Source organism: Chryseosolibacter indicum, from assembly GCF_018598585.1.
In the GTDB taxonomy this organism is placed as follows: domain Bacteria; phylum Bacteroidota; class Bacteroidia; order Cytophagales; family Cyclobacteriaceae; genus Chryseosolibacter; species Chryseosolibacter indicus.
In genome coordinates this window covers 1-57,671 of sequence record NZ_JAHESD010000033.1, presented here as the reverse complement: position 1 = coordinate 57,671, position 57,671 = coordinate 1, and the positions used below count along the sequence as shown (strand labels likewise).

Genomic DNA, 57,671 nt, shown 5'->3' with positions numbered 1-57,671 from the left:
ATGGTAACTATTGTTTGATGAGTGGCTATAGTTATGTTAGGATGTTCTATTTAGGAATAAAAAGTCCCTGCTCCAAATTAAATTTGAAAGCAGGGATACCCAACCCAAAGTAATATTTAACTAGTTACCATCCGGGATTGTTATTACCCTGGAGGCTCGGATTATTTCTGTAATCTTGAGCAGGTAGCGGGAGTAGTAAATGTTTCTCCTGTAAAGTAACATCAGTACTTAAGGTTCCACCCACAAAATCTACAAACGTATTATTCTTGTCGACATAGATCTTTCTTAAGCGCAGCATATCAAAGTATGTAATTCCTTCAAAACACAACTCATGCCACCGCTCTCTCCAGACAGCTTCGCGGAAAGTATTTTGAGTAAAGTCACCAATATTTGGAGTTGTTAATGTTGCCCTATCTCTTATCGCCTTCAGTGCGTCATACGTTTCAGTAGTAGGACCTGTTACTTCATTTTGTGCTTCAGCAAACATCAGGAGAACATCGGCATAGCGAATAAGCGGGTAGTTTAAACCTGATTGTCCTGATCCTGAAGCACCAGGAGCTCCATTAGCAACGAGATCAAAATGTTTGAAAACATAAGGTCTACTTAAGGTAGTAGCTGCACCAGTTCCTCCACCAAGAAAATAACTTGTAAAGAAAAATTGTTTCTCCATAACGCGTTTATCTCCTGCTTCAAATGAAGAGATAAAATTTTCGGTTGGCACGGTTGTACCCACTTCTCCTGAAGCAGTTATGTTAGTGTTGTTCGGTAAAAAGAAGCTTTGATAATCGGCGTTCGCTATTCCTGCAGCGTATTGAATCATGAAGATATGTTCCTTTTTGTTTTCATTGCTGATGTTTCTTAAATCAGCATATTCAGGAAACAGACCAATTTTATCTGGATTTGCATTAGCATAATCAATCACTTCTTTTGCCTTGTCTGCAGCTTTTTGGTAATATTCTGTTCCTCGGTTTAATGGATAACCTGCCATCGTTAAGTAGACTCTCGCCAATAAAGATTTAACAGCGCTCATTGATGCTCTCCCTGTTTCATCTGTCCATGGGAATCCGGCGCTTTCAGCTGCAAGTAAATCGTCAACAATAAGGGAGTAAACTTCTTCCTGAGACGAACGAGGAGGATTTATGTTAGGATCATCAAATGTATAAATTGGTTTTGTAAGAAGCGGTACATTACCCCATAAGCGTACGAGATAAAAATAATAGTATGCTCTCAGAAATCTAGCATGCCCCATAAGTCTTGTTAAATCCTCCGGTTTGATAGAAGGCACGGTAGGAATCCGATCGATAGCAAGGTTCGCATTAGCTACGCCTTCATACAACTGTCTCCACCATTGACTTAGGTGTAAATTATCGCCTGTATGTTGATAACTATAAAGGTTATTAAGATCTGAATTTTGTCCCGTTTCAGTTTCTGCGGTTCCACTGAAAGCTTCAAGCATTTGAAAGTTTGCAGAAAATATACCGGCACCTTCGCTGGGGAATCGCATGTCCTGATAAACACCATCAACTGCCGCCTGAGCCTCACTAAGGGTAGCAAAGAATGTGTCAGGAGCAATGTTGGAAGGGTCTTCTTCTTCCAAAAATTCGTTACATCCACTCGCCACTAATAAGAATCCTGTCATCAGCAGGAGATTAAAGTATCTTATATGTAATTTCATAATTGTCGTTTTTTGATTTTATAAACCTGCATTTATTCCAAACATATAGATAGTAGGTTTGGGGTAATCAAAGAATGTTTGGCCCTGAGCAAAAGGATTTGTATAGGTTGAAACTTCAGGATCGTTTCCTTTGAACTTTGTTGCCAGGAAGAAATTTTGTGCTGAAACGTAAACTCTCAACCTGCTGAGCGCGATGCGTTCTGTTATTGCACCAGGTAAGGTATATCCAAGCACAATGTTTCTTCCACGAATGAAAGAGCCATCTTCTACCCAGTGTGTGTCTACGTTAGAAACATAACCTGCTTTGGAATCGCGAATAGCAGCAATGTTTGTATTTTGATTTTCAGGAGTCCACGCATTAAGTACAGATCTAAAACTATTTGCAAGCCCTGTTCTGTCTTCACCTGAATGGTAAGTCATGTTCAATACATCGTTACCATAAGAATACTGCAGATCCAAGGTGAAGTCAAAAGCTCTGTATCTGATTGTGTTAATCAAGGAACCATACGATTTTGGATTACCATTTCCGATGATCATCCTGTCTTGATCATTAATCTGATAGTCATCATTTCTATCCAGGTATTTTACGTCACCAGGAAGAATGGGTTTTCCTGTTCCTCTGTAAGTGTTTTGACCATACTTTGCAGCTTCATCAGCTTCTTCGGTTCCCCATGTGCCCAAGCGTACCAGGCCCCAAAAAGCACCAACAGGCTGGCCTTCCATAATTACACCAGTCTGGTTGGTGAAGTTAGGGTTTCCAACACCAAAGATGGGAGCAGGAGTAGCCAGCTTAAGAACTTTGTTACGGTTCATAGCGATGTTAAAAGTGGTGGTCCAGTTAAAGTTGTCGCGCTGAATATTTTCTGAAGTGATTGAGAATTCAAACCCTTTATTCTCCATACTGCCTACGTTTCTTACAATGGTGGCATAACCGCTGCTATGAGGTAGTGGTGCATCTAATAGCATATCCGTTGTTTTTCTGTAGTAAACATCTGCCTCCAGGTTTATCCTGTTTTCAAATAATCCTATTTCAAGACCAACATCCGTTTGAGCCGTTTTTTCCCATTGTAAATCAGGATTACCAAGTCGGTTAATTGCTACTGCGGGAACTTTAACATTGTTTGCAACTCCTGTTACGATACGTAGTGACGGCAATGCTGAGTAAGTGCCTATCTCCGAATTACCAGTGATCCCGTAACTAGAACGCAATTTTAAATTAGAGATAACATTATTACCCTTTAAAAACGGTTCTTCGGAAATTCTCCAGGCAAGTGCCGCAGAAGGAAAGAACGCATATTTGTTTGATTCACCAAATTTAGATGAACCATCCATCCTTCCCGTAACTGTCAACAAGTACTTCTGCATAAGATTATAGTTCACTCTCCCAAAATAGGAGTTAAATGCAAATCTTGATCTTCCTGATTCTACAGGTGGTGATGGTAAAAAGTTAGAAGCACTGCCTAGGTTATTTGTATTAATGAAGTCAGAGATAAATGTTTGCGATCTGGCCTGGTACCAGAAAATGTTGGTTTCCTGCCATGAGATCCCTGCCATTGCTGTCAATGAATGGATATCATTAAAATCTTTATTATAAGTCAAGTAATTTTCAAACGACCAAAAAGTTTCACGGTTGTTTTGTAATCTGGCCGAACCTTTTTCATTATCAGGAAATTCATATGTAGGTGTTTGGGGGGCAGGACGTGCCGTATATTGATCTTGTTCTCTTTCCAAGATGTTTGTTCCGACCGTTGATCGTAACTCAAGTCCCTTCGCTAAGTTGAAGTTAGCATAAAAGCTTCCTAAAGTTGTACGGCTTCTGAGAATAAACTTATTATGAAGGAGCTGATCTACAGGATTTTGACCGCCTTCAATGGAGGGTGAGTAATTTTTATTATGAGAATACACACCGTTAGGATAGCGCACAGGAAGAATAGGTAGTGCTTCCGTTATCATCCTAACTGAATTTAAGCCGCCCGTACCATGGTCAACTAAGTTTTCTTCTTGGGTATTATATCCTAAACTTCCACCTACCTTAAGCCAATCCTTTATTTTACTATCCATTACAAATCGGCCGGAGTATCTGGTAAGGTAAGAATTAAGAAGTAAACCGTTGTCATCCCTGAAACCAAGAAACACCCCATAGCTATTATCTGCATTTCCTCCTGTTAAGGACAGTTGGTGATTTTGTGAAAGTTTATTTTGTGTTGACTCCTTCAGCCAGTCGGTATCATACAATGGATTTCCGTTTTCATCGAACAGCGCATACTCACCTCTGTCCTCAGCTCTGTCAAGAGCAGGGTTTCTTCGGTTAGATACGTGCGTATTGGTAATAGGATTCCATCCTGCTGGATCGTAAACTTTTATGTTATCCCACCCTAATTGTTCAACAGCGAGAAATTCTCTTGCATTAAGCATTTCGACACGCTTCGGTCCAATAGTAGGAACACTTAAGCTCATATCGTACGTAATACGTCCTCCTGTTGTGCTCCCTCTTTTGGTAGTGATAAGAATAACACCATTTGCTCCGCGTGCACCATAGATAGCTGTAGCTGATGCATCTTTTAGTATTTCTATGGATGCTATATCGGCAGGATTGATATTATCGATAGCGTTATTCAAAGAATATGATCCTCTAGTTGTTGTTCCGTCAGTTTGAGTTCCCTGCGGCATGATAACACCATCTACAACGTAAAGCGGATTGTTTGATGTGCTAATTGAACTAAACCCTCTGATGCGCACATTAGATTGTCCTCCAGGTCTTCCCGAGTTGATATTTACAGAAACACCAGCAACCCTTCCTGCAAGCGCTTGTGAAACGGATGGAAGTTGCCTCTCTGTTATCTCCTGCTCTTTTACTGTTCCCACAGAGCCTGTTAAATCTGACTTCTTTTGTGTACCATAACCGATAACAACAACTTCATTGAGCGTTTTAACGTCAGCTTTCAAAATAACGTCAACTTGTTGTTGTGCTCCAACAGGTACTTCTTGTGTTATATAACCAATAAAACTAAATACAAGCGTTGCGTCATTTGACGGAACGTCAAGCGAATACACACCGGATGCATCTGTTACTGTTCCTATTGTTGTGCCCTTAACCAGTACGTTAACTCCAGGTAGTGGTGCATTGGCTTCATCTGTTACTTTACCAGTGATAACGATTGCAGGTCTAGCATAAAATAAATTGTTTAATTGAGGTCCTCCAACCGAAGCTTCAAAGTATGTACGATCTACGTCTGCTAAGGGTGCAAAGCCTGAAGCATTTGAATCTGACGGAGGAATAAGTGTTATATTATTTTTCTTAATCCTGTAAGTAATGTTTGTTCCTTCAAGAATCTGATCCAATATCATCCGGATATCGGTACCCTTGATACTGATTGTAATACTCTTTCTTACGGTCTCAATTCTATTATCATTAACAACAAAGTTGTACCGCGATTGCTTTTCAATTGCCTTTAAGGCATCCTTAATAGAAGCTTCCTTGAGCTCTAAAATAATTTCAGGGCTCCCCTGATTACTGGCAAAAGATGTTACATGTGTGCCCAGTCCTAACGTTATTGTAAGAACGAGCAGCTTAGATATCATGGTATACCATCCATGACATCTTCTCTGGTAAGTTAAATAAAGGTTTCTCATATGTTCGGGTTTTAGTTGGTTGTTAGGTTAGTTGTGCTTTAGTTTATTCATATATTAAAATTTGATTGTTTGTTTTTTTCCAGTTCAATCTTGAGGAGAGTTGTATCATCTCCATAATTTCATCAATGGTTTCTTGATGAATAGTCATTGTTAACCTTTCTCTGCTCGCAACCTGGGCATCGACAACAATGTCTACTTTATAGCGGTTTTCCAGTTTAAGGATAATGTCAGCAAGCGGCGTGTTGTCGAATAGAAGTTTCTCTTCTTTCCATGCCGTGTAGTCAGCCGGATCCACTTTTTGCAACACTACTCTATTCTCTTTGTCGTTGACAATGATTTGTTCTCCCGGCACCATAGGGTAGACTTTATCGTCATAAAGAGATAATTCAACTTTACCTTCTTCAAGTGTTGTTTTAACTTCCTGACCTTTGTAAGCGCTTACATTAAAGCGTGTACCTTTCACACGCACAGAGATATTATTAGTCCTTACAATAAAATTTTGATTGTCTTTCTTTTTTACATCAAAAAATGCCTCACCATTTAATTTTACTTGGCGGTTGGTCTTACCGAAGTCGCTGTTGTACTCAATGGTACTACTGCCATTTAACCAGACAAGTGAGCCATCAGGAAGAACTATATGTGTGTTGCGTGTTTGAGAGTTCTCTACAACTATAAGATCTGAAGTTGGAGTAACTACAGAATTATATAGTTTCCAAAGCAGGAGAGATGTAAGCACAAGTATGGATACAGACGCAGCTACTCGCAGGAAGTTGTAGTAGTATTGGCTTATCGTTCTTTGTTTAAAATGCCGGTTCTTTTCTCCATTAATTTTTTCAGAGAGTTTCAGCCATGCGTTGTCAATCTTCTCGGAATTGAACTGATCCAGAATTTTTGTAGTCTGATAGTTCTCGTTGACTTTGTCGAAATATTCTTTGTGCGAAGCATCTTGCATGAGCCAGCTTTTCAGTTCATCAAGCTCCGCATCGCTCAGCTGCTTCTCCAAGAAGCCAGAAATAAGATCGCGATAATATTGGTCAGGCTGAATCCTCATATAGTTATTTGACTATACTACTGATCAACCTTCAGGTACCCTTACACGGTATTAGATAAATTTTTAAAAAAGTTATTTAAGCAACTCAAGAAGGATTATTGTTACGAGGTAATCCTTTAGTTGAACTCTTATTTTTGATAAAGCACGTGACATTTGTGTTTCAACAGTCTTTATCGAAATATTTAATTCATTTGCAATCTCATGGTACTTACGTCCTTCAAACCGACTCAACTCAAAAATTCTTCTGCATTCAGGAGGTAAAGTTTCAAGTACTCTTGAAAAATCCTTTTCAAGTTCTGTTGCGATAAGTGAATCGTGATTGATAGTACCATACTCACCAGAAAGGTAAATCTGCTCAAGTAAAGAGGCATACTTGTCTTTAATTTTATTATGGGCTAACAAACTAAAGCATCCATTTTTAACTGCGGTAAATAGATAACTTTGTATAGATTCATTTTCATTAAGATTGGCTCTGTTTTTCCATATCTTAAAAAAGACTTCCTGAACAATCTCTTCTGCTTCATCCAGATCATGTAAAAACTTGTTAGCGAAAGCACACAGCTGTGGATAGAGCCTCCGGAATAGGAGTTCCATACTTTGGGCATCACCGTTTTTCAGGTTAAGCACCAACTTGCTGTTGTCATGCAGAACTTTCAAACCTTTTCTGTGTTACTGCTAAGCAACAAAAAAATAATCAGGAATACTAGTGTGTGGGCGCACACAATTGGTTACACCTATTTTTTCTTCGGTACCGGATCAAAGCCGCTTGTTCCCCAGGGATGACAGCGGCTGATACGTTTTATGCCAAGCCATATCCCTTTAGTTACACCCCACTCATTAATTGCTTCAACAGTGTAATGTGAGCAAGAGGGAGTATGGCGGCATTGGGCACCCAATAATGGAGATAGGGTTAGTTGATAGATTCGAATCGGCAGTATAAATAATTTCTTAATCATCCTTTAGTTCTCGATGACGTATGTCATCTCCCCGTCTTTGCCATCCATTAGCTTAACACCAATCTTTTTAAGATCATCCCTTATTTTATCAGACAATGAGAAATTTTTATCCTGTCTGGCCTTTTTGCGTAATTCAATAAGCACATTGATTGTACCGGCAAGTAGCTCGTCATTTTGTGCTACTTCTTCAGGTAAACCAAGAACGTCTTCCATGAAGCCAATGTACGCTGTCTTAAAACGATCAAACAACTCATTACTCACGCTACCTATTTTTTCAGGATTAGCCTTAAAATCATTGATCCGATTCGACATGCTGAATAACACAGCAATAGTTTTTGCCGTATTAAAATCATCACTCATACTCGCGAAGCATTCTTCAATTTGTTCCTGAAGTTCCTTTTCCAACTCCTGATCTATGTGTGATGTTGGTGAATGCATTAATCTTTTTACATCTTTTAATGCATAGCCTAATTTTCGATAACCTTTCTCAGCAGCTTGTAATGCTTCGTTGCTGAAATCAAGTGTACTTGAGTAGTGTGATTGCAGCATAAAGAATCGAACAGTGTTGGGCGAGTATCCTTTATCAAGCAGGGGATGGTTACCAGAAAACAGTTCGTGGGGAAGAAATGAATTGCCGAGTGACTTGCTCATCTTTTGTCCGTTCACTGTTAACATGTTTGAATGGAGCCAGTATTTAACAGGAGGTTTCCCGTTAGCTCCTGTTGCCTGTGCAATCTCACATTCGTGATGTGGAAACTTCAGGTCCATACCGCCACCATGAATATCAAATGTTTCTCCCAGATATTTTGTACTCATCACTGTACACTCAATGTGCCACCCTGGAAATCCATCGCCCCAGGGAGAAGGCCACCTCATGATATGGGTAGTAGAAGCTTTCTTCCACAAAGCAAAATCAATCTTCTCCCGCTTTTCGTCCTGGCTGTCCAGTTCACGACCACTTTCCATCAAATCTTCTATTCTCCTTCCGGAGAGAATGCCGTAGTCCGCTGTTTGGTTATACTTCTTTACATCGAAATAAACGGAACCGTTCACAACGTACGCAAGCCCTTTCTCAATCAACTTTTGTGTTATTTCTATTTGCTCAACGATGTGACCTGTAGCAGTAGGTTCTATGCTTGGAGGAAGTATATTAAATTGTCGCATTACTTCATGGAAATCTTCAGTGTATTGTTTTACAATTTCCATTGGTTCAAGCTGTTCTAGCCTGGCCTTTTTTGCAATTTTATCTTCACCTTCGTCCGCATCACTTTCCAGATGCCCGACATCAGTTATGTTTCTTACATACCTTACCTTATAACCTAGATAACGAAAGTAGCGTGCTACAATGTCGAATGTAAGAAAAGTACGGGCATTACCTAAATGAGCCTTGTTATATACGGTAGGTCCGCACACATACATCCCTACTTTTCCTCCATGGATAGGTTCAAATCTCTCTTTTTTACCAGATAGCGAATTGGTTAAGTAAACCGGGTGTTGATCGTAAAGTGCCATAGTTACAAAAGGTTGGCAAAATAGAGAATAATCTATTACTGAGAGTCCAATTCTTTGGTTTAATGATAAGAATTGGCTTTACTCAAAGCGCTAACTCTCAACTGCTACATCTTTCCGCTTTTGTTGTTACACGTAGTTATCTCTCTCTGAGCCTTTACTGAAGTTGGTTTTTTCCTTTAAATGAATTTACAGGATCAACATGAATACAAACCGCATAAAGCATACAGTAATCGCTTTCACTAACGGTTTCACAATCGATTGTGCTAACGATTGAATAACATTTTTTTTGATTTTGCTTTTAAGTGACTATTAAGAATATATACTTTAGGAGCGTGCATTATGCAGAATTCTGTATTGTGTGTGACGCATAACTATCTTTAAATTAACCCAAACCAAAAATGATTATGAAAAAACTCTACAGATCCCTGGGTTTAATAGCCGCGTTAGTGCTGGCATTTACCTCGGCGGCTCTGGCACAAAGGACTGTGACTGGAAGGGTCACTGACGAAAGTGGAAATGCAATGCCAGGAGTGAATGTTTTAATTAAAGGAACATCTCAGGGTACAGCTACGGATGTTGAAGGGAGATTTTCATTGCCCGTTAACAACGATCAGGCGACAATAGTTATTACTTTTGTCGGTTACACTTCTCAAGAAATTGTTGTGGGCTCAAGAACTTCTATTGATGTTCAATTAGCTCCGGATGTAACAACATTATCTGAGTTAGTAATTACAGGTTATTCTGAACAGAGGAAGCGCGATATCACCGGAGCGGTAGCTGTTGTTGACGCAAGTGAATTGAACACCGTCCGCGCTCCCACATTTGGTCAAAAATTAGCTGGTAGGGCTCCTGGTATTACTGTATCTACCTCCGGTCAACCGGGCGAGGGTTCTAACATTCGTATTCGTGGTATCAGTTCCATATCAGGGAATAATGATCCTCTTGTCATTATTGATGGGGTACAGATTCAGGGAGATAAGGCCTTAGCAGGATTAAATCCGAATGACATTGAGACAATGCAAATTCTTAAGGATGCATCCTCAGCTTCAATTTACGGTGCTCGTGCTAATGCAGGAGTAATTATTATTACAACTAAACAAGGTAAAGCAGGCAAGCTTCAAGTGACATATGATGGGTATGTTGGTATCCAAACACCTGTTAAAGGATACAATGACATTTTGATTAAAGACCCTAGGGATTTTGCCCGCGTGCAAATTGCTAAAAATCCTAATATGGTCCATTTCTATGGCGGCGACGCAAATAATCCGGTTATTCCAACTTATTTTTTTCCAACAGCAACAGATGATAGGGGAACAGCAGACAAAGCTGACGACGTGATGGTGCCTGCAACTAATGTTGATGAGAGTGCATATAACTATCCTGATAATTTGATCATGCGATCAAATGCATCTGGAACTGATTGGTGGGATGCAGTGTTCAGTCCTGCACCTATCACAGAGCATAATATCGGCTTATCCGGCGGAAGTGAGAACGCTACCTTTAGTGCTTCGATTGGTTATATGAACCAACAAGGAACAATGGATTATACATACTTTAAAAGATACTCAGCTAGATTAAATAGTAGATTTACACCTGGTAAGAAAATCACAATCGGCCAATCCCTATCCCTTTCTCGATCTGAACAGGTAGATCAACAAGGCGGTAATGGAAATGAACAAAACACCATCACACAAACTGTGTTGATGAATACAATAGTTCCAGTTTATGATATTGCTGGTAATTATGCTGGTGCAAAGACCAATGGCTTTTCTAATGCTAAAAATCCTGTAGCATTTGCTAAACTTAATGAAAATGATAAAAATGAAGATCTTCGGATCTTAGGAAATGTATTCGGAGAGTATAAAATTATAGAGGCTCTTAAGTTTAGAACTAGTTTTAGTGCTGACTTCCGTAATAACTTCTTACCTCAAGCAAACTTTCCTCGATACGAAGATAGAGAAGTTAATAGCAGTAATAGTTACCAGGAAAGATATCAGACTAACTTCAATTGGGTATGGACTAACACACTTGAGTTCAACAAGAAGTTTGCTGATGTTCATAATCTAAGAATTTTAGGTGGGTATGAAGCTGTACAGAACAACTTTAGACAAAATCAAGCCCAGGTAGATAATCTTCAATTTATTGATCTCCCTGTAAGATATTTGAATCTTACGTATTCAACTTTTAACAGTTTGTCAAGTAATAAGCGCGTTGTGTCGCTAGCATCAATGTTTGGGAAGTTAGATTATGAGTATAATGATAAGTACTTGGTAAGCTTCACACTGCGCAGGGATGGAACCTCAGATTTTCTTGAAGACAATCGTTGGGGTGTATTTCCAGCAGCAAGTGTCGGATGGAGGATTTCCAATGAAGCATTCATGCAAAACCTAACGTTCCTAAGTGATTTAAAGTTAAGAGCAGGATGGGGTATCACAGGTAATCAAAACATTCCAACTGCTTACAATGCCTACAATCAATACGGAGGAAGAACTGTTTCTGATGCAGGATATGCAATCGGTGGTGGCAATACACTAACCCGTGGTTATACTCTGTATAGATATGGAAACCCGGATATTAAATGGGAAGAGAATACATCTATGAATATAGGATTAGACGCTTCTATACTTGATGGAAAAATCGGACTCGTATTTGATGTGTATAAGCGTACAATAGATGATCTAATCTATAATCCTCCTTTTGCAGGAGCTGCCGGAAATGCGTTTCCTTCTTACAGGAACGTTGCTTCAATGGAAAACACAGGTTGGGATTTAGGCATCAATTACCGTGGAAACATTACAGGTGACCTTGGATTTAATGCTTCTCTTAATTTATCGCATTACAGAAATGAAATCACTAAACTTGATGGAGAAGCAACATCTGTTTTTCCTGCAGGTATAGACAAGCGATTCGGAGAAGTAAACGTATGGAGGGTAGGTTATCCTATTTCTAGCTTTTATGGATATACAAATGATGGAATTTTCCAAAGTCAAGCCGAGTTGGATGCCGCAGATGCTGCTGATGGAGATGCTAGTTCAGAGTATCAAACTGGCCAGGCCATCGGGAGATATAGAAGGAAAGATATCAATAAGGACGGTAGAATCAATGGTGATGATTTAGGAGTTATAGGCAATCCTCACCCTGACCTTACTTTGGGGTTAACATTAGGATTAAACTATAAGAATTTTGATTTTACTATGTTCTTATACGCGTCTATAGGAAACGATATCTATAACTATAATAGATTATTTACACATTTTGGACAGTTTAATTCTAACGTAAGTAAAGAAGTTCTTACGGATTCATGGTCTGAATCAAATCCGGGAGGGTCATTACCTAAATTAGATGGATCTGACACTTTTGCTAGCCAATCTAGTACAGCCTATGTTGAAGATGGTTCCTATTTAAGGGCACAAAATGTTACCCTTGGATACACTCTTCCAACTGGACGTTCTTTTGGCATTCAATCATTGAGATTCTATGTGCAAACACAAAACTTATTTACAATTACTGGCTACAGTGGCCTTGATCCTGCCCTCTCCAACGTTAATATTGGTGTAAATGTAGATGGTCAAAATCAAAATGACGGATGGACCGGTTATGATCTTGGTAACTATCCATCATCAAGGTCATTTATTATAGGTGTAAATGCAAGATTCTAGCCTTAATCGTAAAACAGACATGAAAAGAAAATATTTAATATACAGCTCTTTTATAATACTTGCTCTTGCCATTGGTGGAGCATGTAGTAGTTCGTTTCTTGATGAGAAGCCTCAAGGTTTTCTGAGCGAAGAAACGTTGAAAAGCGAGGATGGAGTAGATGCAGCGCTAATTGGTGCATATAGTCTCCTCGATGGTATGAACCTCGACAACAATAATACTTGGAGTGCAAATCCATGGAATTGGATTCTAGGTAGTGTTCCCACGGATGACGCATACAAGGGATCTGAGCAAACAGATTTTCCTGAAATTACTCAGTTGGAGATATACCAATGGTCTGCTGGCAATGCTATCATGAATGATAAGTGGGTGCAATCCTATGAGGGTGTTAAACGTGCTAATAACACACTTAAACTGATGTCTCAAACAGACGGTATTGCAGGGGATAAACAAAAGACTATTGAAGGTGAGGCCCGTTTTTTACGTGCATACTATCACTTTGAATTGTATAAAGTTTGGGGGAACGTACCTTATTTCACAGAAGCTGATGGTGAAAACTATATAAAATCCAACGTTGGTGTTACTCCATTGGCTAATGCAATTGCAGATGTAGAAGCTTCTATACCTCTGCTTCCGGAAACACAAAAGGAGCGAGGAAGAGTTGACAGGTTTGCTGCCCGTGCTTTTCTAGGGAAGATGTATCTTTATCAAGACAATGTTGATGCCGCGATAGCTACAAAAGCTAAAGAGCAACTCGATATTGTGGTAAATGCTAAAAAATTAGCACCTTGTTTAAAAGATGTTTTCCAGGTGCCAGGAGAAAATCATGAGGAGGTTCTGTTTAGCGTACAGGCATCTACTAATGATGGTGGTAATTCGCGTAATGCTAACTGGCTAAATCAATTAGCATTCCCTGCGGGGCCTCAATTTGGGTGCTGCGGATTTCATCAGCCATCTCAAGATCTTGTTAATGCATTTAAAGTTGACGCAAATGGTTTACCCGACACTGATTTTGATACTTCTGACGACGCTGATTTAAACGCGACTTCAGATTTTGTCGATCCTCGTATTGATCTTACGATCGGTAGAGATGGAGTGCCATTTCTAGATTGGGGTGTTCATGCTCCCAATTGGATAAGGGATAGAACCTTCTCTGGTCCTTACAGCTCTAAAAAGCACATTCATTATAAAACTGATGGAACATCCAGCGGAGGATGGAATAATAACGCGTACAACGGTATAAATTACCCTATTATAAGATTAGCGGATGCAATGTTATTATTAGCCGAGGCGGAAGTGATACTGGGAAATCTAAATCGTGCTGAAGAACTTGTGAACCTGATTAGAACGCGTGCTGGTGCATGTGCTCAAGGTCCTGCATCAGATGATATAACTGGTGCTGCAGTTATAACTACAGATATAGACAATCCTGCAATAACATGGGCTAAGTATAAGGTAGAACCTTATCCAACAGGTACATTTGTAGCTAATGGCCCGGAGTTCGCAAAAAATGCAGTACGTATGGAAAGAAGGCTGGAACTTGCTTTAGAAGGACACAGACTTTTTGATTTAAGAAGATGGGGAGTTGCAGCTGATGTCTTGAATAAGTTTGTAAATAAAACAAAAGCGTCAAGGACATATTATTCAGATGCAGATGCTTATGATAATGTTAAGCACAGATGGTATCCAATTCCCCAAGCACAAATTGAGGCGAACACGCTAAACGGAGAGCGGATTTTGAAGCAGAACGATCCTTGGTAAAATAGAAGCCTATAATAGTCAAATAGAAGGAGGCAGGAAAACACCTGCCTCTTTTTATTGTAGATTTTATAGCTCCTTGATGATTATTAAATTATAAGCGGACTAGATTTTTAAGCATTCGAACTTACTTATCTTTGTAATTCTAAGCCTAACTACCTTCATGAGAACTTTCTCTTACTGCCTCCCAATTTTCTTCTCGCTTTTACTCATAAGTTGCAACAGGAAGAATAACCCGGAAAAATTATTTACTCTCCTTTCTCCTGAGGATACTAATGTTTCGTTTACCAATAGTGTTGAAGACACAAAGGAGTTTAATGTCTTTACATACCGTAATTTCTATAACGGAGGTGGTATTGCTATTGGCGACATTAATAACGATTCGTTACCGGATATTTATTTTACTTCTAATCAAGGAAAGAATAAACTCTTTCTGAATAAAGGAAACTTTGTATTTGATGATGTTACAGACCTCGCAGGTGTTGGTGGAACAAAAAGTTGGAGCACAGGTGTTGCAATGGCTGATGTTAATGGAGATGGCTTGCTCGACATTTACGTCTGCAATTCTGGAGATGTAAAAGGAGCAAACAAGGAAAATGAATTATTTATTAACAATGGTGACCTCACCTTTTCCGAACGTGCGGCTGAGTTTGGATTGAATGATAAGGGGTATTCTACACATGCCTCTTTTTTTGACTATGATCAGGATGGTGATCTTGATTGCTATATATTAAATAATAGCTTTAAATCCATTGATAGGGTTGAACAATTCTATGTGTCCAGGGAGGTAGTAAATGCAGACGGCGGGGATAAGTTGTTGAGGAATGATAACGGCGTATTTACTAATGTTAGCAAAGAAGCTGGCATTTATGAAAGTGCTATTGGTTTTGGTTTGGGCGTTTCAGTTGGAGACATCAACGGCGATTCATATCCGGATATTTATATCAGTAATGATTTTTGGGAAAGGGATTATCTGTATATCAATTTAGGGAACGGTAAATTTTCTGAGGAAATAATTAGTCGTACAGAGGTGATCTCAGGTTCTAGTATGGGAGCTGATGTGGCGGATTTAAACAATGATGAAGCTCCTGAGATATTTACAACTGAAATGTTGCCTGGCGATAATAAACGCCTCAAAACAATGATACGTTTCGAAGAAACGAATATCAAGGAGTTACGTGTTCGGTCAAGTTATCATTATCAGCTTCTTCAAAATTGTCTTCATGTTAATAATGGTCAGGGTAATTTTCAGGAGTTAGCTTTTTTAACGAATATGGCGGCAACGGATTGGAGTTGGGGTGCGCTTATGTTCGACATGAATAACGATGGATGGAAGGATGTATTTATTTCAAACGGAATCTACAAGGACATCACTTCAATGGATTTTGTTGATTTCATCACAGATAAAGATAACGTAAAACGCATAGTAAGGGAGAAAGGAAAGTTTGATTACACGGACCTTCTTGAGCAACTTCCGTCTACCAAGATTCCAAATTACGCTTTTATCAATAAAAAGAACCTGGTGTTTAGCAGCAACGCGGACTCTTTAGGGCTAGGGGAACCATCGTTTAGTAACGGAGCTGCTTATGGTGACCTGGATGGAGATGGAGATTTAGATCTCGTTGTTAATAATCTAAATATGCCTTCTCATATCTATAGAAATAATACACAAAAGAAAAACTATCTGAAAGTTGCATTAAAAGGCCCATCTAAAAATTATTATGGAATAGGTGCAAAAGTAAAAGTGTTTTCGAAAGGCTATGTTCAGGTTCTTGAAAACTTTAATGTTAGGGGGTATCAGAGTTCTATAGAACCACAATTACTTTTTGGCCTCGGCAAAGTAGAAACAGTTGACTCTTTACAGGTTATATGGCCTGATAAAAAGGGGCAGGTAATTTATAATGTAAAAAGCAATCAGAGATTAACGTTAGATCACGCAAAGGCTGATCGTTTTTTTCAAAAGGATGAGATCAAAAAGCCTGTGTTGTTTAGTGATGAAACTGAGAAATCTTTAATTGGAGATTATAGGCATAAAGAGAATAACTTTAATGACTTTGATTACGAGCGCCTTCTATTAAGAAAAGTTTCTACAGAGAGTCCGAAAATTTTGAAAGGTGATCTTAATGGAGATCAAATGGAAGATTTTATGGTGCTAGGTGCGTATGGTGATCCTGACAAGCTCTACTTTCAACAAAGGAATGGTCAGTTTAAACAGAGTGTTCAATCTGTATTGCTCTCTGATTCTACTTATGAAAGTACGTGTGGCATTTTCATTGATCTGGATAAGGATGGCGATTTGGATGTTTTAATAGGCTCCGGAGGTAATGAATTCAACAGGGGAATAAACGCGCATATGTTGCGTTACTATCAGAATGACGGAAAAGGAAAACTGAAGAAAATGCAGGAAAATGTCCCCCGCGCTATTGGTAATTTTTCGTGTATTGTGGCTGAGGATTTTGATAATGATGGTGATGCAGATTTGTTTATTGGCGGAAGAATTGTGCCAGGCAACTATGGACTAAAACCAAGAAGCTTTTTGCTTCGTAATGAGGGAGGTCGTAATTGGACTAATATAACTCCTTTTGAATTGGCAGGTGTAGGGATGGTTACAGCTGCTGTTTGGAGTGATTTCAATGGAGATGCCAAGAAAGATCTCATTGTGGTTGGTGAATGGTTGCCGGTTATGGTTTGTCATAACACAGGTAATGCTATTGAAGCACCGACTAAACTTCCTGATTCAGAGGGATGGTGGACTTCAATAGAAAAAGGAGATATTAATGGAGATGGAAAAGATGAATATATATTGGGTAATTGGGGGCTGAATTCAAAATTCAGAGCATCGAAAAGCAGACCGATAACTATGTATGTAAAGGATTTCGATCAGAATGGAAAGAGTGAGTTTATTATAAACTGGTATCCACCTTTGGAAAATACGCCTTATCCGTTTGCTTCAAAAATGGATATGACGGCTCAATTACCTCAATTGAAGAAGAATTCTATTCGTTATGAAGATTATGCAGGTAAAACATACGAAATGCTTTTTAAACCAGAGCAACGACAGGCAGCAGATGCCTATAAAGTGGTTGATCTCAGAAGTGCAGTTCTTTGGAACGAAGGGAATTCACGAATTAGAATTGAAGCGTTACCAATACAAGCTCAAGTATCGCCTGTAATGGCAATTGTAGCGGAGGATTTGGATTCGGACAATAATCTCGACTTACTTCTTTGCGGAAATATATATGGGTTGAAGCCAGAGGTAGGACGACAAGATGCTAATCATGGTGTTTTTCTAAAAGGAGATGGTAAGGGCGGATTTAGATATCTTACTCCTGAGGAAACTGGTATCAATATAAAAGGGGAAGTAAGGGATTTGAAAATAGTTACTTCAGGGACAGAAAAGGCAATTTTGGTTGGTATTAATAATAGTCCTGTAAAGGTGTTTAAAAGATCTAATCCTGTCTTGAATAAATAACAATACGTATCCATGAAATTAGGCGCATTTTATATTATGAGATCACAGCAGTATTGGTTATTAGTGGTATCAATCCTTATTGTAAGTTGTAAAAAGCCTTCGCAAACACTTTTTGAATTGCTCCCAGCGGGGGAGACTGGAATTAATTTTAATAACGTAATAACAGAGAGTGATTCGTTTAATATTTTAACTGAGGAGTACTTATACAATGGGGGTGGGGTTGCTGTTGCTGATTTCAATAATGATGGCTTGCAGGATATCTTTTTCACTGGAAACCAGGTTCCCAATGAACTTTATCTTAATAAGGGTAACTTAAAATTTGAGAATATAAGCGAGAAGTCGGGTATTAAAATAACGGATGGTCGATGGAACTCAGGAGCTGTTGTAGTAGATATCAACAATGATGGATGGAAAGATATTTATGTAACCACTACAATGAGTCCTGATTCTTCTTTGCGGAAGAATATGCTTTTTTTGAATAAGGGACTGAAAGACAATGTGCCTGTTTTTGAAGAAGTAGCCGAGCAGTATGGTATTGCTGATTCCGGGTACAGCACGATGGCTGCATTTTTCGATTACGACCTGGATGGCGATCTTGATCTTTACGTACTTACCAACCAACATCTCAGAAAGTCTCCCTCTGATTATAGAATTAAAATTGTAGATGGTAGTTCGCCTAACAACGATAGGCTTTATCGGAACAACGGTAATGATACATTTACTAATGTTACAAAGGAGGCTGGTATAGTTTATGAAGGCTATGGGTTAGGTCTTGCAATGGCTGATTTTAATGCAGATGGATGGCCCGATATTTACGTTTCTAACGACTTCCTCTCGAACGACATTCTTTACATTAATAATGGCAATGGTACTTTCAGAAACGAGAGTCCTACTAAGATAGCGCACCAAAGTCATTCTTCCATGGGAAATGATGCGGCGGATTTCAATAACGATGGACTTACTGATATTGTTACTTTAGACATGCTTCCTGAAACAAACAGCAGGAAGAAATCTACTATTAATAACAAGAGCTATCTTAATAATATCAACAATGAGCGATATGGCTATGAGTATCAGTATGTGAGAAACATGCTTCATGTTAATAACGGATTGAATAAGGGTATTAAGTTTAGTGAGATCGGACAACTGGCAGGCATTCACCAAACGGAATGGAGCTGGGCTCCGCTTTTTGCTGATTTTGACAATGATGGATATAAAGATCTCCTGGTTACCAATGGATTTCCTAAGGACATTACTGATAAAGATTTCTCTAATTATAGAAATGATGTTGAGCGGTTTGTGAAGATTTCAAACCTGATTGATTCTATTCCTGTTATAAAGATTTCTAATTATGCCTTTAAGAATAATGGCGATCTGACTTTCACTGACATATCAAAAGTATGGGGTTTTACGCAACCTTCTTTTTCAAATGGTGCTGCATTTGCTGACCTTGATAATGATGGTGATCTTGATTACATCGTTAACAATATCAATGATAAAGCTTTCATTTATAAAAATACATTAACCGATAGATCAGGAAGCGATACTACGCATTATATGCGTATTAAACTGGTTGGCCCTTCGCCGAATAAACAAGCGCTGGGTACCAAAGTTACCTTGTACTATAACAAAGGGTTAATGCAGAGCTTCGAACACTATGTTGCCAGAGGTTATTTGTCGTCAGTAGAAGATATAATCCATGTTGGATTGGGTGATGCTACCATTGTTGATTCCATATCAATTGTATGGCCAAACGGAAATTTACAGCAATTAAGAAATATACGTGCCAACCAGGTTCTTACTATTACTTACGATAGTCAATCGCGCAAAGCAACATTAAACGATGTTGCTGATGCTGGTTACTTTAGTGACGTTTCGAAGCAATTAAATTTGCGCTATAAGCACCAGGAGGATGATCGTATCGACTTTAATATTCAACGTACGTTGCCCCACAAATTTTCACAATCTGGACCTGGTATAAGCATAGGAGATGTAAATGGTGATGGACTTGAAGATGTACTGATTGGTGGCTCTTTCGGTTATGTTACTTCGGCTTTTATTCAAAAGATGGATGGAACGTTTGTAAAATCAGAAGTGCCAAAGAATAGTTTTTCTGCGTCGGAAGATGAAGGCATGTTATTGTTTGATGCTGATAATGATAATGATCTTGATCTATATGTAGTAAGCGGAAGCATTGAACACGAACCCGGATCAGTCTACTATCAGGACAGGCTTTATAGAAATGATGGGAAGGGTAAGTTTACCTTAGATACTAAAGCCATTCCAGATGGCAGGGTAAGTGGCTCTTGCGTAAGAGCTGCCGACTTTGATAGAGACAATGATCTTGATCTTTTTGTTGGTGGCAGGGTTGTGCCGGGAAGTTATCCGTATCCGGCAAAGAGTATTTTGTTACGTAATGATAACGGTTCGTTTACTGACGTAACAGCAACGCTTTCGCCTGAATTAGAAAATGTTGGAATGGTTACAGATGCGTTGTTTACAGATTATGACAATGATGGTAAACCCGATCTGATTGTAGTGGGTGAGTTCATGGCTGTTACTGTATTTAAAAATGAAGCGTCAGGCTTTAAGCGAATAACAGGAACAGGACTTGAAACTTTGACGGGATGGTGGAATAGTATTGTTGGCGGAGATTTTGACAACGATGGCGACACTGACTACATAGTTGGTAACCATGGCACCAATAATACGTACCAGGTTCATCGCAACCTGCCATTGAAGATAATTGCAAAAGACTTTGATGGAAACGGAAGCGTAGATGCCATATTGGGATGTTACATTAAAGAGTCGCTTACAAGTGATGTTAGGAAACTTTATCCGGTTCACTTCTGGGATGAAATAAATTCACAAAGCCCACGGTTCAGGAAGCAGTTTACACGATACAGTCAGTATGGTAAAACTACGTTAGATAAATTGTTCAAGCCCGAGGAATTAAAAGATGCGCTTGTTCTTGACGGAAATTATTTTTCATCGAGCTATATCGAAAATACTGGCAATGGTAAGTTCAAGGTTTCTCCGCTACCGCTACCCGCACAAACATCGCCAGTTAATGGATTGGTAACAGGAGATATCAATGAAGATGGGAACCTGGATGTAATGCTTATTGGTAACGATTATGGCAATGAAGTATTTTCAGGGCGTTATGATGCATTGACGGGTGTTGTTCTTATGGGCGACGGTAAAGGCAATTTTAGCGTATCGTCAAGTGCTAAAAGTGGTTTCTATGTGCCGGGTGATGCTAAAGCCCTTGCCAGACTTTCTACAGCCAACAGCGATTATTTTATAGCTACCCAAAACATTGACAGCATCAAGGTGTATAAGCATAGCGTTGCTCGAGCCTCCAGCTTATATACCCCTGAACGATCTGATAGCTATGCCGCTGTTACACTGGCAAATGGTGCTAAACACAAGGTGGAATTTTATTATGGTTCAGGATATCTTTCACAATCATCTCGGGCGTGGCGGATTCCTAAAGGCACTGTTGAGTTTACGGTATACGACTTTAAAGGCAACAGCAGGGTAGTGAAAGACGTAAATTTAAATGCCGGTCTCTAAACAATTGAGTGGTAATGGGAAGATCTAGTGCTTTAGGCATCTGTTGTTTCATAATTATTTGTATTGCTAATCTTTCATGTCAGATAAAAAGTCAGAGAACCTGGCTAAAATATATTGCAGTAGCTGTCATCTTTTTCCTTCGCCTGAATTGCTTGATAAAGAAACATGGGCCAAGAGTGTGTTGCCACAAATGGCTTTCAGAATGGGCTTTAAAGAACATAGACGACTCTCTGATTTCGGGCAAGAGGATGCCCTTGCTATATTAAGTTCGATACCCGCTCAGCAAATGGTATCAGACGGAGATTGGAAACTGATAACGGAGTATTATGTAAGTAAAGGACCTGACGCACTTTCTATACCCATTAAAAATGTTGATGATACACTTCACCTGTTTCGTACACTGGCCCTATCATCTATTAAGCTGCCTTTCATTACCCTGTTGAAGTATGACTCCGGACATCAGGCGTTGTATGTAGGCACACGCCTGGGCATGTTGTACAAGACAAATCATACACAAAAGATTCTTGACTCAACACAATTGCCAAGCACACCGGCCGACTTGAAAATAAGGGCTAACGATATGGCTGTTGGCTTAATGGGCAGGATGGACCCTAATGATCAGGTCAAGGGAAAACTGATTCAATTGTCAGACAACATGAAGGAACAACGCCAGATGCTTGATTCATTAAAACGTCCGGTGTTCTTCGAGCAAGCTGATTTTGATAAGGATGGTATTGATGATTTTGTAGTATGCAACTTTGGTAATTATACGGGCGGGCTGATTGTATATAAAGGAAAACCTAACGGAAAATTTGAGAAGTTTGTTCTTTATCCGCTTGCAGGTGCACGTAAGGTATTTCTAAACGATTTTAATAACGATGGCTTTGTTGATGTAATGGCGTTAATGGCGCAAGGCGATGAGAAGCTGTCGATATTTTATAATCATGGAAAGATGGATTTTAATGAAAAAATCATTCTCCGTTTCCCACCCGTGTATGGATCTAATTATTTTGAGACTGCTGATTTTAATGGTGATGGATATCTGGATATACTTACCACGAATGGTGATAACGCAGACTTCTCTATGATACAAAAGCCTTATCACGCAGTGCGCATCTTTCAAAATGATCAGAAGAATAACTTTAAAGAAGTTTGGACACATGCTATGCCAGGGGTATCACAGGCCGTGGCGCGTGATTTTGATAATGATGGTGATTTAGACATCGCAGCGATTTCATTTTTTCCTGATTATAAGACCCGTCCTGAACAGAACTTCGTCTATTTCGAGAATACCGGTAATCTTCAATTTAAAGCTTCGGTTGTTCCTGAAACCATACGCGGCCGATGGCTGGTGATGGAAGCTGGAGATTACGATAATGATAATGACATTGATATCTTCCTTGGGGCGTTTAATTTCAATGAAGTAGGCAATGAGGTTCTTTTCGGTCGTCGGCAATTTAATAGTGATGCTGTTCTTATTTTGAAGAATACATTGTATTAGTAGGGTATAATTGCAGTACAGTTACTACTGGAATAGAGAATGCTAGATAAATGGATACGAACTTTATTTAAACACCAAATCCACAATTGTTATAGCTTCTGTTAGCGGTTAGCCTCATTTAATTCGTTATATCTATTTTTGGAGAGTTAATATTATCTCATCAAATGATGCGGCACTATATTCATGATCACCCAAAAATTGTGTTGTAAGCGTTAATAGCTCGCTGTAAGCTATAAGTTTCCCACTAGTAACCCATCAGAGTGCCTGGGGGATGACTCCGGTATATCCCCGGTATCCTTCGGTCAAAACGATTGTAACCCAACATCACCGTAAGCATGCAGGAGTCATTTCCCAGTCAATCTAATGCTATTCTATTGCTTTTCAGTAGGTTAACTACTTTAAGTCAAAAACTGGTTTCCGAAGAAAAGAAACCTCAAAAAAAGGCTGAATTTAGTTTTATTAATGAAAAGAGAGCGTTGAAGAAGTTATTAAACAATAGTTATACGAATAACGGATCGTTGCCTATGAACTGCGGTACAGGGATGTTGGTGTGGCAGTGCATGTTCACTTGTTCGATAACATATTTACATAATTCGGGCGAGTGTATTTCTTCATGCTGATGCATGAAAAAGTAAATGGCTTGTGCTCCGTTTTCCATCCATGTTTTTATTCGTTGCACCCAATCATCAACACGCATATAGTCAGTAGGATGGAGGCCGTTACCCACAAACCGGATAAAAGCTTCTGGTGTTGTGAGCCGCATGTGAACACAATCTCTTCTTCCGGAGGCATCGGTGATGATGGTGCCTACGTTGTTTTCTTCGAGCATGCTGAAAACAGCTTTTGATGCTTCGGCATCAGCAAACCATTGGGCATGCCTTAACTCGATAAACAGCTTGATATCTTTCGGTAAAGATTTTACAAAAGCTTCGATCGTATCTATAGTTTTCGGTCCCATGCCCGGGTGAGGCATAAGAAAGACGGGGCCTAGGTTGTCACCAAACCCGGAGATTCCTTCCAGGAATTGATCAACTTGTTTTTGTGTTTCTTTAAGTCTTCTGATATGGGAGATCTGGTCAGTAAATTTGGGGCAGAATCTAAAGTCTTTTCCTACTTTACTTTTCCATCCGTTTGTTTGAGCGAAAGTTGGTATCCTATAAAAGGTTGCATTTAATTCTATGCTGTTAAAGTGCCTGGCGTAGTGATTTAAAAAGTCTCCTTCCTTTGTTCCTTTCGGATAGATTTTACCTACCCAGTCTTTTCTGCCCCACTTCGCACATCCAATAAAAATTTCTGTGGGTACATTCCTTTTGTGCGCCTGAAGGAGTTTTAAAGTTTCAGCATTGTCAGGCGGTAGTTTAAAATCTACACTGTCAAGCGTTTCTTGTGATACCCGGCCAAATTCCATATTGTTGAATTAAAGTTTTAAGCTAGATGTTTTAATGTTTAATAGAAATAAAAACATCAGAATTAAGCATAATGTTTTAATCGAGGTTGACTGGTATTTTTCTTAACGGGACTAGACCCTGGCAAGCGCAGTATGCAGAACAATGCTTAAGTTTGTGCAAACTTTTAAGGAATGTTTACAGGAATTATTGAAACGGTGGGGGAGCTTCTCGAAATAAAGGATGAGGGAACTAACCGTCATTTTAAAATCAGAAGTGCTATTACACCAGCATTAAAAATAGATCAAAGCGTTTCTCATAATGGCGTTTGTCTTACCATTATAAAGATAGAATCTGATGATTATTGGGTAACTGCCGTTGATGAAACATTAAAGAAATCAAGCCTTGGTGGACTGAAGCGTGGAAGTAAAATAAACCTGGAGCGTTGCATGGTTAACAACGGAAGGTTTGATGGCCATATTGTGCAGGGGCATGTAGACCAAACGGCTTTGGTTACATCTGTACAAAATGAAAACGGAAGCTGGCTTTATGACTTTGAGTATGATACGTCTTCTGGTAATATTACTGTTGAGAAGGGTTCTATTGCTGTAAATGGCGTGAGCTTAACATGCTTCAATAGCAGGGTAAATGCGTTTAGGGTAGCAATTATTCCTTATACTTATGAACATACTAATTTTCATGAGCTGAAGAAAGGTGATACAGTTAACCTGGAGTTTGACATTATTGGAAAGTATGTTAAACGATTATTAGAGAAATCAGGTAACTGAATTTTTACGTTTGGTAATGTTGCCCAGCCATTGCGTAAACTTAAATCCTGCAAAAGCTGCGAGAACACCAATGAGTATACCTGCAACGATATCTCCAGGGTAATGAACACCTAAATAGATGCGTGAGTAGCTTACGACAGCTGCCCAGATAAATAAAAGCAAGCACCATTTTAAATTCTCTCTGAAGATGAGCCATATAAAAGTAGCGAGGCCAAATGTATTGGCGGCATGGCTTGAGGCAAAGCCGTACTTGCCACCTTTGTATCCGTTGACGATGTGAACCAGACCTTCCAGGGAAGGTTCGCGTGATGGACGTAATCGCTGTGTTATCGGTTTTAAAACACCACTGGCAAACTGATCAGCAATAACTATAGTTATTAAAATTCCCAACAGGGGAAGCCAACTATCATTCCTGTATTTTCTTAAAATTAAAAAAAGCAGTAACAAGTATAGGGGTACCCAAATAATAGTTTGGGATATGTACATCATTACTTGATCGAGTTCTTCGCTGTGTAAACTATTTAAGAGAAGAAAAAATTTTTTATCTAGTTCAATAAGATGTTCCATTTAAGGTGCCCCACGTTTTAACTTTTTGATTTCACCATCCACAGCGACGCCTCTTCTACGGAAGGAAAAAACCTGAATTCAACACCAAATTTGAGAAGATTATTATGTATTCCCAGGTAGTAATCTTTGATGTTTTCATCAGCATATGCATCTGATATTCCGATTGCTGCAACTTTTTTTATACCGTAGCGGGCGGCTTCCGGAATCATCGTTTCAAATGCCCACTGTTGGTCTTCCTTTCCTACATGACCCTGATTTCTCAGATCGGTTATGTAATTAGGGGTACTGTAGACTTTAAAGAACTCAACACATTTTGCAAAAATGTTTCTATACTCGTTTCCGGGTACAGGCCCATTCCATATAACGCCTGTTGAATCAAGTGTTGCATCGTAGAAAATGCTTGCATACTTACTTTCGTGAAGTATTTGTCTATCTATATTAATTGGCTTAGCAAGATACACAGTGAATTTAGTAAAGCGGTTAACTTCACTTTCAACTTCGATATGGCCACCTAGTATTTCTGTCTGCAGTTTTACGAGGTATAAGCCCAAACCTCTTCCTTCAGTGTGATAGTGAAATCTTTTATATAGCCTAAACAAGTTGTCTTTATGACTTTTTAAATCAATACCTAACCCATTATCTTTAACATGTATAATGAAATGATTTTCATTATAGTGACAGGAGATGTTAATCTCAGGAGGCCGTTCATGCGACCTGTATTTTATTGCATTTGTTATGAGATTATATAAGATGCTGTGTAGCATCGGCTTTACTGAAAAAATTTCTGTACACTGGCTGAAATTTGTTTTAATGGAAATGCCCAGTTGATTTATTTCTTTTTTATGTATTTCGATTATTTCTGAAACTTCTTTGTCAAGATCTATCTTTTGTCTTATGTTGAACAAGTCGTGGCGGATATCAATAATATTAGACAGGTCTTTAATGATACTATCCAGTCGTTGAACAGAACTATTGATGTGACTGAAGATTTCTGTATTCTCTTTACTGAGATTTTCTTTGCTGATGAGATTGATAAGTCCTCCTAAACTCGCAACAGGGCCGCGAAGATTGTGAGACACCGTGTAAGAGAACTGGCGCAACTCATTATTGTGCTTGATTAACTCGTTATTTGTTTTTGTAAGGTTGTTATTAATTGTTACGAGTTCGCTTGAAAGGTCGTTGTTTGTTTTTAACAGCCTTTCTTTTTGTTGTTCTATAAGCTGGTAGGCTTCCTGTAACTTTGTTTGACTGGCATTTAAATTCTCAGTTTGGGCTGTAATCTCCTGATTCTGGATTTCAATTTCTTTATTCTTACTGAGAAGTTCGTTGTTGATCTTATGGAGGTCGTTTATAAGGGCTTCCGTTTTGATTTCGTTTTCTTCGGAGATTCTTTTCAGGAAAAGTACTGCACCAACCATTATTGCATACGTAATGGTAACCACCACGTTGATGAAATAATAATTTGACTCTTTGAGCATATCATGTTTTGAATAAGGGACATTAAATGCCTGGTGGAGCGGATCAAATAAAATAAGGATTAAATAGTTTAAGATTGATACGCCGAAAAGGAATCTTTTTTCCCTGATAGAAAAAAAAATGGAAGGGAAAACGCTACTTGATAAAATAATGAATCTAAAGCTAAAGTAGTCGAGTTCTTCCTGTCTATAGAAGTAGATATTTTTTGAATATATTGATAATGCCATTGTGGTAACCGGAATTACCAAACAAAGCCAGGTTCTGCTAAGAGCCGAAAGGTTAAAGTAGTTGAGAAGAATGGAGGAGAGGCATAGTACAGCAATTGCTGGTATTGTAGCGGTAATTACACTCCAATCGTACCACAGGTAGTATAATGTAAAAAGTAGTATACCTAACAAAAACAGAATTACACTAAGGAGGTTGCAGAGGTAAATGCTTCTTCTTTCGGAAGCATTTCTGGCAAAACCTATCCCTGTGTATACAAGTTTATGCAGAATTTGCATTAGATAAGATTAAGGCCCGACTTATACAAATTTACATAATATCGGCAAGAAATTCATGGTAATACACTAAATGAAAACCAAACATGGTGTTGGTAACGTTATTTCTACCCTTTTTTAAAGGTGCAGGAGTAGATTATTTAAACGAAATAAAAACTGTAATTAAAAATGGCAAGCGTATTGTTACTTAATACTTTGAAGGAGAAAATTCTAATGAGCATTAATTCGATTTGCGGTATTGAATTGGGAATAAAAAAGTTGTAAATCGTATCCTGGAATTGTTGTGTTTACAAATTACCAATATTTTATCGCTATGGCATTGTTTAATTTAAAGCTGTAAAGGCGATTTGGAAGACACGCATTATGTTTTAAACCTCGTTATGCGAAATATTTACATTGTTCTGCTATTTGTTTTTTTATTTACCCAAGCCCATGCACAAGGTAAAAGCACACGTTTTTTTTCTAAAAAGAAGTATCAATACGAGCAAGTTGATTTAGAAAATATGATGAGAAGATATTTTCTGAAGGAATCAACCCATGCTGTAGAAGGTATTTATTCTGTTTCCTGTGTTATCTCAAAGACGGGGAAAGGGCTGTTATCTTCTCAAGAAAAATCAAAGATTGTAGAACGTAAAGAAAATTATGCCCGCGTAGCTATAATGAAAGACCGGATGGGTACTAAACGCGATTTTATTGAAGTATCTTTAAGTTATAAGGATGATAAGAAATACCCCATAGTGGGAGATCTTAATAGCATTGCAGAAGGTAAGGGTTTTATTTACCATCATACAGAGCCAAGTGGTGAAGTAATTAATTTCTCAATGGTTAATGAATCGCCCGAATTAATAGAGGGTGAGTATTCTGTGGTTAAAAGGCAAAAAACAATTACCTATAAGCTTTCTTATATCAAGATTTTCCCGAAAGGTGAAAGTATTGTTATTAATGACTAGGCTATTTGCTGTGCCTTTTTTTAAGTATTTCTACAACATCTGAAAGCGAGAAGCCTTTTTGTACAAGTAGTACCAGGAAATGATAAAGCAGGTCAGCACTTTCATTAAGAAATAATTCTTTATTGTTATCCTTTGCTTCTATCACTATCTCTACTGCTTCTTCTCCAACCTTCTGTGCTATTTTATTAATTCCTGATTCAAAAAGGGAAGTTGTATAAGAACCTTTTTTGGGATTCTTTTTTCTGTCTTGAATGATTGACTCTAACGTGAGGAGAGAAAAATCTTTGTTGGATTCGTTGAAGCATGTATCAGCCCCTGTGTGACATACGGGACCAATAGGGTGCGCTTTAATTAGTATTGAGTCACTGTCGCAGTCAACTAAAATATCATGTACTTCAAGAAAATTACCCGAAGTTTCTCCTTTAGTCCAGAGGCGATTTTTAGTGCGACTATAGAAAGTTACCCTTTTTTCGCGGATTGTCTTATTGAAAGCTTCTTCGTTCATGAAGCCAAGCATTAGGACATTTTTTGTGTTAGCGTCCTGAACAATGCAGGGAACAAGACCATTTAGTTTCTGAAAATCTATATTATCAGTAATTATCATTCTTTAACAAAATTATAGCCTTACATTAACTCCATTATTTTTAAGAAACAATTTTAAATCCGGGATGTCTACTTCACGGAAATGAAATATGCTGGCAGCAAGCGCTGCATCCGCTTTCCCTTTAGTAAAAGCTTCAACAAAATGTTCTTTATTACCCGCACCGCCAGATGCAATTACCGGAATATTAAGAAGGTTGTGAAGCGCGTTCAAGGCTTCAGTTGCAAAGCCGGCCTTGGTTCCATCATGGTCCATACTTGTGAAGAGTATTTCACCTGCACCTCTTTCCTGGCCTTCTTTTGCCCACGGAAACAACCGGATATCGGTTGCCTGCCTGCCTCCATTTGTATGTACTAACCAATTATCATTAACGGTTCTTGCGTCTATTGCAAGAACGATGCATTGTGAACCAAATGCTCTGGAAAGATCATCAATAAGCTTCGGATTTCTTACAGCAGCTGAGTTAATACTAACCTTGTCAGCGCCAGCTTCAAGCAGCGGGGCGACATCCTGCACGCTGCTTATACCACCGCCTACTGTAAAGGGTATATTTATATGACGCGCAATATCTTTTACAAGGGAAGCGAAAGTTTTTCTTTTTTCGTTGGTGGCCGATATATCGAGAAATACTAATTCATCAGCACCGTGTTGTGCATATAAAGAACCAAGCTCAACCGGATCGCCCGCGTCTCTTATGTTTAAAAAATTAATCCCTTTTACTGTGCGTCCGTCCTTAATATCAAGACAAGGTATTATTCTCTTTGTAAGCATTCCTAAAGAGTTACAAGTTGTTTAAGGTTTAATTTGCCTTCGTAGATTGCTTTGCCAATAATGACCCCGAAGACACCGATTGATTGTAGTGTTTGAAGATCCTCAAAGGATCCAACTCCACCACTTGCAATAAGTTTTATGCTGCTATAGTTGGTTATGAGATGCTGATATAAGCCGATGTTTGGTCCTTTTAAAGTACCATCGGTACTAATGTCGGTACATGTAATATGATTGAGTTGATGTTTTTGAAAGTTGCTTATGAAGTCATCAATTGTTAGTTGTGATTTTTCCTGCCATCCATGTATTGCAATAATTTCATCTTTAACATCAGCACCTAGGATCAATTTTTCTGCCCCATATTTCTTACTCCATGATATTACTTTGTCAGGTTCTTTTACGGCAATGCTTCCGAGGTTTACCTGCGCTACGCCAAGATCGAACAAATTTTTTACCTCCTCATCAGTTTTTATACCACCACCAAAATCGATAATCAACTTTGTTTTTGATGAAATTTCTTCAACTACTTTCCAGTTAGTTACTCTTCCTGCCCTGGCTCCATCGAGGTCTACAAGGTGAAGATATTTTAGTCCGGCCTGCTCGAAGCTTTGGGCTACTTCAACGGGGTTTTCGTTGTAAATCTTTTTTTGCTGATAATCTCCTTGTGTAAGGCGAACGCATTTGCCATCAATAATATCTATAGCGGGTATTATTCTCATAAATCTAAGAAGCTTTTTAAAACCAGTTCACCAGTTGAAGCTGACTTTTCCGGATGAAATTGGACTCCATAAAAATTATCTTTTTTTAAAGCTGCACTAAAGGGATTGATGTAGTCTGTTAGAGCCGATGTGTATCGGTTGACCGGAACATAAAAACTGTGAACAAAATATACGTATTGGTCTGATAGCTCAGGGTTGAGCCAGGAGTCTTCCCTCAAGAGCAATTTATTCCAACCCATGTGCGGAACCTTCATGGTGCTTTCAGGAATAAACCGCTTCACGTCTTCATCAAATATACCCAGGCAGGGTGTGTTATTTTCTTCCGAGAACCGGCACATCAACTGCATGCCTAAGCAAACACCAAGTACGGGCTGCGTTAATGATTTTATCAGTTGGTCTAATTTCTTTTCTTTTAGAAAAGTCATTGTAGTACTTGCTTCACCTACGCCAGGAAAAATTACTTTATCTGCTTTGCGGATTTGCTCTGCATCATCAGTTATATTGAAGCTTATGCCTAAGCGTTCAAGGGCGAAGCTTACCGATTGAATATTTCCTGCATTATATTTTATTAATACGAGGTTCATAGAATTCCTTTGGTTGATGGCAATTGATTCCCTTCTTTCTTTACTGCCATTTTGATTGATTTCGCGAAGGCCTTAAAAATAGCTTCGATTTTATGATGTTCATTATTTCCTTCCGCTTTAATATTGAGGTTACATTTTGCTGTATCAGAGAAGGACTTAAAAAAATGATAGAACATTTCAGTGGGCATTTCACCAATCTTCTCGCGTTTAAATTCGGCTTCCCAGACGAGCCATGGCCTTCCTCCAAAATCTATAGCTACTCGTGCGAGGCAATCATCCATAGGAAGGCAGAAGCCATAACGTTCTATTCCTTTTTTGTCAACCAATGCTTTTATAAATGCGTCACCAAGGGCGAGGGCAGTATCTTCAATAGTATGATGTTCATCAATGTGCAAATCTCCTTTTACGTTAACAACAAGATCAAGATTTCCGTGCCTTGCCAACTGATCAAGCATATGATCAAAAAAACCTAACCCGGTATTAATGGAAGATTTTCCATTTCCATCAAGGTTAACTTCTATGTTAATATCCGTTTCCTTGGTAGTTCTTGCTACAGAAGCACTTCGTTGAGGCTTACTCAGGAGCTTGTAAATCTCATTCCATGACGTTGTTGTTAGTGAGCAATAATCCTCGAGTTGTAGCTCAATAATTTTTTCTGACAAGCTTCCATTGTTAATTAAGATAGCCTTTGCACCCAGGTTCTTTGCGAGCTCAACATCGGTAGCTCTATCGCCAATGACATATGAATTTTTGAGATCGTATTCCTTTGAAAAGAATTCGGTAAGCATTCCTGTTCCTGGCTTCCGGGTTGACTTCATTTCGTGAGGAAAAGATCGGTCTATGAATGTTTTGCTAAAGATGATACCTTCGTTTTCAAACGCTTTAATCATTTTTTCGTGCGCTGGCCAGAAGGTATTCTCGGGGAAACTATCTGTTCCTAGTCCATCCTGATTTGTGACCATAACCAACTCATAATCTAAATCTTTAGCAATACGCGAAAGTGAAGAAAATACACCCGGGTAGAACTCTAATTTTTCCAGGCTGTCGATTTGCTGATCAGGTGGCTCAGTTATTAGCGTTCCATCTCTATCAATAAAAAGTACCTTCTTCATAATTGTTTTAGTGCTTTGATCAATGTTTCATTTTCTTCAGGTGTTCCTACGGTGATACGCAGACAGTTATAACATAAGGAAACACGGGATCTATCCCTTACGATTATTTTGTTATCCGTTAAGTAACGGTATGTAGCATTGGCATCCTGAACCCTGACAAGAATAAAATTGGAATCGGTAGGGTATACTTTATCCACAATTTTTAGACCTTTTAAAGCTTTGATGAGCTTATCGCGCTGGTTTAATATTTCATCTACCCAAATGTCTTTTTTGTATGCATTTTCCAACGCCTCCAGCGAAAGCTCCTGTGTTCGGATGTTGACGTTGTAAGGGTACTTTATCTTATTGAGAATTGAAATTATCTCTTCGGATGCGAAACACATACCCAGACGAAGTCCTGCAAGCCCCCATGCTTTGGAAAAGGTTTGAAGTACAACAAGATTAGGATACTTCTTCAATTCCTGTACAAAGCTTCTGCTGTTCGAAAAATCGATGTAAGCTTCATCAATAACCACAAGGCCATAGAAGCGATTTAACACTTCAATGATCTTATCTCTGCTTAATAAGTTACCTGTAGGATTGTTGGGGCTGCAAAGGAAAATTATTTTAGTTGTTGCATCAAAAGCATTGGGAAATGCATCCAGGTCGAGGTCAAATTCTGGTGTTAGCAGAACTTGTTGGATGTTTACTGCATTAACGTCGGCACAAACTGCGTACATCCCATAGGTTGGTTCAGTAATAAGTATGGAATCGTGGTTGGGCTCACAGAATGCACGGATAAGGAGGTCTATAGCTTCATCACTGCCATTGCCCAAAAATATCTGTGAAGCATCTACACCTTTAAGTGCTGCCAGTTTCTCTTTTACTTCTTTTTGAAGGGGATCAGGATATCTATTGTATGGTGTAGGATAAGGATTTTCGTTTGCGTCAAGAAAGACTTCAGCTTCTCCTTTAAACTCATCTCTAGCTGATGAGTATGGCTTCATGGTTAGAATGTTTTTCCGGACCAATGTGCGGATATCTATAAATGATTTTCCTTTCATCTTGTTTTAGTTTAGGGTTTGAAGTCTTACAGTTATGGCTTTCTTATGACCTAAAAGTTCTTCAGCTTCTGCCATTTGTTCTACAATTGGTCCGATATTCTTAATTCCTTCTTCTGAGATCTTTTGGTATGTAATATACTTTAAGAAGCTATCAAGAGATACACCTGCATAAGCCTTGGCAAATCCATTGGTGGGCAAGGTGTGGTTTGTACCAGAGGCATAATCGCCCACAGCTTCTGGTGAATAGTTACCGATAAAAACAGAACCTGCATTGATAACTTTGTCAATTATACTGTCAGCGTCTTTCACCATTACAATGAGGTGCTCAGGAGCATACGCATTGATAAATTCAATTGCAGAGGTGCTGTCGTTAAAAATAGCAACCCTGCTATTGAATAATGATTTTTCTGCTATTGCTTTTCGGGGTAAATCGTTGAGTTGTTTGTCAATTTCTTTCTGTATCGCACTCAGGATTATTTCATTGCTCAGTACCAATACAACCTGGCTATCTTCTCCGTGTTCTGCCTGTGATAACAGATCTGCAGCAATAAAGCTAGGGTTTGCTGTTTCATCTGCAAAAACTAAAACTTCTGATGGTCCTGCAGGCATATCGATGGCAAGTCCGTCTTCTGTTACGAGTTGTTTCGCTTTTGTCACATACTGATTGCCAGGGCCAAAGATTTTATAAACATTCGGTATGCTTTCTGTTCCATAAGCCATTGCCGCAATTGCCTGGGCTCCTCCAACGCGGAATATTTTTGTTACGCCAACCAGTTGCGCTGCAAAGAGTATTGCAGGGTTAATATTCCCTTCTTTGTCAGGAGGCGTGCAAAGTATAATTTCAGAGCAGCCTGCAAGTTTTGCTGGTATTCCCAGCATTAATACAGTAGAGAACAGGGGAGCAGAGCCACCTGGAATATAGATACCAATTCTGTTAATAGGTACAGCCTTTCGCCAGCACACTACACCAGGCATGGTTTCGACTTGTACATCCTGACGCTTTTGGGTTGCGTGGAATTTTCTGATGTTATCTGCAGCAACTTCTATTGCTTGTTTTAAAGCTGCGGGTAGTGACCGGGTAGCGTTATTAAGTTCTGAAGCATCAACTTCAATTGATTTGATTTCTGCCTTATCAAATTGCAATGTTAATTCACGCAGTGCACGATCTCCTGAAACTTTAACACGATTGATAATATTGCGGACACCACTATCCAGAAAGTCTAATGCGAGTTGCGGCCTTTTTACTATTTCGTTCCAGCTTTCTCTTGATGGATTATTAAATATTTTCATTGGCGGTTAATTCAATTATTAAACAATCATTTTTTCTATTGGCACTACAAGAATTCCCTCTGCACCAAAGCCTCTAAGCTGGTCTATCTTCTCCCAGAAATCGTTCTCATCTACAACGGAATGTAGCGAACTCCAACCTGGTCTTGCTAATGGAATAATGGTGGGGCTCTTCATACCTGGAATTACACTTGTTATTTTGTCAATGGCGTCATTGGGGCAGTTAAGAAGAATGTACTTGTTATTTTTTGCTTTCTGTACTGCTTCAATGCGGAATAAGAGCTTGTCGAGTATTTGTTGTTTCTCAGGAGCCAGTTGTGGTGTAGCAATAATCACAGCCTCAGATTGCATGACTACTTCTACTTCTTTTAAACCATTGCTAAGGAGGGTTCCTCCTGTACTTACCAGGTCACAAATAGCATCTGCAAGGCCGATACCCGGAGCTATTTCAACGGAGCCGCTGATCTCGTGGATGCCAGCATTTATATTATGCTTTGATAAAAAATTCTTGACGATGTTAGGGTAGGAGGTGGCAATATTCTTGCCTTGTAGAGATTGTACACCTCCATAATTTTCTGCTCGCGGTATGGCAATGGAGAGTCTGCATTTAGCAAAATCGAGTCTTCTGATGAGTTGGTTTTTCTTTTGTTTTTCAAGAAGGATGTTCTCACCTACAATACCTACGTCAGCTACTTTATCTTCGACGTATTGAGGTATATCATCATCACGGAGGAAGAGAACTTCAACTGGAAAATTTCTTGCCTGAGTTTTAAGCTGTTCTTTTCCATTGCTGAAGGATAATCCACTTTCTTTAAGAAGGTCAAGTGAGCCCTCTTGCAGCCTACCAGATTTTTGAATTGCAATTCGCAGTAGTGTTTCCATTTACATTTGTATTAAAAAAAAAGGCTTGTCGGTGTGACAAGCCTTTGAAATTCTTCATTATAAAAAACTCAAAATAGTACTTTGCCACGCATCGCGAGGATATCATGATGATGGTGGTGAAGTGCTATATTAAGTGATCTGTTCATAATTGTGCACCAAATAACTAAATTGATTTGATAACTACAAATATATAAGCAATTAAGAATATGGAAAGGTTTGAAACGCTTCGTTTTAGCAGAAAACCAACTGCGCGTTTGTTCTTGTAATTCAAGATACCTTAACCTAATGCAATCCATGCGAATGGTTTACGCCACTACGTCAGGGTCGTAAAGCTTCAAGAATTCAATTACTTCATCCTGGCCTTTGAGTGGCTTAGGTTCGTCGTAATCCGCAGTAGCAATGGATTTAAAAAGTTCGCTAACAACATCCGGTTTAAAGCCAAGTCTTTCTGCATATACTGTTGCAACCTCAAGTTCTATGTCTTCGACTACCTTATCAAGGTAGATCATGTAAACCAGGTGATAAATAGATTCAAGTCGTTCTATTTTTTCCTGCGGTTGTGAGAATTTCAATAATGAGATGTCGATGCCCCTCTTCAGGTCTTCAGGATTTAATTTGAGCTGAAATCCCCATTTGAGAAGGCATCTCAAAAAACGACTTTCAATATTCTCCTGATCCAGGAATAAGGCGAGGATATTAAGATAACTTTTAGTTAGCGAGTGAATTTGTTCTTTAGTAAGATCTGTCATAAATGTTTGTGGCTGAATTTTTCGATAATATCAGGCCTTAGGATTTTAATACAAGGTAATCATTCTAAGCGACAGTATGTGGATTATCTATCGTTGTTGCAGTGCGATATAGCAGTACTTGCGCTGAAGTCTGTCGATATTCAGAATGCCAAATTGTTTCGCTTTTGAAATGTCTTCGCAGACGTTGCTGTAGTCCTGGATATTAATAGCAGCCAGGGCTCTCATGTAATAAGGATCGGCTTGATTTCGTCTCAAAAAAATGGCCCAGTTGCAGTCAGTAACAGCTTCTTTATACCTTTTTAATTTAATATTGGCTTGAGCCTTTGCAACAAAAAGGTGATAGTAGATGTCAGGAGCGTCAGCTGAATTCATTACTATCTGAAAGGCTCTTCCGTAAACATCACTAAAGTTTTCTTTAAACAATCTCTTGCCTAAAGTAAAGTAGCGCAGTGCTTCCTCGGGTTTGTTTAACTTGTGAAGGTTAATCATTCCTATTTCATAGATCAATGCAAGGTTATGAGGCTCCTCAGCGTGCAACTGTTTCAGTACTTCAATTGATTGCTGATAATTTCCCATATTGTACTCACACAGATATATATTCTGTAACGTTTCGGAGCGAAGCGGATGCTCATAATTTTTTAGAACGTTATAGTGAGAAATTGCTGAAGAGAAATTACGGAGTTTGAATTCGAGGTCTGCTTGTTTGCGGAGGGCGCCCACGAGACTGTCTTTTGCAAAACTATATCTGTATTCCAGTGGATCTTTCTCCTCCAGGTTACTAATTAACTTAAAGGCATCGTCGAAACGTCCGGAGCCAAAAAGGCCATTTACATTTTTAAGTTGTTCCTTATTTGCTCTTGTTTTCTTTAACTCTTGTTTCTCTACATAGTAGTGAGCCGTGCGTACTACGGAGAAGCAAAAACCTGCAATGATCAGAAAAACAAGGAATGCCAGGGCTTGAATTTTAAAATAGTTTTTATCTATACGATATCTGCTTTCCTGCGCTTTTTTCCAGCGATAGTACCTGTTCTTTCTTAGTTCGGCCACGTATAATTCATCGTATACCTGAGCGAGACCATTGATGCGGAGGTCGTATCGTCCTTTTTTTGATGGGTTACAGAGAACCTGATAAGCTTCATTTATTATTTTGAAAAGTTCTTCTGCCTGTCTATTTCCAGGATTACGATCAGGGTGATACAACTTTGCCAGCTTTTTATAAGCTGCCTTTATTTCGCCTGAAGTTGCATTGCGAGATACACCTAAGTCTTCGTAGTAATCTCTCATCACCTGATCCTTTTAAACGTTCGAGGCCGTTATCAAGTGGCCTTACGTCTAAAAGCAGCTAAATCTTTGTGCCTGAAATGAAAAAAGCCGCTAAAAAAGCGGCTTCCTACAAAAAATATTTTTGTTGTAATGAAATTATAATTTCGATAGTTCGAGAACCAAGTCGATCAGTTTGTTAGAATAACCCCACTCGTTATCATACCATGCTACAACTTTTACGAAACGATCATTTAAAGCAATACCTGCTTTAGCATCGAAGATAGAAGTACGTGCATCGCCAAGGAAATCTTGTGATACTACTTCATCTTCAGTATAACCCAATATACCTTTAAGTTCGCCTTCAGAAGCATCTTTCATTGCTTTCTTAATGTCCTCATAAGAGGCAGCTTTTTCTAAACGTACAGTAAGGTCTACAACTGATACGTCTGCCACGGGAACGCGGAATGACATGCCAGTAAGCTTACCTTTTAATTCAGGAATTACAAGAGCAACTGCTTTTGCAGCACCTGTTGAAGAAGGAATAATATTTTGATAAGCACCGCGACCACCTCTCCAATCTTTTGCTGAAGGGCCATCAACGGTTTTTTGCGTTGCTGTAACTGCGTGAACTGTGCTCATTAGTCCTTCTGCAATTCCGAATTTATCGTTTAATACTTTAGCAATAGGAGCAAGACAGTTTGTAGTACAAGAAGCATTAGATACGATAGTGTGCTCTTTTGTTAATTTCTTGTGGTTTACACCCATAACAAAAGTAGGGGTGTCATCTTTAGCAGGAGCCGACATAACAACACGCTTAGCCCCGGCAGTAATATGCTTCTGTGCATCAGCCTGAGTAAGGAATAAACCTGTTGATTCAATAACGATTTCAGCACCAACTTCAGACCATTTAAGGTTTGCAGGATCTTTCTCAGCTGTAACACGGATTTTTTTACCGTTTACAAACAGATTGCCATCTTTTGCTTCAACAGTGCCATCAAATCTACCATGTGTAGAGTCGTACTTAAGCATGTACGCCATATATTCTGGGTCTACAAGATCGTTGATACCTACTATCTCGATATCTTTACGGGTAAGGGCAGCTCTGAAAGCTAAGCGGCCGATTCTACCAAATCCATTAATACCTATTTTGGTCATTTTCGTCTGGTTTAATTTATTGAGGTGTCAAAAATAAAATAGATGAAACCTAAAACAAATGAAAAGTTTAAGGGTTTTGAAAAAAAAATCTCGCATAGGTTTGCAAATAGAAAGTACAGATATATCTTTGCACACCTTTTGACAAACACAGTAACACGGTCCGTTCGTCTAGGGGTTAGGACACAAGATTTTCATTCTTGGAACAGGGGTTCGATTCCCCTACGGACTACTAAAAGGGAAAGTTGGATTAACATCTGATTTCCCTTTTTTCTTTTTTATTTCTTCCCTACTCTTTTCTTAGCATAATAACCAATTCGCACCCTTCTAAATTCCATCCTCCTCCTCTTTAATATTTAGAAATTAAAATAGTGGGATCACAAACGAATGCGGTACTGTCTATCGGTTTTTGATACTTTCTGGATAATCATACACCGGACTGGTATTCTCCGGCAACAGTAATGATGTGTGAAATCTTACTATAGATTATATCAACTGAGGATTTACTCAAGATCTGTTAATACGAAAAATTTGAGTTCAATAAACGTAAGCAAAGGAGTCTATAAATAAAGGCAGCTCCTTAATATAAGGAATAGGCTGCGCTTCCGCAAAGCCTATAGAGAGAGGGTCAATGTATCTTTTATCTAACTAAGGTTACTGAAGCGTATACCTGATGGTCCATCCAAAATCCTTTTTCAACTCCTCAAGCATGGCTAAACCTTGTTGAGTTGGGCCGTGACGAAATAGGTCTCTTGAATATCGAATGTTCCTCCGGTTTATTTGTCTTGTCTTAGCGTTGTTGTAAATGTTCTCGATTATAAAATCGAAAGGTGTAGAATAATTGATCACCTCGCCATTAGCAAAGCTTACGAAGTTAATGTTATGATCGTCTGGCAGAAGTAACTCCCTTGACGTCTACATCATCTAGGTAGCTCTGAGAACTAAACATTTCCAAAGAAGGTATATCGCTTAATGATATATTAAAGTATCGTCCTTCAAGGAGGGTAACAGATTTTAACTTTTGAATGTCTCCTCCCAGGGAAATGAGGTAGTAGCCCCATAGATATCCTCATAGTCGTGTTTCAGTGTTCTGCCATCGTTCGAAGAAAGATTATAGTTTTGTCTAGTTCCGTCTCCCCAATCTACAACAATGGAGCCTGAGGTAGCCAAAGTTACCGCGATAGAAAAGTAGCGTAGAGAACTTAAGTTGAATCTTCCATTATCATAAAATCAGTGACGTTATAAAATACTGGGCTTAATTCGATTGGCTCGGAAGTATAGCTATCACCCATATGGAGAAGTTTTACAGGTTGTCCCTTAATAATTACGTCACCTTGTCATTGTTGAGACTCAACAACAGATAAGCATTTGAGGGTAAACTTATCGAGCTACCTCGCCCTTGTTCGTTATTTGAAGCGGCCGAATCGAAGGAGAACTGAACTTCTTTTAATTGCTGCTTATGCTCTTCATCTGAACATGAAAACATAGCAGCCATTACCGAACAATAAATATAAACTACTTTTTCATTTTTAATTTAGAAGGTCTTTATGTTCAATCACCGAAAAAATTTGATGCTGGTCTCTATAAAGAAAAACCTTATAACACGTTTTAATGGCTGCTTTCTTAAGTAACCACAACGGAATCGCTATGCTATATTTCTATACGGGTGGATTAATATCAAGGTATAGGGGCGATTATGCAGAGAGCTTATGTTGTAACAATCGATCACGATTATGGTGTTGCTTAAAAATGTCAACACATTACACAGTTTATTGACCGTGTCGTTAATACATTCGGCTCAGTAATTTCTATAATCACTATGTATGGTGGCATGAATTTGATCAACCTTTTTTTGACAAAAACTTCTAAGTGGTTTTTCTCTGGAAATTTATTCTAATGTTATTCTAATCTTTCCGGCATTTGTTTTTTCGATTGCGGCAGAAAACCGAAACCTATGAAGAAGTCCAGGAAAAGAATACTCATCATTGATAAAAATCAAATACTGAAGGATGCATTTGTAAAAGAAATGGCTTCAGAAGATTATAATGTTGTAGGGTTCTATAAAGATGTTAAAGCAGCGTTTCTATCGTTATTAAAAAGCAGACCTGAAATTATTGTTGTTGTAGTAGACAGTAATGATGAGTTGGTTGTTCGAACCATAGGGAAGATTAAAAGTCAGTTTCCTGCAATCAAATTGCTTGTGCAATGCGACCTTGATTATGATGACCTTATCTTCGATTTACTTACAATTGGTCTGGCTGGACTTTCAAACATAAGCAGAACGTGGGAGTCGATGGAGCAAATCCTTCATGACGTTGACAGGGGTGTATACCCTATCACACCTGCTGTTACAAGAAAGATATTCGAGAGCTTTCAATTAAACAAGTTTGCAGAGTTGTCAACGCGGCAGAATGAGATATTAAGGCTTATGATTATGGGAGCAACGTATAGTACAATTGCTGATAAACTTGGTATCTCAAGAGAGACAGCTAAAACACACATGAAGAACCTATATCGCAAATTGCAGGTACACTCAAAAGAAGAAGCGCTTGCCAAAGCTGTAGAAGACAAGTTAATACTTGTCATTTAACCAGGTTTACTTAATACCACAATAATGGGGATAGGGTAAAAATTTACCTAACGTCTTTAACGGTAAAAGTATTTTTTTCTCGCAGTATCTCATCATATTTTAAAAAAGTAATGAGGTATGCAAAAATTTTTACAGATTCTATTTTTATGTCTGATGCTTCCGTTGAGTCATGTGCTGGCCCAGGGAAGAACGATTAGTGGTAGAGTAGTGGCAGCCGATCAGTCAGCGCTGCCAGGTGTAAACATCGTGCAGGAGGGGACTACAAATGGAACCGTTACGGATGCTAACGGTAATTACTCGATAACAGTAAATGAGGGAACAGGTAACCTTGTATTTACTTTTATTGGGTACCAAACAGTTACCCGGCCAATTGGTGATCAGACCACTATTAATGTTACACTTTCAGAAGATACTCAGCAACTATCCGAAGTGGTAGTTACTGCCTTAGGTATTGAGCGCGAAGCCAAAGCCTTAGGTTACTCTGTACAGGAGATACAGGGGGAGAGCATCACAAGAGTTAAAGAAACAAACGTTGTCAACAGTCTGCAGGGAAGGATAGCCGGCGTTCAGATCCAGGGAAATCAGGGAGCACTTGGTGGTTCATCAAGAATTCTCATCAGAGGAGCTAGATCCATTGCAAATGAAAACCAACCACTTTTTGTAGTCGATGGTATTCCTCTTGATAATTCAAACTTCAACTCAACAGATGTTCAACGAGGTGCTGGTGGTTATGATTACGGAAACGCAGCACAGGATGTCAATCCTGAGGATATTGAATCGGTAAACGTATTGAAGGGGCCTAGTGCTGCAGCGTTGTACGGCAACAGGGCAGCAAACGGAGTAATTATTATTACAACAAAAAAAGGAGCAAAGCGGAAAGGAATTGGTGTTGATGTAAGCTCTGATATTCAGTTTCAGGATATACTTATATTACCAGATTATCAAAATCAATACGGTGGGGGAGCAGGTCCTTTTTCGCGAAATGAACGAGGCGAGGATGTAGCACTATTTTATGTTGACGAAAGCTGGGGGCCAAGGCTTGATGGAAGACCGGTTCGTCAATACTACAGCTATTATCCGGAGTTTCCTGAATTCTATAATAAAACCACCCCATGGGTTGCACATCCTAATAATGTCCGTGATTTCTTTGAACTTGGAATTCAGAACACCAATTCAATTGCTTTCAACGGTGGAAATGAAAAAGGAACCTTTCGGTTGGCATATACCAATCTTAATGCAAAGGGAATAATGCCTAATAGTGACCTGGATAGAAACACTATTAACTTTAATGGTAGTTTTAATCTCACAGATAAGCTTACGGCTTCTGCGGGGGTAAACTACATCAATAGCACAGCTCAAGGCAGACCTGAGCAGGGATATTCCGATGTAATGGTACAATTCAATACTTTCGGACAGCGTCAAGTAGATATGGATATTCTTGACCGGTATTGGATCACTGCTACTGGTGAACAGGTTTCATGGAATCGCGACAGCGAGGATAACCCAAGACCGCGGTATTCTGATAATCCATACTGGATCAGACGTAAGAATTACCAAAATGATAGCAGGGATAGAATTTTTGGTAATGTTACCCTTAGCTATCAATTTAATAAATGGCTTAAGCTTACTGGTCGCATTATGAATGACTTTTATACTGACCGAAGAGAAGAGCGCAAAGCTACCGGCTCAGTAGGACAGTCTTTCTACATCTCAGAGATCAGACAGGTAAGAGAAACCAATGCAGATCTTATTCTTACTTTCACAGGAAATGTTACCAATAATCTATCACTTACTGCTTTTGTAGGGGGTAATATCCGCGAGAACCACTATAACCTTGATGCTGGTGAAACAGTAGGGGGCTTAAGCGTTCCTGACTTTTTCAACCTACAAAATTCTATGCAACGCCCTATCATTACAGATAATACAAGTCAAAGGAATATAAACAGTGTTTTTGGAAGCGTATCACTTGGTTATCGCGACCTGATTTACGTTGATGGAACGTTACGTAATGACTGGTCGTCAACATTGCCCTCAGGGAATAACTCATTTTTATATCCTTCTATAAGTGCAAGTTTTCTTTTGAGCAGTCTACCGGTATTTGAAGGATCGCAGCAAATATCATTGGCTAAGGTAAGAGGAAGTTATGCTGAGGCAGGAAATGATACTGATCCTTATCGTACAGGCTTCACTTATGAGCCCCAGAACTATTTTGGTTCTAACCCAAGTTATAGGGTTCCTGTTACTTTAAATAATCCTGAACTAAAACCCGAGAAAACCAGGTCATATGAATTTGGGGTTGACTTGCGCTTCTTTGATGATCGTTTAACTTTTGATGCAACTTATTATCATACTATTTCTACAGATCAAATTTTTCAGGTTCCTGTAAGTGGTGCTTCTGGTTATACATCCCAAATTATAAATGCAGGACGCGTTCGCAATAATGGAATTGAGATAGCACTGTCGGGAGCGCCTGTGGTGACAGAGAACTTCCGGTGGGATATTGGTATAAACTGGGCTCGTAATAGAAATAGGTTATTAGAGTTACCTGAGGGAATAGAGAATTATCGGATCGCTACAGGTCCTTTTGCGGTAACCATAGATGCACGTGTAGGTCAGCCGTTAGGAGTAATTACTGGTTACGACTATGTTTACCAGGACGGAAAGAAAGTAGTAGATGATAATGGAGTTTATGCTTTCTCTGATCAGCTTGTGCCATTGGGATCGGTTCTTGCCGATTGGACTGGCGGTTTAACAAGTAGCTTTAACTACAAAGGCATTAACCTTAGTTTTCTTTTCAGCGCACAATATGGCGGTGAATTGTATTCGCTCACCAGTACATTTGGTAAATACAGCGGGATGATGGAGGAAACAGTAGCAGGTAATATCAGGCAACAGTATATGGTAGTTGATGGTGTTAAAGAAGATGAGGACGGCAACTTTGTTCCTAATGATATTGAGATAAGTCCTGTTGATTTCTTTGCGTCTATGTTTGGTCATGGACGGGCATTTGTTTACGATGCAAGCTTTGTTAAACTTCGCGAAATCTCTCTGGGATATTCATTGCCTCAATCTCTTATTGCAAACACCCCGTTCAGGAGTATTTCTTTTTCATTGATAGGAAGAAACCTTGCGATTTTGTATAAAAACGTGCCACACCTGGATCCCGAAGCTGCTGTTACTGGATCCGGAAATATACAGGGATACGAAGGTGGTGCTATCCCTAGTTTAAGGTCTTATGGTGCAAGTATCAGGTTGGGATTTTAAGATCATAAATTTTCATCTATGAAAAATTCAATTAAACATATATTACAGATATCAGTGATTTCATGTGCGTTTATGTTTGCATGTGAAGATTTTGAAGAAACGAACACAAATCCTAATCAACCGGAAGATGTACCGAGAGGTTATCTTTTCACATATGCTGTTGAAACGATTATGGATCAGGTATATGGAGGATTTGACAATTCCAGGGTAGGCATGACCTTGGCTCAATACTGGTCTCAGAACCAATATACGGAAGAGAGCCGTTATCAGTACAGGCCTGCAACAAACAATACAACCTGGAACACGATCTATACAGGCATATATAACCTCCAGGAGATTATTAGGTTGAATGAAGAAGATGAATTAACAGGAAGTGACAATGAGATTGCCATTGCGACTATTATGCAGGTTTGGACCTATCAGTTTCTTACTGATCTTTATGGAGACATTCCTTATGAAAACGCTTTATTGGCAAAGCAGGATACACTTGCTCCTGCATATTCGAGACAGCAGGATATTTATCCTGACCTGTTAAGGCGCTTAAGAGCTGCACGTGACATGATCGATGTCGCAGCTCCAGGCTTTGCCAGTGGTGATATTATCTATGATGGTGACATGGAACTCTGGCGCAAGTTTGCAAACTCACTCATGCTTCGTGTGGCGATAAGAATGGTCGATAGAATGGAGCAAGAGTCACTTGCAGCAATTACAGAAGCATATACATCAGGCGTGTTTGAAGACTATACCGAAACTGCGCAAATTAACTATCTGGCGTCTCAGCCTGCCACAAATCCACTCTATGTCGATGTTATTGTTGGTAATCGAAACGATTTTTCAAGTAGTAATACACTTATTGATGTTCTGCTGGCTAGAAATGATCCTCGTATTAATGCTTACTTTGCTCCTGCTAAGAATTCGGGACAGTTTATCGGACGGCCCTATGGTCAAAATGCAGCAGCTGCAAACGCGCTTGTTCCTGATGCCGTATCCCAACTCAGTGCTAAAATACTTTCTCCGGATTTACCAGGACTTATCATGGATGCCGCAGAAGTTAAATTCATTTTAGCAGAAGCAGTTCAAAGGGGAGCAGCCCTTGGTAAAACTGCAGCTGATTTTTATGGTGAAGGAATTCGCGAGTCAATGGAGTACTGGGAGGTGGCTACTCCTGCACAAATTGATAACTACATTTTAGCAAATCCTTATGATGCTGGTAACTGGAAGCAATCTTTGGGAGTTCAAAAATGGATTGCATTATATATGCAAGGATTCCAGGGATGGGCAGAATACAGGAGGTTGGATTTTACGGGTATTCTTAAAATGCCTGTAAGCGGTCCCTTGGTGAGTATTAACCAAGTACCTGTACGCAGAACTTATCCACCTGATGAGCAAACCTTAAACAGACAGAACTACATCACAGCAATAGAGAAACAAGGTCCGGATGAGTTGACAACAAAAGTTTGGTGGGATTTATTTTGAGCTAAATAATTTTACTATGAAGAAATTTAAAATCTATATACTAACCAGCGCTATTCTATTTTGTTTACTCTTCTCTTGTACTGATCCTGAAGAAACAATGTCGTGGAGGCCAGGCAGTAGCCTACATATTATTGGGGAAGGGGAGATTACGGTGGGAGAAGAATTTGAGTACTATGTAGATGGTTACACGATTAATGAAACGTATACTTGGACACTGGATGGTGCTGCCATCACCCCTACCCGTGGAGGTGAATTTGTAATTCTAAACTTTAATAGTCCTGGTACTCACTCGCTCTCTGTAACAAATGGACGATTAACAGGAACGATGGAAATAGTGGCAGAATAAACAGTAATAAAAAAGACAACTCTAAACAAAAGAGAGCTCCACTTAGAGCTCTCTTTTATTTTAAATTACTTCTGCTTTAAACCCTGCCTTCTCAACAACCTTGATGATTTTATCTTTGTCTTGTTCTCCTTTAACTGTAAGAACTTTAGATGGACTGCTGATATCTACTTCCCATTTAGTTTCACCAAAGGCTTCGTTGAGAAATGGTGTAGCTTTAGCAATACATCCTGCACATTTTATTGTAGTCTTGAATTTAGATGTTCCCATAATTCAGTTTATTTATTGTATAATGTTTTCTGTTTCTGCTTTTAAATAAAATAGATAGTCGCAAGAAGAGGGTTATTTTGTGGTATTATATCCAGCCTTTTCTAATGCATGGATAATAGCATTCTTTGTTAAACCATATCTTAGTTCTATCTCTGCCTCTGTAGGCGCTGTCGTTCTGATGCTACCTCCTATAGCTTCTACGGCACTAGTGGCAGTCATGCAGCAATCGCTATTTTTCATATTTAAATTTGTTGGGCCTGGTGTTTTCATAACGTAAACTTTACTTAATAAACACGTCAAGGAATTTTTTTGATTATATATAATTCGACAAACGTTATAAAATTATCAGATTGGTGCTTACGCTTAAATCTTTGTTGTTCTTAGTCGCAGACTATTAGCTACGACGCTTACAGAACTCAAAGCCATAGCCGCACCTGCGATCATCGGGTCAAGAAGAAAACCATTGAGAGGATATAAAGCACCTGCTGCCAGAGGGATACCTATTACGTTGTATATGAAGGCCCAAAACAAGTTTTGTCTGACGCCCTGTACTGTTTTCGTTGAAAGATTTAATGCTTTGGGGATAGACATCAGATCAGATGTTATCAATGTCATCTTAGCTACGTCCATTGCAATATCTGATCCTTTACCCATCGCAATACTGATGTCTGCTTGTGCCAATGCCTGTGAGTCGTTGATGCCGTCGCCAACCATCGCTACGACTTTGCCTTGTGCTTGTAAGTGTTTTACAAAATCAGCTTTATCAGAAGGTAATACATTTGCCTTATAGTGGTTTAAATTAACCTGCGCTGCAACAGCTCTTGCTGTTTGCTCATTGTCGCCTGTGAGCATATAAACATCTATACCTTTTTTTTGTAGTAAACCGATGGCATCTCTTGATGTCGCCTTTATTCGGTCTGCAATTGCGATTAGTGCAATTACTTTATTATCGTCAGTAAAGTATACCACTGTTTTAGCTTCTGACTGCAGTGTTAAAGCTTTTGAAATGATGCTGTCGGAAATTTTAATATTGTGTTCCTCAATTAGCTTCTTATTACCAATATAATAAGTAGTGTTATCCGCTTTTCCTTTTACTCCCCGGGCAGTAATGCTTTCAAATGCATCTAAAGCAACAGATTTTATCTGTTGTGGTTTTAGCTTATTCACGACAGCGTCAGCCAGCGGATGTTCGGATTGATATTCAAGCGTGTATAATATTCTTTGATAAGTTTCCACTTCTTTTTCAGTCGCAGCCCAGATGAGGTCTGTCACCACGGGTTTCCCTTCTGTAATGGTGCCGGTCTTATCAAGTATGATTGCATTAACCTTATGTGCCAGCTCCAGGCTTTCTGCATCTTTAATCAGAATGTTATTTTCAGCACCTTTTCCTACACCAACCATAATGGCAGTAGGGGTTGCAAGTCCTAAAGCGCAAGGACAAGCAATAACAAGTACTGTGACTGAAGTGAGAAGTGCGTGCGTAAATGCATTGTCTCCTCCAAATATCATCCATGCAATGAAGGTAAGTAAAGCAATGCCAATTACAACAGGTACAAATACTCCAGCTATTCTATCGACAAGCTTTTGCACAGGTGCCTTGCTTCCTTGTGCTTGTTGCACCATTTTAATAATCTGCGCCAATATGGTTTCGTTACCTACTTTTTGAGCTTCAAACTGAAAGCTTCCTTTCTGATTGATGGTACCTGCAAAAACTTTATCACCATATTTCTTTTCGATCGGTACAGGTTCACCTGTGATCATGCTTTCATCAACAAAAGAACTACCGTTCATTAGAGTTCCATCAACAGGTATTTTTTCTCCTGGTCTTACCACTATGATATGGCCATGTTTTACAGATGCGACTGGTAACTCGTGTTCTGTGTTGTCCATAATTACGTGAACTGTTTTTGGTTGAAGCCCCATTAGTTTTTTAATGGCCGATGATGTATTTGACTTCGCCTTTTCTTCTAGCAGCTTGCCTAACGAAATGAATGTTATAACCACTGCTGCAGCTTCATAGTAAACATGCGCATGTAAGTTTCTTGAATGCCAGAAGTCAGGGAAAAATGTGTTAAATGCACTGAACAAAAAGGCAATTCCTGTAGATAATGCAACAAGTGTATCCATATTTGCTTGCCTGTGTCGTGCCTGCCTCCATGCATTTATAAAGAAGCTTCTACCGAAATAAAAGACAACAGGAGCGGAGAGGATCATGGATATATAGGAACCATATGGTATATCCATAAAGAACATCGCAATAATAACAACAGGTATAGTCAGTATTGAGGACCATATTGTCCTTCGCTTTAATGCTTTATAATGTTTACGTTGTGCTTCTTCCTGTATAGCCTGTGGATCTTCGGTATCAACTACCAGGTCGTAGCCAATTGATCGTACTGCATTTTGGAGCTCGGTTGGTTTGATTTGTTGCTGATCGTACTCTACCCACGCAGTTTGATTTGCAAAATTCACAGCAACATCTTTAACACCTGCGGTTGATTTTAGTATAGACTCAACACTTACAGCGCAGGCGGCACAACTCATTTCTAAAACAGGAAAGGTGTTACGTATAACGTTTCCTTTCTGTGGCTTCACTTGAATTTCACTTACAGCAGACATGTATAAGAGTTTAAATTCCAATCATTCTATACTACAATTATACACGCTCGATGGAGTTTAAGTTTTATATTTTAGCTGGTAAGTGTTATATCATTTTATGTTCTTATACAGAGGCTATAAAAAGGAAAAAGTCCCGCTAAACGACTTTAGACAGGACTTCCCCTTTACCCTAACCAAAACAAAGAATGATTGCTTTTTGTATAATAAAAACTATACCTACAGAAACAGCCTTATGATAAAAACGGGCTTCAACGGAATGATTAGGCGATGTTTTGCATTAATTGAATAGATGCTTCCGTGGTTTGATGTTGATCTTATCTATAGGAAGTGACTTCTTAATTGTAGTGAAACAACGAATGAAAATGTCAGCGGTTTCTTTATTGCCGTCGTTTTTATTTAAAAAATGATTTCCATACTTTTTAGTTGTAAAAGCTACACTATTGAACATTATGTAGAACTACTGTATGTAAAATGCAGTGCGAAGGCTAGGAAAAATTTGGTACTCCTTCCAAGGTAGATTAAGTATTCTCTAAGTATTCCCTAAGGCTTCTCTAAGACATTCTCCACAGTCTCTGCACACTACTTGCACTCTCGCTCCAGTCTTATGAAATATTTATAAGTAATAAGGAAATTAAATACGAGCCAGGCAGGAAAGGAATGAGACACTCGTAACAAGGGCTAGTGTTCTTCAAGATACGAAGAACAAGTAAATTGATGAATGGACTTTTAATAAATTATTTACCTCCAAGAAGCTTTACATAGCCGGCCTCTAAGGCATAAATTTATTTCAAACGTGCTATTGTCAAATTTTAAATATCGATTATGAACACGAAGTTATCATGGTGGCAGATAGGGTTGGCTTCGGTAGCCATCTCTACGATCGGAGGGTTGATAGGCAGGAAACCTGGTAAGACAGAAGCAGTGTCATACGCTAAGTACAAGCAGGCGCCGTGGGCACCACCACCATGGCTGTTTGGTCCCGCATGGATGGCCAACAATTATTTCTTACTAACCGGACTTCAAAAGTTAGTTAATTCGGATAGTCGGAATAAGAAGACATTACTGTATTTACAAATCCCAATCTGGGCCATCTTTTTCTCATTTGGGTACGTATATGCCAATAAGAAAAGCCCGGTACTTGCAGCAGGATGGACAGTAGCAGATGCGCTTCTTGCGGCGACCAGTTTTGCAGTAGCTCTTAAACAAGACAAGAAACTGTCATACTACTTTCTGCCATTATTGAGTTGGACTTCTTACGCATCTACTGTAGCTGTATATCAGGCAGTAAAGAATAATGACCCTGTGCTACATACTAAAGCTGCGGCGTAATACAACGTCCAATAGTAATAGGAGTATTTAACGATTGCTATTAATAAGGAAGGGATTCAACGTGAGTTCCTTTCTTTCAACATCATCTTCTTTTAATTAATATATCCTTAACAAATCTTTCATCCAAAGAAGGGCATTTCTCGACGCTACTAAAATCAGGTTATAAGTGTAGGTGGAACACAATGTAAATTTTTTGAAAATCTTGCATCGTTACTGCTAAGTGTTAATACTTAGGTGAGATTACAAAATGAGCATAAGTTGCATAAAAAGGAGATCAGCAGTAAAAATTAACGTTGAGTTAACTTGAAATCTTTCTTTAACATGCTAAGCTAGTGTTTGGTAAAAATTGCCGCTGCTTTTGTATTCATCTTGCTGCCTTAAAAATTCCTTAAGCAAGGCTTAATAATTCCTTAAAATGAAGAAAATTCTGGTAGTAGATGATTTCAAAAGCATTCGTGAATTTATATGTGACACATTAAAGCGTAAAGGATATGAAATCCTCGATGCAAGTAATGGAAATGAAGCTTTTCAAGTACTTACTGAGCACAAGGGAGACATTAATCTCGTTCTCTCAGACTATAACATGCCAGATTGTAATGGTCTAGAACTTCTTAAAAAGATAAAAGCAGATTCATCTGTAGCGAAAACCCCAGTTATATTTCTTACAACCGAATCAAGCCCGGAAAAAATGAGAGCGGCTAAAGAAGCTGGACTTTCAGCGTGGATTAAAAAGCCATACAGAACAGAAACGTTCTTTGCACAGATCGAAAATGTGTTGAAGAATGGATAGTAATCAACTTCGGTTTGTTGAGGATACGCTGGACTTATTGAATGATCTTGATGAAGGATTGTTGCAACTTGAAGCTAACCCTCATGCAACAGCACCCTTGGAACAGGTATTCAGGACCATGCACACTATCAAAGGTGCTGCCAACATGTTTGGATTTGATAATATTGGGAACCTGGCACACCAACTTGAATCACTCTTTGATCTTGTAAGATCCAATAAGCTGCAGGTTACTGATTCTTTAATCAGTATTACGCTTCAGGCTTTTGACAACGTTCGTAATCTTCTTCAGGCAAAGGAATTTGAAAGAATTGTAAAGGATTCTCTTTTGCAAGAGCATATTGATACAAGCATTTCTTATTATAAGGAGGCAATTGCCAGCAGTAATATTGATGAGACAGTTTCAACCATAGACAAGGATGAGCTTGTTACATATTTCATCAGCGTTACTCCTTCCATAGATATTACTAAAGATGGAAATCATCCACTGGTTTTTATCATGCTAGACCTTGAAGGCCTTGGTACTTCCCGAACGAAAGTATTCGCACAAGGAGAGACAATTAAACAATGGCATTTATTCATAGCTACCACAACATCTCTTGCCGAATTGCAAAGTTATTTTCTGTTTGTTGAAGGTGAATGTAATGTTGAATATCAAAGAATTGCCACGGGAAACCTGATAGAAGATCATGAATTTCAACAATGCATCGAGAAGTTTAATGATGGACAGTTTCAATGGGAGAAGCTTCTTGAAGAGGCGACGCAGGCACAGGAGAGATTAAAAGTGATTCAGACAGAAGAGCTGGTTGAGAAAGGCGGTCCAACCACTCCTGTCAGAAAAGCGCAGTCCGATGCTATCATAAAAGTAGACAAACGGAAGATTGACGATTTATTGAACTGGATTAGTGAATTGCTTGTGTTACAAGCGCAGCTGTCGACAATTAGCAATGATAGTAATAATGCAACTCTTCGCCAGGTGGCAGAGAATTTGGAAATGATTACAGGCAGACTCCGTGACACTTCTTTGGAAATAGGGCTTGTGCCTATAGAAACGTTAGTTACAAAGTTTAAAAGGTTTGTTCGAGATCTGTCGAAGTCCCTTAATAAGAAAGTAAATTTTCTAAGTGAAGGTTCCGATACGGAAATGGACAAAGATGTGATCGAGATGATGTCGGAGCCAATGATTCATCTCATAAGAAATGCTATAGACCATGGCATCAGCTCTCCAGAAGTACGCAAAGCTGAAGGTAAAAGCGAATTTGGTACTGTAAAACTCAAAGCGTTTAATAGCAGTGCCTATGTAAACATCATTATCAGCGATGATGGGAAAGGTATTGATAAGGAGGCTGTACTTCGTAAAGCTATAAAAGAAGGAGTGGTGAGTGAAGACATCACACTTTCAGAGGAAGAGGTTTTCAATCTCATATTTCATCCGGGTTTGTCTACTGCTGATAAAGTTTCTGATATATCAGGAAGGGGAGTTGGTATGGATGTTGTAAGACAAAAAATTAATGAGCTACGAGGCAGTATCACAATTAAAAGTGAGAAGGGTAAAGGCACAGCTTTTCATATTAAGCTTCCGCTATCGCGTTCTATAATAGAAGGTCTGCTGGTGAAGGTAGCTGATACACGATATGTAGTGCCTTTAAATGTTATAGAGCGTATTGATCGGATTTCTTATGAATCCTTATATGCCGGGGAACGAGTAAATACATCTGTTCTTGTTAATGATGAGTTGCTGCCTGTTCTCTCGCTCCGCAAGCAATTTCACAACGATGTAGTTGATGTCCCTAAAACTGCAGATGTTATTTCAATATCAATTGACGGGAAGAGGAAGGGAATAGCGGTTGATAAAATTGAAGGCAAAATGCAGACGGTGTTAAAACCATTGGGTGATGTCTATCAACAACAGGATTTCATTGCAGGTAGTACCATTTTAGGTAATGGCAGTTTGGCGCTTGTATTGGATCCCTCTCGATTACTTAAGCTTGAACATAATAAAAATTAAGAAGGTGTTATGCAAAATGAAAGTCAGTTGAAGTCCTATATTACTTTTGGTCTTGGCGATGAGAAATTTGCGCTTGCAGTTGATCATGTGCAGGAGATTGTAGAGTTGGACAAAGTAACAAAGATACCAAATGCGCCGCATTATATGTTAGGTATTATAAACCTCAGGGGTAAAGTTCTTCCCCTGTTAGACACGCGCCTGAAGTTAGGCTTATCCGAAGCGCTTGCAACAAAGAAGAGTCGAATAATGGTTATCGATATTATGGTAACCGATGAAAAAGTTATTCAAATAGGAGCATTGGTTGATGTGGCAAAAGAGGTTATTGAACTTTCGCCATCTGATATCCAGGAAGCTCCTGAATTTGAAAACTACAACACAAAGACGCCCATCACCGGAGTTGTGAATAACAAAGGCGACATTACGATGATAATGGATGTTAATAAGGTTTTCTCATCAGCAGACATTCTTCAACTTAATCAAATAATGAACTAGCACTAGAATATTTTTTACTTAATACACCCCACTTACATGATTAAAAATTTAACTATTCGGACGAAGCTTGTAGCTGCATTTACCGTACTCTTACTGCTCATGGCAGTAATTTTTGCTGTATCTTATTTTCGTATTGGCGAGATTAACGATAGACTAAACAAAATCACTGATATAAGTACTATTCAGCTCCAGCTTATTGGTGATATAGAGGTAAACCTTACCGAAATTAGTAGAGACCAAAAGAAAATTATTCAGGCAGAAAACATGGAGGCGATGAATGGCTTAAAACGTTCCATCGATGGATTCGTTGATGAATTGACTACATCTATTGCGGAGCTTGAAAAGATAAGTGATGGAGACATCTTATTAAAAACAAAAGAGCTTAAAGCACGGGTTAACGAGTTTATTAGTGTAGGGTCAAACGTAGTTAACTTAGCGCTTCAAAATTCAGAGGTAGTAGCAACACAACTTTCAAGAAATGAAGGAGAAATTGAGTTCGGTAAGTTAAAAACCACTTTAGATGAGCTTTTAGGAAAACTTTCAACGTCGGGAGCAAAAGAGCAGGTGGATAGAGTACATCGCATGAGAAGCTTGCTGGTGGATTTGAAGAATTCGGAAAATGCCATGATAGCGGCAGAAACAGATGAGGAAAACAAAGAGGTGATTAGAAAAACTGGAACACTTGAAACTCAGATTGAGTTACTAAGCACGTCTATCGGTGGAAGCCTGAGTGGCGAGAATAAAGCATTGTTTGATAGGTATCAAATGCAGTACAGCAACTTCTATAACGTGCACTTAAAAGTTAGGGAGCTTGCCATGCAAAACACCAATACAAAGGCGGAAGCTTTGTCAGAAGGGGAAGTTGAAAAGCTTGACGATGCAAGTGATGCGGTATTATCACAAGTAGAGGCAACGATAGAAAGTAGTCTAGCGACGGACCGCATTATAACTGATGATATGTATACTAGTACTATTGTTACGATGGTAATTATCATCTCTGTGGCAGTACTTATTGGCATCCTTGTGGCTACCTGGCTGTTGAAGGATATAACCGCTTCATTAAATATTGCAAAGACTACAATTAAGAAGATCGCTCAAGGGGACTTCTCTGCTAATGTTAATTTGGATAAGAAAGATGAGATAGGAGAGATGTTGAATGAACTTCAGTATATGCTCGAAAAATTACGGAGCAGTGTAGACGTAGCCAAGAAAGTTGCTAAAGGGGATTTAACAATTGATTTTGCTTCTATCAAGAATAAAGGAGGCGATCTTGATGAGGCTTTGGAAACAATGGTTACGAGCCTTCGTGAAATTGCTTCTACCATTTATAATGGTGCTGAAAATGTATCCGCTGCAAGTCAGCAGGTAGCCTCTGCATCACAACAAATGTCACAGGGAGCACAGGAGCAGGCAAGTGCATCAGAAGAGGTATCTTCTTCTATGGAGCAGATGGTTGCTAATATTCAGCAAAACACTGATAACTCGCGTGAGACAGAGAAGATTTCTAACAAAGCTGCAAAGGATATACAGGTAAGCAGTGAATCCGTATCTGAAACAGTAGAAGCGATTACCAACATTGCAGAGAAGATCGCAATAATAGAAGAAATTGCTTCTAAAACAGATTTGCTCGCACTTAATGCTGCGGTAGAAGCCGCGCGTGCTGGTGAGCATGGAAAAGGTTTTGCAGTAGTTGCGGCTGAAGTACGCAAACTTGCAGAGCGGAGCCAGAAGGCTGCAGCGGAGATTACGGAAATATCTGCTAAGACGGTTAAGGCCGCACAGCAGTCTAAAGAACTTCTGCTCAACACCCTTCCAGATATAAACAAAACAGCACAACTTGTACAAGAAATAGCTGCGGCGAGTGTTGAACAAAATACAGGTGCAGATCAGGTTAATACAGCTATCCAACAACTTTCTCAAGTTACACAAGGAAATGCATCTGCGGCTGAGGAAATGTCTTCTAATGCTGAAGAGTTAAATAGCCAGGCTGAAGAGTTAAAGGCTGCAGTAAGCTATTTCAAACTTGACAATAATTCACTTTCTAAATTCAGGAAGTCAAGGGTAAGCACATCGCTGCGTACTCCCGCTAAATCCCAATCTAGATTTGAGGTTGTTGGGTCTAATGGAAATGGACATGTTAAAGGGTTTGATATAAAGTTTGATGGTGGACCTTCAGATAGCGAATTCACTGAGATGTAGGCTAAAGCATGCTTAGTAAATAACTATTGAGAAGATCATCTTTGAAACTTTATTTGTAAACCATGAAATACAGAAGTTGCTTTATTCTATGGTTAGTGTGGCTTGTCTCTATGGCAAGCTACGCACAAACCATTCAAAACATATCACCTGAATCCAGAATTTCGGTTGCAGCATTTATCGAAATAATTAATGCTCATGAAGATATCATTCAAGCTGAGAAAGAACTACTTCTTGCTGATGCTGAAATTGAAATAGCTTCTGCTTCTCCTACGCCAACCCTCGTTTTTGGGAATGCATGTGGTGACATCAGCGGGATAAATATGCCACATCAATTGTTTACCGGGCTTGAATTTACACTTGAGACAGGTGGAAAAAGGAAAAGGCGGATTCGGTATGCTAAAGCTCAGGCAAATGTTTCACTTATTCAGTACAAGATCTTTGTTAAGAATTTTAAGCGTGATGCATTACTACTTTATAATGAATGTTGGTTAAGAGAAAATGAGCTTGCTACGATAAAGAAACACTATCACAGAATCGCTGCATTGGTTCCTGATGATAGTATAAGTTCATTAAAGAAGAAGGTTGAGTTAAAAAGACTTAAAATCAACCTGGAAGAAAAGGAGATCACGTTAAGAGAAAGTTTAACAGAACTGACTACGTTAATCGGACAATCAACGTTAGTTCATCCCCTTGAGCCGGTTTGGACTGATAGTACCGCAATACCGGGTAATTTTTTTAATGACGATAACATAATGGTGAAAGAACGAAAAGCCTCGACGATGCTTGCCTTTGAAGGCCTTGCATTGGCGCAAAGTAACAGGAGAGGGGATATTGGTTTGGCTATCGGAGATAATTATATGACTGAGGCTACTAATCCTGAGGCGCCTTCTCCAAGCTATCACGCGATTAGCGCAACGCTGTCTATTCCTATTCGGTTTTCTTCACGTAAAGCAAACGCTTCTGTAGATAAGTTTAGCCGGGAGTCATTGGTACAACAGGAAGTGGAGAACATAAATGAATTGAAGAGCAGTTGGACAGACTTATACAAAAGGAGAAATAATCTTTTAACTGAGTTAAGGGATATTTCTGCTCTTATCAACGAGCAGGAGAAAATAATCAACATGTCATACTCAAGTAGTATAAAAGAGTTATTACTTGAAATGGCTCGGCTTTATGAATTCAGAATGCTTGAATGGGATACCAAAAATAATCTGGCGAAAGTGAATGCAGAATTTTTTTGGCATTCTGAACAATTGCCTGCAAATCATTTTATGGTTGTAGGAACAAAATAATCGGGTATGCAACAAACAGGTATAAGCGATTCTCTTTTTCTCAAAATGGACGACGAAAGTTTTAATCGTCTGAGTTCTTATGTTACGAAAGAATACGGTATAAAACTTCCTCCCTCCAAACGCTCAATGTTAGAGAGCAGACTTAACAAGAAAGTTAAGGCGTTGGGGATGGATAATTACAAGAATTTTTTAGACTACATATTTAGCGAAGAGGGTAAGCAATCTGAACTTTTTCATGTTGTTGACCTCATAACCACAAATAAAACGGACTTCTTTCGCGAGCCGGCTCATTTTGAATTTTTAACAAATGATTTTTTGCCGCAAAAGCAAAATGAGGGAAAAGACTTATTGAATTTTTGGTCGGCCGGTTGTTCTACAGGTGAGG

General features: G+C 39.0%; 43 protein-coding genes and 1 tRNA gene. 19 read left to right on the top strand and 25 right to left on the bottom strand.

Features of this window, described 5'->3' with window-relative positions; translation table 11 throughout:
* Window positions 1-124 precede the first annotated feature (124 nt).
* From KK060_RS14720 to cysS, 6 genes are all read right to left on the bottom strand, one after another.
* On the bottom strand, window positions 125-1,675 hold the full coding sequence (locus tag KK060_RS14720; protein ID WP_254154517.1) for a RagB/SusD family nutrient uptake outer membrane protein: 1,551 nt from the start codon (window positions 1,673-1,675) through the stop codon (window positions 125-127).
* 18 nt (window positions 1,676-1,693) lie between these two features.
* Complete coding sequence (locus KK060_RS14715; RefSeq protein WP_254154516.1) at window positions 1,694-5,308, bottom strand: TonB-dependent receptor; 3,615 nt, start codon at window positions 5,306-5,308, stop codon at window positions 1,694-1,696.
* A gap of 43 nt (window positions 5,309-5,351) precedes the next feature.
* Window positions 5,352-6,359, bottom strand: a complete 1,008-nt coding sequence (locus KK060_RS14710; RefSeq protein ID WP_254154515.1) for a FecR family protein — start codon at window positions 6,357-6,359, stop codon at window positions 5,352-5,354.
* 72 nt (window positions 6,360-6,431) lie between these two features.
* Window positions 6,432-7,016, bottom strand: a complete 585-nt coding sequence (locus tag KK060_RS14705; RefSeq protein ID WP_254154514.1) for an RNA polymerase sigma-70 factor — start codon at window positions 7,014-7,016, stop codon at window positions 6,432-6,434.
* Between the two features lie 77 nt (window positions 7,017-7,093).
* The gene (yidD, locus tag KK060_RS14700) at window positions 7,094-7,315 is read right to left on the bottom strand and encodes a membrane protein insertion efficiency factor YidD (RefSeq protein ID WP_254154513.1); all 222 of its coding nucleotides are present in this window, start codon (window positions 7,313-7,315) and stop codon (window positions 7,094-7,096) included.
* Between the two features lie 3 nt (window positions 7,316-7,318).
* Window positions 7,319-8,827: a cysteine--tRNA ligase gene (gene cysS / locus KK060_RS14695; RefSeq protein ID WP_254154512.1), complete on the bottom strand. Its 1,509-nt coding sequence runs from the start codon at window positions 8,825-8,827 to the stop codon at window positions 7,319-7,321.
* 404 nt (window positions 8,828-9,231) lie between these two features.
* Here cysS and KK060_RS14690 point away from each other — a divergent pair, with 404 nt between their 5' ends.
* The 5 genes from KK060_RS14690 (at window position 9,232) to KK060_RS14670 (ending at window position 22,791) form a co-directional block, all read left to right on the top strand.
* On the top strand, window positions 9,232-12,486 hold the full coding sequence (locus KK060_RS14690) for a SusC/RagA family TonB-linked outer membrane protein (protein ID WP_254154511.1): 3,255 nt from the start codon (window positions 9,232-9,234) through the stop codon (window positions 12,484-12,486).
* Between the two features lie 19 nt (window positions 12,487-12,505).
* Complete coding sequence (locus KK060_RS14685) at window positions 12,506-14,245, top strand: RagB/SusD family nutrient uptake outer membrane protein (RefSeq protein ID WP_254154510.1); 1,740 nt, start codon at window positions 12,506-12,508, stop codon at window positions 14,243-14,245.
* 160 nt (window positions 14,246-14,405) lie between these two features.
* Window positions 14,406-17,714 carry a VCBS repeat-containing protein gene (locus KK060_RS14680; RefSeq protein WP_254154509.1) on the top strand — a complete coding sequence of 1,103 codons (3,309 nt, stop codon included), beginning with the start codon at window positions 14,406-14,408 and terminating at the stop codon, window positions 17,712-17,714.
* 36 nt (window positions 17,715-17,750) lie between these two features.
* Window positions 17,751-21,290, top strand: a complete 3,540-nt coding sequence (locus tag KK060_RS14675) for a VCBS repeat-containing protein (protein WP_254154508.1) — start codon at window positions 17,751-17,753, stop codon at window positions 21,288-21,290.
* 76 nt (window positions 21,291-21,366) lie between these two features.
* Window positions 21,367-22,791, top strand: coding sequence for an FG-GAP repeat domain-containing protein (locus KK060_RS14670; RefSeq protein ID WP_254154507.1), 1,425 nt, complete (start codon window positions 21,367-21,369; stop codon window positions 22,789-22,791).
* Between the two features lie 499 nt (window positions 22,792-23,290).
* On the opposite strand, the gene KK060_RS14665 is transcribed toward KK060_RS14670, so the two are convergent.
* Complete coding sequence (locus KK060_RS14665; RefSeq protein ID WP_254154506.1) at window positions 23,291-24,199, bottom strand: DUF72 domain-containing protein; 909 nt, start codon at window positions 24,197-24,199, stop codon at window positions 23,291-23,293.
* 171 nt (window positions 24,200-24,370) lie between these two features.
* Here KK060_RS14665 and KK060_RS14660 point away from each other — a divergent pair, with 171 nt between their 5' ends.
* Complete coding sequence (locus KK060_RS14660; RefSeq protein WP_254154505.1) at window positions 24,371-24,964, top strand: riboflavin synthase; 594 nt, start codon at window positions 24,371-24,373, stop codon at window positions 24,962-24,964.
* Here the strand turns inward: KK060_RS14660 and KK060_RS14655 are convergent.
* Window positions 24,953-25,531 carry a phosphatase PAP2 family protein gene (locus KK060_RS14655; RefSeq protein ID WP_254154504.1) on the bottom strand — a complete coding sequence of 193 codons (579 nt, stop codon included), beginning with the start codon at window positions 25,529-25,531 and terminating at the stop codon, window positions 24,953-24,955. The genes KK060_RS14660 and KK060_RS14655 overlap by 12 nt on opposite strands.
* Before the next feature lie 17 nt (window positions 25,532-25,548).
* The gene (locus KK060_RS14650; RefSeq protein WP_254154503.1) at window positions 25,549-27,510 is read right to left on the bottom strand and encodes a sensor histidine kinase; all 1,962 of its coding nucleotides are present in this window, start codon (window positions 27,508-27,510) and stop codon (window positions 25,549-25,551) included.
* 377 nt (window positions 27,511-27,887) lie between these two features.
* On the opposite strand from KK060_RS14650, the gene KK060_RS14645 reads away from it, so the two are divergent.
* Window positions 27,888-28,457: a hypothetical protein gene (locus KK060_RS14645; RefSeq protein ID WP_254154502.1), complete on the top strand. Its 570-nt coding sequence runs from the start codon at window positions 27,888-27,890 to the stop codon at window positions 28,455-28,457.
* Window position 28,458: 1 nt separating this feature from the next.
* Here the strand turns inward: KK060_RS14645 and hisIE are convergent, their stop codons facing one another.
* From hisIE to gap, 11 genes are all read right to left on the bottom strand, one after another.
* On the bottom strand, window positions 28,459-29,061 hold the full coding sequence (gene hisIE / locus KK060_RS14640; protein ID WP_254154501.1) for a bifunctional phosphoribosyl-AMP cyclohydrolase/phosphoribosyl-ATP diphosphatase HisIE: 603 nt from the start codon (window positions 29,059-29,061) through the stop codon (window positions 28,459-28,461).
* Window positions 29,062-29,073: 12 nt separating this feature from the next.
* A complete protein-coding gene (gene hisF, locus KK060_RS14635) occupies window positions 29,074-29,829 on the bottom strand; it encodes an imidazole glycerol phosphate synthase subunit HisF (protein ID WP_254154500.1) in 756 nt (251 codons plus the stop codon).
* 2 nt (window positions 29,830-29,831) lie between these two features.
* Window positions 29,832-30,545 carry a 1-(5-phosphoribosyl)-5-[(5-phosphoribosylamino)methylideneamino]imidazole-4-carboxamide isomerase gene (gene hisA, locus KK060_RS14630; RefSeq protein WP_254154499.1) on the bottom strand — a complete coding sequence of 238 codons (714 nt, stop codon included), beginning with the start codon at window positions 30,543-30,545 and terminating at the stop codon, window positions 29,832-29,834.
* The gene (hisH, locus tag KK060_RS14625; RefSeq protein ID WP_254154498.1) at window positions 30,542-31,129 is read right to left on the bottom strand and encodes an imidazole glycerol phosphate synthase subunit HisH; all 588 of its coding nucleotides are present in this window, start codon (window positions 31,127-31,129) and stop codon (window positions 30,542-30,544) included. The genes hisA and hisH overlap by 4 nt, the downstream gene beginning before the upstream one ends.
* Window positions 31,126-32,241, bottom strand: coding sequence for a bifunctional histidinol-phosphatase/imidazoleglycerol-phosphate dehydratase HisB (gene hisB, locus KK060_RS14620; RefSeq protein ID WP_254154497.1), 1,116 nt, complete (start codon window positions 32,239-32,241; stop codon window positions 31,126-31,128). Before hisB ends, hisH begins: the two co-directional genes overlap by 4 nt.
* Window positions 32,238-33,284: a histidinol-phosphate transaminase gene (gene hisC / locus KK060_RS14615; protein ID WP_254154496.1), complete on the bottom strand. Its 1,047-nt coding sequence runs from the start codon at window positions 33,282-33,284 to the stop codon at window positions 32,238-32,240. Before hisC ends, hisB begins: the two co-directional genes overlap by 4 nt.
* Before the next feature lie 6 nt (window positions 33,285-33,290).
* Complete coding sequence (gene hisD / locus KK060_RS14610; RefSeq protein ID WP_254154495.1) at window positions 33,291-34,574, bottom strand: histidinol dehydrogenase; 1,284 nt, start codon at window positions 34,572-34,574, stop codon at window positions 33,291-33,293.
* A gap of 18 nt (window positions 34,575-34,592) precedes the next feature.
* A complete protein-coding gene (hisG, locus tag KK060_RS14605; RefSeq protein WP_254154494.1) occupies window positions 34,593-35,453 on the bottom strand; it encodes an ATP phosphoribosyltransferase in 861 nt (286 codons plus the stop codon).
* A 305-nt stretch (window positions 35,454-35,758) separates the two neighbouring features.
* A complete protein-coding gene (locus KK060_RS14600) occupies window positions 35,759-36,202 on the bottom strand; it encodes a hypothetical protein (protein WP_254154493.1) in 444 nt (147 codons plus the stop codon).
* Between the two features lie 87 nt (window positions 36,203-36,289).
* Window positions 36,290-37,486: a tetratricopeptide repeat protein gene (locus KK060_RS14595; RefSeq protein ID WP_254154492.1), complete on the bottom strand. Its 1,197-nt coding sequence runs from the start codon at window positions 37,484-37,486 to the stop codon at window positions 36,290-36,292.
* Between the two features lie 135 nt (window positions 37,487-37,621).
* Window positions 37,622-38,620: a type I glyceraldehyde-3-phosphate dehydrogenase gene (gene gap / locus KK060_RS14590; protein ID WP_254154491.1), complete on the bottom strand. Its 999-nt coding sequence runs from the start codon at window positions 38,618-38,620 to the stop codon at window positions 37,622-37,624.
* A 157-nt stretch (window positions 38,621-38,777) separates the two neighbouring features.
* On the opposite strand from gap, the gene KK060_RS14585 reads away from it, so the two are divergent.
* Window positions 38,778-38,849: transfer RNA gene (locus tag KK060_RS14585), tRNA-Glu, on the top strand.
* A 422-nt stretch (window positions 38,850-39,271) separates the two neighbouring features.
* Here KK060_RS14585 and KK060_RS14580 read toward each other — a convergent pair.
* Together KK060_RS14580 and KK060_RS14575 are read right to left on the bottom strand one after the other, a co-directional pair.
* Window positions 39,272-39,466, bottom strand: a complete 195-nt coding sequence (locus KK060_RS14580) for a hypothetical protein (protein WP_254154490.1) — start codon at window positions 39,464-39,466, stop codon at window positions 39,272-39,274.
* 165 nt (window positions 39,467-39,631) lie between these two features.
* Window positions 39,632-39,787: a hypothetical protein gene (locus KK060_RS14575; protein WP_254154489.1), complete on the bottom strand. Its 156-nt coding sequence runs from the start codon at window positions 39,785-39,787 to the stop codon at window positions 39,632-39,634.
* A gap of 784 nt (window positions 39,788-40,571) precedes the next feature.
* Here KK060_RS14575 and KK060_RS14570 point away from each other — a divergent pair.
* From KK060_RS14570 to KK060_RS14555, 4 genes are all read left to right on the top strand, one after another.
* Entirely contained in the window at window positions 40,572-41,207 is a 636-nt protein-coding gene (locus KK060_RS14570) for a helix-turn-helix transcriptional regulator (protein ID WP_254154488.1), read from the top strand.
* A gap of 117 nt (window positions 41,208-41,324) precedes the next feature.
* Window positions 41,325-44,471, top strand: a complete 3,147-nt coding sequence (locus tag KK060_RS14565; RefSeq protein ID WP_254154487.1) for a SusC/RagA family TonB-linked outer membrane protein — start codon at window positions 41,325-41,327, stop codon at window positions 44,469-44,471.
* Between the two features lie 18 nt (window positions 44,472-44,489).
* Window positions 44,490-45,947, top strand: coding sequence for a SusD/RagB family nutrient-binding outer membrane lipoprotein (locus KK060_RS14560; RefSeq protein ID WP_254154486.1), 1,458 nt, complete (start codon window positions 44,490-44,492; stop codon window positions 45,945-45,947).
* A gap of 16 nt (window positions 45,948-45,963) precedes the next feature.
* The gene (locus KK060_RS14555; protein WP_254154485.1) at window positions 45,964-46,293 is read left to right on the top strand and encodes a hypothetical protein; all 330 of its coding nucleotides are present in this window, start codon (window positions 45,964-45,966) and stop codon (window positions 46,291-46,293) included.
* Window positions 46,294-46,353: 60 nt separating this feature from the next.
* On the opposite strand, the gene KK060_RS14550 is transcribed toward KK060_RS14555, so the two are convergent.
* The 3 genes from KK060_RS14550 to KK060_RS14540 all read right to left on the bottom strand — a co-directional run bounded on the left by KK060_RS14550 (window position 46,354) and on the right by KK060_RS14540 (window position 49,179).
* On the bottom strand, window positions 46,354-46,560 hold the full coding sequence (locus KK060_RS14550) for a heavy-metal-associated domain-containing protein (RefSeq protein ID WP_254154484.1): 207 nt from the start codon (window positions 46,558-46,560) through the stop codon (window positions 46,354-46,356).
* 72 nt (window positions 46,561-46,632) lie between these two features.
* Window positions 46,633-46,800 (bottom strand): hypothetical protein, encoded by a 168-nt coding sequence (locus KK060_RS14545; protein WP_254154483.1) that lies wholly within the window; start codon window positions 46,798-46,800, stop codon window positions 46,633-46,635.
* A 123-nt stretch (window positions 46,801-46,923) separates the two neighbouring features.
* Window positions 46,924-49,179, bottom strand: coding sequence for a heavy metal translocating P-type ATPase (locus tag KK060_RS14540; protein ID WP_254154482.1), 2,256 nt, complete (start codon window positions 49,177-49,179; stop codon window positions 46,924-46,926).
* A gap of 822 nt (window positions 49,180-50,001) precedes the next feature.
* Here KK060_RS14540 and KK060_RS14535 point away from each other — a divergent pair.
* The 7 genes from KK060_RS14535 to KK060_RS14505 all read left to right on the top strand — a co-directional run.
* Window positions 50,002-50,508, top strand: a complete 507-nt coding sequence (locus KK060_RS14535; protein WP_254154481.1) for a tryptophan-rich sensory protein — start codon at window positions 50,002-50,004, stop codon at window positions 50,506-50,508.
* A gap of 415 nt (window positions 50,509-50,923) precedes the next feature.
* Window positions 50,924-51,298, top strand: coding sequence for a response regulator (locus KK060_RS14530; RefSeq protein ID WP_254154480.1), 375 nt, complete (start codon window positions 50,924-50,926; stop codon window positions 51,296-51,298).
* Window positions 51,291-53,303 (top strand): chemotaxis protein CheA, encoded by a 2,013-nt coding sequence (locus KK060_RS14525; RefSeq protein WP_254154479.1) that lies wholly within the window; start codon window positions 51,291-51,293, stop codon window positions 53,301-53,303. Before KK060_RS14530 ends, KK060_RS14525 begins: the two co-directional genes overlap by 8 nt.
* Before the next feature lie 9 nt (window positions 53,304-53,312).
* Window positions 53,313-53,795 (top strand): chemotaxis protein CheW, encoded by a 483-nt coding sequence (locus tag KK060_RS14520; RefSeq protein ID WP_254154478.1) that lies wholly within the window; start codon window positions 53,313-53,315, stop codon window positions 53,793-53,795.
* A 36-nt stretch (window positions 53,796-53,831) separates the two neighbouring features.
* A complete protein-coding gene (locus tag KK060_RS14515; protein WP_254154477.1) occupies window positions 53,832-55,994 on the top strand; it encodes a HAMP domain-containing methyl-accepting chemotaxis protein in 2,163 nt (720 codons plus the stop codon).
* A 62-nt stretch (window positions 55,995-56,056) separates the two neighbouring features.
* Window positions 56,057-57,286: a TolC family protein gene (locus KK060_RS14510; protein WP_254154476.1), complete on the top strand. Its 1,230-nt coding sequence runs from the start codon at window positions 56,057-56,059 to the stop codon at window positions 57,284-57,286.
* Between the two features lie 6 nt (window positions 57,287-57,292).
* On the top strand, window positions 57,293-57,671 hold a 379-nt coding region (locus tag KK060_RS14505), incomplete at its 3' end, for a CheR family methyltransferase (RefSeq protein WP_302180092.1).

Excerpts from the sequence above, each read along its gene's own strand:
- hisH (WP_254154498.1), bottom strand. The coding sequence starts at position 31,129 with ATGAACCTCGTATTAATAAAATATAATGCAGGAAATATTCAATCGGTA.
- gap (WP_254154491.1), bottom strand. The coding sequence starts at position 38,620 with ATGACCAAAATAGGTATTAATGGATTTGGTAGAATCGGCCGCTTAGCT.
- cysS (WP_254154512.1), bottom strand. The coding sequence starts at position 8,827 with ATGGCACTTTACGATCAACACCCGGTTTACTTAACCAATTCGCTATCT.
- KK060_RS14665 (WP_254154506.1), bottom strand. The coding sequence starts at position 24,199 with ATGGAATTTGGCCGGGTATCACAAGAAACGCTTGACAGTGTAGATTTT.
- KK060_RS14515 (WP_254154477.1), top strand. The coding sequence starts at position 53,832 with ATGATTAAAAATTTAACTATTCGGACGAAGCTTGTAGCTGCATTTACC.
- hisIE (WP_254154501.1), bottom strand. The coding sequence starts at position 29,061 with ATGATAATTACTGATAATATAGATTTTCAGAAACTAAATGGTCTTGTT.
- hisF (WP_254154500.1), bottom strand. The coding sequence starts at position 29,829 with ATGCTTACAAAGAGAATAATACCTTGTCTTGATATTAAGGACGGACGC.
- KK060_RS14690 (WP_254154511.1), top strand. The coding sequence starts at position 9,232 with ATGAAAAAACTCTACAGATCCCTGGGTTTAATAGCCGCGTTAGTGCTG.
- KK060_RS14570 (WP_254154488.1), top strand. The coding sequence starts at position 40,572 with ATGAAGAAGTCCAGGAAAAGAATACTCATCATTGATAAAAATCAAATA.
- KK060_RS14670 (WP_254154507.1), top strand. The coding sequence starts at position 21,367 with ATGTCAGATAAAAAGTCAGAGAACCTGGCTAAAATATATTGCAGTAGC.
- KK060_RS14680 (WP_254154509.1), top strand. The coding sequence starts at position 14,406 with ATGAGAACTTTCTCTTACTGCCTCCCAATTTTCTTCTCGCTTTTACTC.
- KK060_RS14555 (WP_254154485.1), top strand. The coding sequence starts at position 45,964 with ATGAAGAAATTTAAAATCTATATACTAACCAGCGCTATTCTATTTTGT.
- KK060_RS14715 (WP_254154516.1), bottom strand. The coding sequence starts at position 5,308 with ATGAGAAACCTTTATTTAACTTACCAGAGAAGATGTCATGGATGGTAT.
- KK060_RS14510 (WP_254154476.1), top strand. The coding sequence starts at position 56,057 with ATGAAATACAGAAGTTGCTTTATTCTATGGTTAGTGTGGCTTGTCTCT.
- KK060_RS14540 (WP_254154482.1), bottom strand. The coding sequence starts at position 49,179 with ATGTCTGCTGTAAGTGAAATTCAAGTGAAGCCACAGAAAGGAAACGTT.
- KK060_RS14655 (WP_254154504.1), bottom strand. The coding sequence starts at position 25,531 with ATGGAACATCTTATTGAACTAGATAAAAAATTTTTTCTTCTCTTAAAT.
- hisD (WP_254154495.1), bottom strand. The coding sequence starts at position 34,574 with ATGAAAATATTTAATAATCCATCAAGAGAAAGCTGGAACGAAATAGTA.
- KK060_RS14520 (WP_254154478.1), top strand. The coding sequence starts at position 53,313 with ATGCAAAATGAAAGTCAGTTGAAGTCCTATATTACTTTTGGTCTTGGC.
- KK060_RS14595 (WP_254154492.1), bottom strand. The coding sequence starts at position 37,486 with ATGAGAGATTACTACGAAGACTTAGGTGTATCTCGCAATGCAACTTCA.
- KK060_RS14720 (WP_254154517.1), bottom strand. The coding sequence starts at position 1,675 with ATGAAATTACATATAAGATACTTTAATCTCCTGCTGATGACAGGATTC.
- KK060_RS14600 (WP_254154493.1), bottom strand. The coding sequence starts at position 36,202 with ATGACAGATCTTACTAAAGAACAAATTCACTCGCTAACTAAAAGTTAT.
- hisB (WP_254154497.1), bottom strand. The coding sequence starts at position 32,241 with ATGAAGAAGGTACTTTTTATTGATAGAGATGGAACGCTAATAACTGAG.
- KK060_RS14525 (WP_254154479.1), top strand. The coding sequence starts at position 51,291 with ATGGATAGTAATCAACTTCGGTTTGTTGAGGATACGCTGGACTTATTG.
- KK060_RS14710 (WP_254154515.1), bottom strand. The coding sequence starts at position 6,359 with ATGAGGATTCAGCCTGACCAATATTATCGCGATCTTATTTCTGGCTTC.
- KK060_RS14530 (WP_254154480.1), top strand. The coding sequence starts at position 50,924 with ATGAAGAAAATTCTGGTAGTAGATGATTTCAAAAGCATTCGTGAATTT.
- KK060_RS14685 (WP_254154510.1), top strand. The coding sequence starts at position 12,506 with ATGAAAAGAAAATATTTAATATACAGCTCTTTTATAATACTTGCTCTT.
- hisC (WP_254154496.1), bottom strand. The coding sequence starts at position 33,284 with ATGAAAGGAAAATCATTTATAGATATCCGCACATTGGTCCGGAAAAAC.
- KK060_RS14660 (WP_254154505.1), top strand. The coding sequence starts at position 24,371 with ATGTTTACAGGAATTATTGAAACGGTGGGGGAGCTTCTCGAAATAAAG.
- KK060_RS14535 (WP_254154481.1), top strand. The coding sequence starts at position 50,002 with ATGAACACGAAGTTATCATGGTGGCAGATAGGGTTGGCTTCGGTAGCC.
- KK060_RS14545 (WP_254154483.1), bottom strand. The coding sequence starts at position 46,800 with ATGAAAAATAGCGATTGCTGCATGACTGCCACTAGTGCCGTAGAAGCT.
- KK060_RS14565 (WP_254154487.1), top strand. The coding sequence starts at position 41,325 with ATGCAAAAATTTTTACAGATTCTATTTTTATGTCTGATGCTTCCGTTG.
- yidD (WP_254154513.1), bottom strand. The coding sequence starts at position 7,315 with ATGATTAAGAAATTATTTATACTGCCGATTCGAATCTATCAACTAACC.
- KK060_RS14645 (WP_254154502.1), top strand. The coding sequence starts at position 27,888 with ATGCGAAATATTTACATTGTTCTGCTATTTGTTTTTTTATTTACCCAA.
- KK060_RS14675 (WP_254154508.1), top strand. The coding sequence starts at position 17,751 with ATGAGATCACAGCAGTATTGGTTATTAGTGGTATCAATCCTTATTGTA.
- KK060_RS14560 (WP_254154486.1), top strand. The coding sequence starts at position 44,490 with ATGAAAAATTCAATTAAACATATATTACAGATATCAGTGATTTCATGT.
- hisG (WP_254154494.1), bottom strand. The coding sequence starts at position 35,453 with ATGGAAACACTACTGCGAATTGCAATTCAAAAATCTGGTAGGCTGCAA.
- hisA (WP_254154499.1), bottom strand. The coding sequence starts at position 30,545 with ATGAGAATAATACCCGCTATAGATATTATTGATGGCAAATGCGTTCGC.
- KK060_RS14650 (WP_254154503.1), bottom strand. The coding sequence starts at position 27,510 with ATGCAAATTCTGCATAAACTTGTATACACAGGGATAGGTTTTGCCAGA.
- KK060_RS14550 (WP_254154484.1), bottom strand. The coding sequence starts at position 46,560 with ATGGGAACATCTAAATTCAAGACTACAATAAAATGTGCAGGATGTATT.